A 56367-nucleotide genomic window follows, 5' to 3' on the forward strand; every position below is an offset into this window, starting at 1 on the left:
TTGGACCTCGGGCCGGACACGAGCCCTCCCCGTACCTGGCGCGGCGAGGTGGTGTCGCTGCTGCCGCAGGGAGCGATGAACTCCCTGAACCCGACGGTTCGCATCCGCGACTTCGTCGTCGACATCGTCCGCGCCCACCAGCCCAAGGCCAAGCGGGACGAGGCGATCGACCGCGCCCGCGAGCGTCTCGAGCAGCTCGACCTTCCTCGGCGCGTCCTGGACTGCTACCCGCACCAGCTGAGCGGTGGGATGAAGCAGCGGGTCGTGACGGTCGTCTCCGCGTTGCTGGACCCTCGCCTGCTCATCGCCGATGAGCCGACCTCGGCGCTGGACGTGTCGTCCCAGCGCGTCCTCATCGAGATGCTCAAGGAGATGCTCGCCCGCGACATCATCGGCAGCGTCATCTTCGTCACCCACGACCTGCCCGTGCTCAACACCATCGCCGACCGGATCGCCATCATGTACGCGGGGCAGATCGCGGAGGTAGGCGCCACCCGGGAGGTGATCGACCGGCCTCGCCACCCCTACAGCGCCGCGTTGCTGTCGTCGGTACTCGTGCCGGAGCCCGCGATTCGGCGGCGACGCGTCACGGGTATCCCCGGCTCGCCACCGAGCTTGCTCAACCCGCCGTCAGGTTGTCGGTTCCACCCGAGGTGCTCGCTGGCGTCGGAGACCTGCCGCACGGAGGCGCCACCGAGGGCGGGTGACGAGCGACGGTACTCGCGGTGCTGGTGGGCCAGCCGCCATCCGGACCAGACCGTGGAGGTGACGGCGTGACCGCATCGAAAGAAGAGGTTCTCGACCGCCAGGTCGACGGCCGGCCGGCACCCCTGCTGGAGGCACGCCACCTGACCCGGGTCTTCGGGCACGGCAAGACAGCTGTGCGTGCGGTCGACGACGTGTCCTTCACGCTGGGGCGGCAAGAGGTCGTGACGATCGTGGGGGAGAGCGGCAGTGGCAAGTCGACGTTGGCGCGGATGGTTCTCCGGCTGCTCGATCCGACGTCGGGAACGATCCACCTCGACGGAAGGGACGTGACGAGGCTGAGAGGGAAGGCGCTACGGACCTACTGGCAGGAGGTCCAAGCGGTCTTCCAGGACCCGTTCAGCTCCTTCAACCAGTTCTTCACCGTGCGTCGACTGCTCCGCAGGTCACTGCGGCTGACCGGCGCCACCACCGACGAGGCCGGCGAGGCGTTGATCGCGCAGGCGTTGGAGCATGTCGGCCTGACCCCGGCGGAGGTGCTCGACAAGTGGCCGCACCAGCTGTCCGGTGGTCAGCGGCAGCGAGTGATGATCGCCCGGGCGCTCATGTTGCGCCCCCGGCTCCTCGTCGCCGACGAGGCGACGTCCATGTTGGACGCGTCCCTGCGCGCCAACATCCTCAACGTGCTCACGGACGCGCGCCAGGCCTACGACATGACGATCCTGTTCATCACCCACGACATCGGTCAGGCCTGCTACGTGAGCGACCGGGTGCTCGTCATGTGTCAAGGGAAGCTTGTCGAGCAGGGACCGGTAGACGAGGTGATCTTCAGTCCTCGGCACGACTACACCCGTCGTCTCTTGGCCGACGTGCCACGGCTCCACGCCGTCTCGTGAGAGCGGCGTCGTCAGTGACGGCGGCCAGCCTGAGACTAGCGGCCTGAGATCAGTGGCCTGGGATCAGGGAGGTCGTCGAGTCGGTGGGGGTTCTCCCGCAGGAACTCGGCCATATCTCGCTCACGAGCGCTGCTTCGGGCGTCGCGTCCTTCGCCTCGACACCACCACCGGGGAACACCCAGTACGGCGGAGTACGAGGGCGGACTCACTTGATGAGGAGCAAACTTCCCCTGTGTGGGGGGACAGACGGTCGGCGGGCGGAAAGGAGGACATGGTGCCCCTGCCGGACACACCCCCATCGGTGTCGTCTTCGCCCGCTCCGCGGTCCGTGACCGCGCTGTGGTGAAGCGACCCTGCTCGGGATTTTGGTGGGACGGAAACTGGTCCCGCGCTCGCCTCCGCCGGCCTAGTCTCACCTCGTGGGACTACCTCTGCGCGCCAGGGTGGCCACCTCGCTGTCACGGGGGATCGGGGCTTTGTCCCGTGCGACGGGTCGGGGCGACGGCTCCGTGATCGGAGGTCGGGTCGCGCTCCGACTCGACCCCGACCTGCTGGCATCCCTTTCCGCCGGACGAGACGTGGTCCTGGTCTCGGCGACCAACGGCAAGACCACGACGACGCGGCTCACCGCGGCTGCGCTCGGCGTCCTTGGGCCGGTGGCCAGCAATACCTTCGGCGCGAACATGCCGGCCGGCCATGTCTCGGCGCTGGCACAGGCGGGACCCACGCCGTATGCGGTCCTCGAGGTCGACGAGCACTACCTGCCGCACGTGACCGCCGCGACCAAGCCGCGGGTGATCGCGCTGCTCAACCTCAGCCGCGACCAGCTCGACCGTGCCAAAGAGGTCGCGCTGCTGGCCGCGCTGTGGCGCGAGACGCTGCGCGAGCAGCGGGTCCACGTGGTCGCCAACGCCGACGACCCCATGGTGGTGTGGGCGGCGTCCGTCGTGGAGGACGTCTGCTGGGTGGCCGCGGGACAGCGCTGGCTCGACGACTCCTGGGTCTGCCCGGAGTGCGGTGGCGGGATCCGGCGTGAGGGATCGCCGGGCGGTGCGGTGTGGGAGTGCGTCACCTGTGGGCTGCGCCGACCCGAGCCCCACTGGAGGCTCGACGGGGACACCGTCGTGGCGCCGGACGGCGCTCGCCACCGGATCGAGCTGCGACTCCCCGGGCGGGTCAACCGCGCCAACGCCGCGATCGCGCTCGCGGTGGCCGCGCACTTTGGTGTCCGTCCGACCGACGCCGTGCCCCGGTTGGCCCAGATCCGGTCCGTCGCCGGCCGCTACACGCTGGTGGAGCGGGACGGGCGAGCCATCCGCCTGCTGCTCGCGAAGAACCCGGCGGGCTGGCTGGAGGCGTTCGAGATGGCCGATCCCACGACCACCTTGCTGTCCATCAACGCTCGCGCTCCGGACGGCTTCGACACCTCCTGGCTCTACGACGTCGACTTCTCACCGCTGCGGGATCGGCCGGTGCTCATCACCGGCGAGCGCGCCTTCGACCTCGGCGTCCGGCTTGGGGTCAACGGTGTGCCGTTCACGCACGTGCCGTCCTTCGCCGACGGGGTGGCGGCGACGCGAGGTCGGCGGTTGGAGGTCATCGCCAACTACACCGCCTTCCAGCAGATCAGAGCGGAGTTGGACCGTGTGGACTGAGAGTGCGCTGCGCATCGTGTGGGTCTATCCGGACCTGCTGTCGACGTACGGTGACCGTGGCAACCTGCTCGTCCTCGCGCACCGCGCGGGGCAGCGAGGGCTCCCCGTCCAGACCGTGGAGGTGCGCTCCCACCAGCCGGTTCCGACGCAGGGCGACATCTACCTCCTCGCCGGCGGTGAGGACGCGCCGCAGGCGCGGGCGGCACGACGCCTGGCCGCCGACGGGGGACTGCGTCGAGCCGTGGACCGCGGCGCGGTCGTGTTCGCCGTCTGTGCGGGCTACCAGATCCTGGGTCGGTCCTTCGTCGCACAGGGACGCGAGTGCGCCGGTCTCGACCTGCTGGACGTGTCCTCGGACCGCGGCGCCTCCCGCGCCGTGGGCGAGTTGGCCGGCGAGGTCGACCCGACACTCGGTCTGCCGATGCTCAGCGGCTTCGAGAACCACGGTGGGCGCACGCACCTCGGCGCACAGGCGCGGCCGCTCGCCCGCGTGGTGGTGGGAGTGGGCAACGACGGCGAGACCGAGGGGGCCTGGAGCGGGCGGCTCCTCGGTACGTACGCTCACGGCCCGGCGCTGGCCCGCAACCCCGATCTCGCCGACCTCCTGCTCGAGTGGGCGACCGGCCAAAGGCTGGCGCCGCTCGACGACGTCTGGTCGAGCCGACTCCGCGCGGAGCGGCTGGCTGCGGTGGGTGTGGCGGAGGTCGAGATCCCTGGCCCGCGGCGGCCGGAGCAGGTGTCGGCGTGGCGGTCGTCGTCCACGACGCCGCGAACGAGGCCGGCGGCCGGGCGGCGGCGCTGGCGCGCTGTGAGACGATCGCCCGCATGACCCCACCCACCCTCGTCCTGTGGGATATCGACCGGACGCTGGTCTACGTCGGCGAGGTGAGCCGCGAGATCTACGCGCGGGCGTTCCAGGAGGTGACCGGCCAGCCCTTGCGGACCTTCGCCGACATGACGGGCCGGACGGACAAGGCGATCCTCACCGACACGCTGGCGATCAACGGCGTCGCGCTCCCCGAGGAGCGGTTCGAGCTGTTCTACGCCGCGCTCGCTCGGGCGGCCGAGGCGAGCCGGGAGCGGATGCGCGAGCGAGGCCACCGGCTGCCTGGCGGAAAGGAGGCGATCGAGGCCCTGGCCCGTGCCGGTGCGGTCCAGACGGTGGTGACCGGCAACATCCGGCCCACCGCGATCGTCAAGCTCGACGCGTTCGACCTGCTCGAGCACCTCGACGTCGAGGTCGGCGGCTATGGGTCGGACGACCGGGTGCGAGCCGCCCTGGTCCGCCGTGCTCGAGAGCGTGCCGAGGCTCGGTATGGGCGGGTGTTCGAGCGCGTGGTGGCCATCGGCGACACCCCGCACGACGTCCAGGCTGCCCGAGACGCGGGCGTCGGTGTGGTGGCCGTCGCGACCGGCCGGAGCGGACAGGACGAGCTGGTGGCGGCGGGAGCCGCGGTCGTGCTTCCCGACCTCACGGACACCGAGGCCGTCCTCGAGGCGATCGCCGCGTCGGCGACCACGAGCGAGGCCGCCCCATGAGGCCGGCACTCGGCCGGACGGGAGTCAGGCCGGATCCACCCTGCCGGTGACCTCACCGAACCCGAGCGTGAGACCGTCACCGACCGGCGCTGTCGCGCTGATCGTCACCTGGTCGCCGTCCTCCAGGTAGGAGCGCGTCGCCCCACCTGCCAGCTTGAGCGGTTCCGTACCGTCGACGGTGAGCTCGGCGAGGCAGCCCCACTCGGTGGCGTCGGGCCCGGACACCGTTCCGGACGCCACCAGGTCGCCGGTCCGGAGCGTCGCCCCACAGGAGGTGAGGTGCGCCAGCATCTGGCCCGGTGTCCAGTACATCCGGGCGTAGCGAGGGCGGGAGATCACCTCTCCGTTGAGCTCCACACGCAGGCTGAGGTCGAGACCGAAGTCGTGGCTGCCGCGGAGGTAGGGCAGCGGCTCAGGGTCTTGCGCGGGTGGCGGGATCATCGCCGGCTCGAGGGCGTCGAGTGGAATCACCCACGGCGAGATGGACGTCAAGAACGACTTGCTGTTGAACGGCCCGAGGGGACGGTACTCCCAGGCCTGGATGTCCCGGGCCGACCAGTCGTTGACCAGCACGACGCCGAAGATGTGGTCCCGGGCGTCGTCGACCGAGAGGCGCTGGCCGGGCGTGGTCGGCGTGCCGATCACGAAGCCGACCTCGGCCTCGAAGTCCAGGCGCTCAGTGGGCCCGAAGACCGGTTCGGCCCGGCCGGGCACGCGGTACTGACCGGACGGACGTCGGACCGGCGTTCCCGACACGGCGACCGAGCCCGCCCGACTGTGGTAGGCGATGGGGAGGTGCCGCCAGTTGGGCGTCAAGGGCTGCTCGCCAGGCCGGATCAGTCGGCCCATGTTGGTGGCGTGGTGCTCGGAGGCGAAGAAGTCGACGAAGTCCGCCACCGTGAACGGCATGTGGAGCCGTACCTGGTCCATCGGGATGAGCAGCGGCTCCACCAGGTCCCGGTGTGACTCGTCGGTGAGGCGCTCGGTCAGCCAGTGGCGGACGGCGTGCCACGCGCGTCGACCCAAAGCCATGAACGGGTTCAACGAGGGCCCAGCGAAGACGCTGGCGAAGTCCGCCCACTCACTGGCCGCGAGCGGGGCGAGGTCGAGCACGTAGGAACCGATCGCGACACCGACGCGTGGATCTTCGCCGGCGTAGGAGAAGACGCAGTACGGAAGGTTCTGGACGGGGAACGGCGAGCCGTCCGGAACCGGGACCCAACTTTTCGCTGCCACAGGTCAATCCTTCCCGAATCGGGTCGCGACGAGGTCGCGGAGCGTCTCGGACACGCGGGGGGAACTACACGAGGTAACCCAGCGGCGAGTCGAACGGACGGCGGCGTGGTCGAGCTGTCGGAGCCGACTCACCACCGTCTCGGTATCCCGCTCCGCTACGAGCTGGGCGATGTCGTCGAGACCGGCGCCGTCGAGGGCGGCCCGCGTGGCGAGCAGGAGGTTGAGGATCCCGTGCCGTTCCCGACCTCCGGGGCCGGCCCGGCGGATCGCCGCGTCCAGTCCGGCGCACGTGAACGGCACCTCGCGGTCGAGACAGCCGAGGAGGAACGACGCGACGTCACGCTCCGGCAGACACTCCTCAGGTGACGCCAGCCGCAACGTCGCCAGGTACCCCGCCTCCGCGATCGCGTCGAGCGCACGCTGCCAGCCGTCCAACCACGGCACCTCGACGGCCACGGGTACGTCGTCGAGGGTGTCGACGTCGTCGAGGGCGAGGGCGACCCTGGTCACGTTGCGGGCGAGGTCGATCTCGTCGCGCAGGCGCAGGTGGAGAGCTCGCACGGCGAGCCGCTCGGTCCGCGCCAGCCAGGTGAGCGCCGGCCGGATCGCGCCGGCACCGCCCGTGACGACGAGGCCGAGGGGAAGGGACTCCTGGTCAGTGAGCTGTTCACCGAGGACGGCGGGAAGCCCAGGCAGGCCGGAGTCGGGGCAGAGAACGCAGCGCAGGGCGTCTCCCAGTGGGTGCTGGCGGTGCCGTCGGTAGCCGACGACCGCCGCCGCGAGCGGCGTGTCGGAGGGCGGGACCGCCGCCGCGTCGTCGAGCAGGTCGGACAGGAGCGCGGGGAAGGCCTCGTCACGGTCGGTGTTCATCCAGGCTCACTCTAGAGACCTCCGCCGATGAGCGTCGTGGTGCCTGGGGCGTCGTGGTCGTCTGCTTGGATGTCCCACGTGAGCGGGGACGCCGGTGGGGTCGCGCGGCTGCGCGGGAGCGCAGCGCACCGCGTCTACAGCGTGGTCGTCTTCCTCATCCTGGCGTCGATCGACAACGTCGCGGCGGTGCTCGTGCCGCCGCTCTACGCGCCCATCGCCCGCGACCTGGCGGTGCCGGAGAGCGCGCTCGGCCTCGTCACCGCCGCCACCTTCCTCGTCGCCGCCATCGCGGCGGTCGGATGGGCGTACGTCGGTGACCGGACCCGTCGTAAGCCGGTGCTCCTGGTCGGCACGCTCGTGTGGGCGGTCGGCACGGCCGGCACCGCGGTCTCCGACACCTACGTCGCGTTCTTCGGGGCGCAGCTCGTCGCGGCGATCGGCCTGGGGGCAGTGGCCTCGGTGGGGTTCTCGGTCGTCAGTGACCTGATCTCACCCAAGCGGCGCGGCCTCGTCATGAGCTTCTGGGGGTTGTCGCAGGGCGCCGGCACGCTCGCGGGGACGCTGCTCGCCGGCCTCCTCGGCGCCAGCGACTGGCGTCGGCCCTTCGTCGTGCTGGCGATCGTCGGGCTCGTCGCGACGGTGGCGTACCTCCTCACCTACGACATCCCCCGCGGGCGGAGCGAGCCGGAGCTGGCGGCCGTCTTCGAGCACGGAGGGGAGTACGACCATCGAATCAGCCGCTCGGACCTGCCCGACATCCTGCGCCGCCGGACGAACGTCTGGTTGGTGCTCCAGGGCGTCACCGCCCAGTTCGTGTTCGGTTCCCTGGTGTGGCTGCCCCGGCTGTTCCAGGCCAAGGCCGAGCAGCAGGGCTACCCCGAGGAGACCGCGATCGTGGTCGGCAGCCTGTTCGCCACGCTGTTCCAGCTCGGCGGGATCACGTCGATCCTCGGCGGGCTCGTGGGCGACCGGCTGCAGCGTCGCACGCCGCGAGGCCGCGCCTTGGTCGCGTCGATCGGCATCCTCGGTGGCATCCCGTTCTACGTCGTCCTGTTCTTCCTGCCGCTGCCGATCGACATCGGGGAGCCGGACGGCCTCGGCGCCGTCGTCGCGGCCGCTCTCACCAGCCTCGTGACCCAGCCCATGGTGGGCCTGAGCTTCCTCGCCGCGTTGCTCGCGCTCGCTCTCACCTCGGCGAACTCGCCGAACTGGTTCGCCTTGCTCGCTGACGTCAACCCACCGGAGCATCGGGGAACCGTCTACAGCCTCGGGAACCTCGCCAACGGCGTCGGCCGCTCGGTGGGCAACGGCGTGGTCGGGTTGGTGTTCCGGACCCTCGAGAAAGGCGGAATACCGCCGCCGCTCAACTACGCGATCGGGCTCGCGGCGTTCCAGCTGTTCTTCGTGCCGACCGGCGTCATGTACTGGTTGGCGTCTCGAACGAGTCCGCGGGACATCGAGTCGGTCCGACACACCCTGCGGGCCAGAGCCACGGCCGCGACGGCGGACGGTGTGCCGCCGACGTCCGGCACCACGGAAGGCTCGACACCCGACTCCGACCGGCGACGAGCGCGCTGAACCGTCGAGTCATCGACGCCGAGCGAGGTTTCATCGACCGCTGATCGGCGTACGGTCGAAGCGACACCAACGGTGTGTGGCCCTCGGCCACGCAAGGGAAGGGGGCGTCGCCATGGCCTACTACCGCGCGGTCGGTGAGATCCCACCCAAGCGGCACACACAGTTCCGCGGACCGGACGGGTCGCTCTACTACGAGGAGCTCATGGGGGAGGAGGGCTTCTCCTCCGACTCGTCGCTGCTGTACCACCGTGGCGTACCCTCCGCGATCGTCGACTCGGAGGTCTGGGAGCTCCCCGACCACACCACGCGGCCCAATCATCCGCTCGTTCCTCGCCACCTGCGATTGCACGAGCTGTTCGACGGGCTGGACTGGAAGTCCTCCGACGTGGTGACCAGCCGGCGACTCGTGCTCGGCAACGCGGACGTGCGCATCAGCTATGTCTGGGCGGGAGAGGAGTCGCCGTACTACCGCAACGCGCTCGGCGACGAGTGCGTGTTCATCGAGTCCGGCGCGGCCCGCGTCGAAACGGTGTTCGGCGTCCTCCACGCCCGGGAGGGCGACTACGTGATGCTCCCACGTGGCACCACTCACCGCTGGGTGCCGGTGGGCGACGGTCCTCTGCGGGCGTACTGCATCGAGGCCAACTCACACCTCGGTCCGCCCGCACGGTACCTGTCGCGCTACGGCCAGCTGCTCGAGCACGCGCCGTACTGCGAACGCGACCTCCACGGACCGGCGGAGCCGCTTCTGGAGGAGGGCACCGACGTGGAGGTCCTCGTCAAGCACCCCGGACCCGGCGGGGTGGTCGGGACGCGGCTGGTGTACGCGACGCATCCCTTCGACGTCGTGGGGTGGGACGGCTGCCTGTACCCCTTCACGTTCAACGTCGCCGACTTCGAGCCGATCACCGGTCGTGTCCACCAGCCGCCGCCGGTGCACCAAGTGTGGGCCGGCACCAACGTCGTCATGTGCAACTTCTGCCCACGAAAGGTCGACTACCACCCGTTGGCGGTGCCGGTGCCCTACTACCACTCCAACGTCGACAGCGACGAGGTGATGTTCTATGTCGCCGGCGACTACGGCGCGCGCAAAGGGTCGGGGATCGGGCCAGGATCGGTCTCCCTCCATCCCGGCGGTTACGCGCATGGTCCCCAGCCTGGGGCGATCGAAGCGTCCCTCGGTGTGGAGTACGTCGACGAGCTGGCGGTCATGGTCGACACGTTCCGTCCGCTCGAGCTGGGTGAGGCGGCACTGGCGTGCGAGGACGAGACGTACGCTTGGAGCTGGTCCGGCCGTCGCCGGGAGTGAGCCGCGGTCGCGCAGTGTCGGGTTGACAGGTCGGGTTGACAGCCGCGTCGACGACGAGGCGTTGCTGGTCAGCGAGGGCGGCGGCGTGGCGCGTGGGCGGAGAGATAATGACCTGATGGACGCCTCGGAGCGGATCCCGTACGAGCGGTACTTCGAGGTCTCCATGACCCCGGAACCGGGACAACCGCTCCATTCCTACGAGTACTTGCGCCGGCTCACCTCTGGCGTCCTCGACGAGTACCCCACCATCGACGCCCACACCCACCTGGGACGCGACGTCGACGGTCGTTCCCTCAGCCTTCCCGACCTGCTCGCCGAGCTCGATCGCTTCCACGTCGATCGCGCCGTGGTCTTCCCCTTCAACGACCCGGAGCAGGGAGACGACTTTCGCGTCCCGAACGAGCGGGTCTGGGCGGCCTACGAGCAGGCTCCCGAGCGGATCGTGCCGTTCATGCGTCTCAACCCCAACGGGCCGTGGGAGCAGGAGTACGAGCGGTGCCGCGACCGTGGGCACCGTGGCATCAAGCTGCATCCCCGGGCGCAGCACTTCGCGATCGGGTCTTCGCGAGCTCGTGAGCTGTTCGCACGGGCGGCCGCTGACCAGCTGCCGGTCATCGTCCACACCGGCTTCGGAGTCGAGGACGTCGCCGACGCGATCGGCGAGCTGCTCGCCGGACCGAACGGGCTCACGCTGCTGCTCGCCCATTCCTCCTTCATCGAGATGAACCAGGCACTCCGCGTGCTCGGTCCGCGGTCCAACGTGTACTTCGAGACCTCCGTCGTTCCCGCCTACGACCTGATCGAGGTGCTGACGACGGTCGACCCGAGTCGGGTGATCTTCGGCTCCGACCTGCCCTACGCGGACTGCTATACCGGCATCCAGTCGCTGGCGGTGATGGCGAGCTTCGCCGGGATCGGCGTGGACCGGCTCCCCGACCTGCTCGGCGGGAACCTGCTGCGGATCCTCAACCGACGTCCGCGCACCGAAGGGAGCGGGTGATGACCCCACAGCACCGCACGCTGCTCGTCGGTCGCGAGCCACTCGCGGTGTGCAAGGAGGTCGTCGAGCGCGGGCTGCACCCGGAGGCGGTCGATGTCGACACCGGTGTGCGCGTCATGCCGTTGGTGCTCAACGACCGTCGTCACTTCACCCTGTGGATGCGGCTGTACTCGCGCACGTTGGCTGCTCGCAACTTGGCCTTCGCCGGCGACGCGACGCACGCGCAGTGGGAGATCGAGGCGGCGATCAGGGCGACCACCGATCCGCCGTGCTTCCTGGAGTCCGTCTACCTCGACGAGTTGCGGCTGCTGCTGCGCTCGGCGCAGCGGGCGCTCGCCGCCGGTGAGACCGGCGTCGACCACTACGGGCCGCACATCTCCCTGTTGGTCGCTGAGAACTGGTGTCTCATGCGGCTGTACCGCCGTCAGGTGCAGATCGAGGACGTTTCCGACGACATCGCCGAGATCGCCCAAGGGCGCGCCCCGCACCACCGTCCCGACTAGCCGAGGGCTCCGGCGCCACCGTCCCAACTGGCCGTCCGGAGGAGACGCCTACGAGGTGCTGGGCTCGTCGGCCCTCGCGGCTCGCATGGAGACCGCGGAGGAGCCCGCCACCACCAGGTCGGCGACCGTCACGATTGCTCGCGACGCGATCGCGAGAACCAACGCGTCGGCTGGGGCGAGGACGGGCGACAGCGCGGCCACGAGCGCGACCTCGCGCACGCCGAGGCCAGCGGGAGTGATCACGACGAGGTACCCGACGCACCAGGCGAGGGCGAACCCGCCCACGGCCAGCGGCAACGTCGGCAGTGGGTCAGCGCCGAGGGCGACCGCGAGGAGCCACGTGTGGAGCCCGTAGCAGAGCCACTGGATCACCCCGACCAGCGTCGCCTGGGCTGACATCACCCACGTGACGGGACGTTCGAGCTGGGGCCGCCGGACGAGCCGGAGCAGCCAGTCGAGGAGGGGGTTGAGGACCCGCGGGTGCACGATCGCGAGCAGGACGGGGGTGAGGAGGAGCGCCCACCAGAACCGGCGGGTCTCCTCGGTGGCGGCGAGAGGAAGCGTGCCGCTGGCGACCACCAGGCCTGAGGTCAGGCTGAACAGCATGAGCAGCGCGAAGACCGTCATCGATCGCCGCCGCGGAACGCCGTGGTCGCGCCCCAGCTCCATCTGCGCCAGCGCGGGCCACACCGAGCCCGGCAGGTACTTGCCGAGCTGGCTCACGAACAGCACCCGGGCCGCCACCCGATAAGGAAGGGCGGAGCCCAGTCCCGCGAGCAGCAGGCGCCACATCACCATGCTCGCCATGAGCCCGCCGAGCGTCGCCACGAACGCGGTCCCGAGCAGAGGCAGGCTGAGCCGCGCCAGTGCCGGCCTGATGTCGTCCCACTCGGTGACCACCGCGACCACGCCCAAGGTGACGGAGGCGACGACGAACGTCACTCGGACGACCCGACTCGCCAGGATGCGCAGGACCACGCTGGTCACGGACTGAAACGCCGCCACTCGCGAAAGCGTACGGTACGCGCTCGACGCTGTTACGCTCCTGGCCCGTGCGGGTGTTGACCTTCGGCACGTTCGACGTGCGCGCCCACCCACGCGTGGGGATCCTGGCCGACGGATTGCGCCGGCACGGGTGCGACGTGCAGGAGTGCAACGTACCCCTGGGCATCGACACCGCCGGTCGCGTCGCCATCCTCCAACGACCGTGGCTTCTGCCCAAGCTCGCGCTGCGGATCGTGCGCTGTTGGGCGACGCTGGTTCGGCGGGCGCGCGCGATGCCCCCGCCCGACGTGGTTCTCGTCGGCTACCTCGGCCATTTCGACGTGCTGCTCGCCCGGCTCCTGTTCCGGCGTACTCCCATCGTGCTCGATCATCTCGTCTTCGCGGCGGACACCGCCTGGGATCGAGGTGCGCGAGGCGGTGTCAAGCAGGCCCTGCTCAGGGCGCTCGACCGGGCCGCCTTGCGGTCCGCCGACGTCATCGTGGTCGACACCGAGGAGCACCGGTCCATGGTGCCGGCGCAGTGGTACGACCGCGCTGTCGTCGTGCCGGTGGGTGCCGCGCAGCAGTGGTTCGACGCCGGCAGCGCCGCGGCCGAGGACTCGGGCGCGCGCCCGACCGGCGGCGTGCGGGTGGTCTTCTACGGCGTCTACACGCCCTTGCACGGCGCCCCCGTCATCGGTCAGGCGCTGAGCAAGCTCGCGGACGACCCGGTCGACGTCACCATGATCGGCAATGGCCAGGAGCTCGCCGCGACCCGTGCCGCCGCGGCCGGCAACCCGCGCGTGACGTGGCTGTCGTGGGTCGAGCCGGAGGACCTGCCCAAGCTCGTCGCCGACCACGACATCTGCCTCGGTGTCTTCGGCACCAGCCCCAAGGCCCGGCGCGTCGTGCCCAACAAGGTCTACCAGGGTGCGGCGGCTGGATGCGCCATCGTCACCTCGGACACCGCGCCGCAGCGTCGAGTGCTCGGTGATCGCGCCGTGTTCGTCCCTGCCGGCGACCCGGACCGGCTCGCCGAGGCGTTGCGATCCCTCGCCGCCGACCCGCTCGAAGTCGCGCGGCTGCGCCGAGCCGCGAGTAGCCTGGCGCGTGAGCGATTCGCGTCCCATCAGGTCGTCGAGCCCCTCCTTGATCGGCTCCGCGGCCTGGCCCCACTGTTGGAGGCGTCGTGACTCCTCTTCCGCCCCTCACGCCCAACGCCTGGTTGCGCTGGGACCTGGTCTCGCGCTTGCTCCCGGAGAACGCCTACGCCGTGTTGGAGATCGGCTGTGGCCAAGGCGGCTTCGGCGTCCGGCTCTCCCGGATGTACCGCTACGTCGGGCTCGAGCCGGATCCGGAGTCCTTCCGCATCGCTTCCGAACGCATGGCCGCCTGCGGGGGTCATGGGGAGGTGCGCAACGGCGACTTGTCAGCGCTCAAGCCCGCCGAGACCTTCGATCTGGTGTGCGCGTTCGAGGTGATCGAGCATCTCGAGGACGACGACAAGGCGTTGGCCGAGTGGGCTGCACGGCTTCGGCCCGGTGGCTGGCTGCTGCTGAGCACCCCGGCGTTCCAGCATCGCTTCGGGCCTGGCGACGCGATGGTCGGACACTACCGCCGCTACGACCCGGCGATCTTGCGTCGACTGCTGCAGCAGACCGGCTTGGTTGACATCGAGCTGTACCAGTACGGCGGCCCGTTGGGTTACGTGCTGGAAGCGGCGCGGAACCAGATCGGAAGGCGCCGCATGGCCGCGCTGGCGCGGACGGGCGCCACGATGGAGGAGCGGACGAGCGGGAGCGGTCGACTGCTTCAGCCGCGGTCACGACTACGCGGGCTGGCCACCCAGTGGGGCACGTGGCCGTTCCGTTGGCTGCAGCGGCGCTTCCCCAACCACGGCCCTGGTCTCGTCGCCAGAGCTCGGCTGCCTCGGTAGGGAGGCACGGCCAACGCCCTGTGAGGAGGGTCAGGGGTCAGGCCGTGACCGCACGATGAGGTCGGCCAACAGCGCCAGCGAGGCGATGAGCAGGCCGGTCAGGAAGATCAGCACCGTGTTGGTCGCCAACCGCACCGGGTGGGCGATGACGTCGTAGATCCCTTTGCCAACTCCGATCGCGAGCAGCCACAGAGCCGGTGGCATGAGCACCTTGATCGGGTTGAAGTACATGACCATCCGCATGACCTGCAGGATGTAGCGGTAGGCGTCCTTGATGAAGTGGAACTTCGACTTCCCGGAGCGCTTGGAGTATTCGATCGGTACGTAGCGGATCGCGTGTTGGTTGTGCAAGAACGCCATCGTGATCGTGGTGACGCACGAGAATCCAGGTGGCAGCAGCCGCAAGTAGGGCAGGGACACCTCGCGGCGGAACGCGCGTAGACCGGAGTTGAGATCTGGGATCTTGGTGTTGGTGAGCCACTCGGCGATCTTGCGAATCACCCACTTTGCCGGGACGCGCAAGAACCGGTGTGAGCCTTGCTCGCTCGTCCGCGCGCCGACCACCTGGTCGAACGTGGGATCCTCACGCAGCATCTGGACGAGCTCCGGGATGCGCTCGTTGGGGTAGCTCATGTCGGCGTCGGTCCACACGACGATGTCGCCCCGAGCGGACTGGGTGCCGACTCGGCGTGCGGTCCCCGACCCGCCGTTGTGCAGAAGGGGAATGATGCGCATGCGAGGGAAGCGCGGCGCCGCCTCCTGCAGAAGCTTCAGCGTGTCGTCGGTGGAGGCGTCGTCCACGGCCAGCAGCTCGTAGGACAGACCGCTGGCGTCCATCGCCTTGGTGATGCGCTCGACCTCGGCGATCACGTGGTCCTGCTCGTTGTAGCACGGGAGGACGATCGAGACGTCGACGTGCCCGGCCTCGCCGCCGCTTCGCTCAGCCGAGCCCGCCTGTGTCTTCGGCCCGGTAACCGCCGCGGAGGCCTCCGCTGACGAGGTGTCGTACGTGGCGGGTGCTGACGCCGACGTCGCCGGCGGCGAAGCTGGCGGCGGTGCCGTCGGGGTCGAGGCGCTGCTGTCGGTGGCGCTCATGGTCGATGCTCCCACGGTCGACTACGCAGCGGAGACTAGCGAGGCTGTCGCCGTGACCGCAGGTATTCGTGCGGCGTTTCCCCGGCTACGCTTCCTCGGCTATGGCCGCCACCGTCCTCCGAGAAGCGTGCGACGTACCGTCCTCCCGGCTCGCGAACCAGCGAAGAGACAACCAGCGAAGAGACGGTGTCGTGACGGCGGTCGTCGCGGGTTGCTTGACGGTCGTCACCGTCGCGTTCTGTCGGCGCTACCTCCCACTGCCCTATCCCTCCGACCAGATCAACTACCTCGACGCCGCGGTGGATTTCCCGCATCCGAGCCCGGGAGCGCCGGTCCACCAGTTCACCCGCTTCGGGCTCACCCTCCCGCTGCGTGGGTTGATCGAGGTCTTCGGCTACTCGCAAGCGGCCTACTACGCGCTCCCGCTCGTGACCGTGCTGGCGTTGGTGGTCGGCGTCTACCTGGTGGGCGCCCTCCTCTACGCGCGGTCGGTGGGCGTCGCGGCGGCGGCGGTCACGGCGGCCAACAACGTCGTCTTCTACGACGTGATGCAACCGCTTCCCGATCTCCTCGCGACGGCGCTGACGTGCTGGGCGGTGGCGCTCGCGATCGCGGTGCGGCAAGAGCGCCGACTGGTCTGCGCGACCACGCGGCGTCGGCTTGTCGTGTTGGTGGGCATCGGTCTTCTGCTCGGCTGGAGCTACCTCACGCGGGAGTTCATCGTCTTCAGCTGGCCGGTGGTGGCGCTCCTTCTCGTGCGCGCGGTGCGAGCGCGCGAGCTGCTCGCGGTCGCCGTGCCGTTGGCCGCCACGGGGGTCGCCGAGCTCGCCTTGTGCGCCCTCACCTACGGCGACCCGTTCGCTCGGCTCGCGGCGGTCACCGGGCACGGCAGCGGCCCGATCCCGGAGGAGCTCGCGGCGACCTACCAGAACATGCCGCGGAGCTGGTACCTCAACCGGCTGCTCGTGGCCATGCAGAGCGTTCCCGAGGGTGAGTGGCTGCTCGCCGCGTTCGCCGCCACGGTGATCGGCGGCCTGGTCGCCTGGCGCCGCATGGGCCTGCTGCTGCTGTGGTTGGCGGTGACCTACGCGCCGCTGGTGCTGCTGGGCGGGTTCCTCGATCCGTCAGCACCGAAGCTGCGGCTGTTCATCATGCGCTACTGGTTCCCCACGTTCCCGGCGTTCGTGCTGGGCGGCTGCGCCGCCGCGTGGCTGGCGACTCGCTGGGCGGTTCGCCGGGAGGCCTCGACGCGCTGGCGCGTCGCCAGCCGCGGGAACCTGGTCGCCGGGGCGGTCGTCCTGGTCCTCGCCGCGCTGACCCTGCAGGCGGCAGCGCCCTCGTGGGGGTACAGCCGGGGCTACCACGTCGTCGGCACCAAGCCCCTCAGCGCGTTCCGCGAGTGGCTGGCGGACCACCGTGACGAGGTGCGGGTGCTGTGGAGCGACGGGCGTACCGTGCGGCTGCTGCCGATCTACGCCCACGAGCGGTTCGGTCAGCCGGTCTGGTCGGGGCAACTGCGGTCGCTGTCGGTGAATGGTCCGACCCCGGCGCCAGGCGACCACGTGCTCCTCTACAGCACCCAGGGCACCGGGCTGCCGTGCGACCACTGCGCGGCGGCCGCCGCGGACGTCCTGGGCGACCCGGTCCGGGTTCCGCCGCACTGGCGTGAGGTCTTCGCGACCTACGACAGGGCCGTGCTGGTCTACGAGGTGGGCACGCCGGCCTCCTGACGGTGCCACGTGTCCCGCCTCGGCGCGCCCAGATGACCTGGCCGCGACGAGGATCGGTGTGCACCGAAAAGGGGCCGTTCCCGCCCGAAAGTGACGAAAGGGACTTAGTCGACGATGCCGGCGCCCCGGCGCGGCGAGGTGGCCGATCCGCGAATCGCGGAGTATCAAGGAAGTGGGGCCCTGGGCTGTCGCGTTCCCCCGTGCGTGAACCGCCCGGGGCCTCGCCTTGTCTCGCGCGCCGGTGTGTCGGGTCGGCGGTCCGAGCGCTCGGCCACGGCCGCCGCTGTGAGCGTGTCGGGCACCGGCCGGTCCGACCCATTCAGGCGGGTCATGCCGCTGTGGGACGCTCGTCGTAGATCTGGTGGATCACGTCCTCGAGGTTTGGCTCGACGATGGCGAGGTCGAGCACCCGGTGCCGTTCCAGGACGGCGGCGACCACGTCGGCCACCTGGACACGCTCGGGGTTGAACCGCAGTCTCACCTTGCTGCCGTCGAACCGGACCTGGTCGACACCCGGCACCAGGGCGCTCAGCTCGTGGGCGGTGGCCGTCTCCTGGACCGATCCTTGGTCCGCGACCTGGACGACGAGCTCGCGGTAGGGCGCGTAGCGCGCCTTCAGCGCCGCCACGTCGCCGTCGTACAGGACCCTGCCGCGGTCGATGAGGACGATCCGACTGCACAATCGCTCGACGTCGTCCAGGTCGTGGGTGGTGAGGATGACGGTCGTGCGGTCCTGACGGTTGAGCTCGGCGACGAAGGAACGCATCCGCTCCTTGGCGACCACGTCGAGGCCGATCGTGGGCTCGTCGAGGTAGAGGATGCGCGGGTTGTAGAGCATGGCCGCCGCGAGATCGCCGCGCATCCGCTGCCCGAGTGACAGCTGACGCACCGGAGTGTCGAGGAAGTCCGCCATGCCGAGCAGCTCGGTGAACCGCTCGAGGTTGGCGTGGTAGGTCTCGCGGGGGATGTCGTAGAGCTTGCCGATCAGCTTGAACGAGTCGATGAGCGGCAGGTCCCACCACAGCTGGGAGCGCTGGCCGAACACCACACCGATCTGCCGGGCGTTGCGTTCCCGCTCCCGCCACGGGGTGACGCCGGCGACCTCGACCGTGCCGGAGGTCGGGACGAGGATGCCGGTGAGCATCTTGATCGTGGTCGACTTGCCGGCGCCGTTCGGGCCGAGATAGCCGACCAGCTCGCCCTCGGCGATGTCGAAGCTCACGCCGGCGACGGCCTGGGTGACGGTGTACTGACGGGTGACGAGGGTGCGCAGGCCGCCGAGGAACCCGTGGTGTCGTTTCGGACGGCGGAACTCCTTGCGCAGGTCGCGGACCCGGATGAGGGGGATCGGCTCAGCCGAGGCGCCAGACGCTCCGTCCGCGGCCGCAGGCTGGACGGCCGCGGTGGAGCGCTGCTCGGGCGAGGTGACCACGGTGCGTACCTCTCCGCGCGTCCACACGGTCGGGGATCGTCGTCTGGGGCGTCTGGGGCATGGCCTTCGGTGAGAGATCGGGACCGGCCCCGTGCGCTGCGACCTTACGCGCCCTGAGCCCCAGGCGGCAATCGTTCGTCCGCTATGTCCGGTTCGGGCATGTGCTCATCTCGGCAGCCCGTCCGGAGTCCGGGAGATCTCGGGGACTTGCCGGAGTGCCTGACCCGTGGACGGGAGCCACCATGAAGACATGTCGAACCGCACGAAGTACATCCTGGGTGGTGCGGCCATCGCGTTCATCGGCTGGCTGATCCTGCCGAAGTGGCTGGCGCTTGTCCTGATCCTTGCGGTGGTCGCGGCTCCCGTCGCCGGCTACCTGCTGTTGGACGAGTCTCAGCGTCGTCGCCTCCACCGGCTGCGTCATCGAGGGCAGCTTCCGCACTAGCGCACCGTGCGCCGTGACCGCTCGGGGCGGTGACGGTGCCGAGGTTCGCCGACATTCGCGCGGACGGTGGGCGGACCCGTCCGGGGTGCGGTCGTGATCGCCCCGATCGCGAGATCGGGGAGACTCACGATGGCGGACAATGGAGGGGTGCGCTCACGACGACGCTGAACGAGGGCGTCGCGGACGCGCGGATGACAAGGGGACGACATGTCGAATCGCACGTGGTGGATCGTCGGTGGGGTAGGCGTCGGACTCCTCGCCCTCATCTGGCTGCCGTGGTGGGTGTCCTTGCTCATCGTCCTCGCGGTCGTGGGCGCGCCGATCGCCGGCTACCTCATGCTCGACCCGTCGCAACGGAGGCGGCTCCATCGGCTTCGGGAGCGTCGGCAGCTGGGTCGATGAGCCGCTGAGTGACCGAGGTGTCTCGGCCTTTCGTCGTCAACGGCGTCCCCGTCGAGCCCGCGGTGGATCCGGCGACGCCGCTGCTGTTCGTGCTGCGCAACGACCTTGCCCTGCACGGTGTGCGCAGCGGTTGCGGGATCGGCGCGTGTGGGGCGTGCACGGTGCTCGTCGATGGTCGGCCCGAGCGCTCCTGCCAGCTCCCCGTGTCGGCGGTCGCGGGTCGCGAGGTCACCACGCCGGAAGGGCTGGGCACACCGGAGCGGCCCCATCCGATCCAGCAGGCTTTCCTCGATGAGCAGGCCGCCCAGTGCGGCTACTGCGTCAACGGGATCGTCATGACGACGGCGGGCCTGCTCGCCGCGAACCCCTGTCCCGACCCGGCCACGATCCGCACCACGATCCAGACGCACCTGTGTCGGTGCGGCGCGCACCAGCGGATCCTGCGGGCGGTGGAACGCCTCGCCGGTCGCGCTTCGCCGTCCTCGGTCGAGACCCTGCGCGCTGACGAGGCCCGCAACCCGGCCAGGGCCGCGGTCCGCGCCCGCGGCCCTGGCCGGGCCAACGACTCCGAGCCCGCCCACGACGTCGGGTCGGACGACCTCCCGGGCCCGCTTCGCCGAGCACGGAACATCGAGGACTGGCTGCGGCAGCTACCCGACGGACGGATCGAGGTCCGCAGCGGCCGGGCCGAGCTCGGGCAAGGCATCCGGACGGCGTTCGCCCAGATCGCCGCGGCCGAGCTAGGCGTGCCGGTCGAGCAGGTCGTGGTCACCTCCGCGGCGACGGACGGGACGCCGGACGAGGGGTACACGGCGGGGAGCGCGTCGCTGGAGCAGGGCGGTGCGGCCATCGCGATGGCCGCGGCGGCGTTCCGTCGGCGCCAGCAGGCGGGCCTGCCGCCCGTCGGTCCGATCCACATCGACGACCGGCCGCGCTGGAGCGGCGGGCCGATCGGGCAGCCGGTCCAACGGACCGACCTGCCCCGCAAGCTCACCGGCGCCCCGGCGTACGTGCACGACATGGCGCCACCCGGGCTGCTGTTCGCCCGGGCGCTGCTCCCGCCCACCTACGACGCCACGGTGCTCGAGACCGACCTCGCGGCCGTCCGGGCGATGCCCGGGGTGGAGGCAGTCGTTCAGGACGGCCGGCTGCTCCTCGTGGTGGCCGCGCGGGAGGAGCAGGCTGTGGCCGCTGTCCGCCGACTGGGCCGCCTGACGCGCTGGGACCCGTCGCCCGGCCCACCGCCGAACGAGGGATCAGTCGGGAGGCAACCGGTCCACCAGGTGGTGGTCGACGAGCCCGGGGTCGGCGACGCGCTCGCCACCGGGAGGCGGGTGCGTGCCTCCTACGCCAAGCCGTACGAGTCGCACGGGTCGATCGCCCCCTCCAGCGCGGTGGCCCAGCTCGACGCTGACGGCGTCCTCACCGTGTGGACCCACAGCCAGGGGGTGTACCCCCTGCGGCGGGAGCTCGCCGCGCTCCTCGGCGAGGACGAGGAGCGGATCGTCGTCCGGCACGTCGACGGACCCGGTTGCTACGGACACAACGGCGCGGACGACGCGGCCGGCTTCGCCGCGGTCGCGGCACGCGCCGTTCCCGGCCGGCCGGTGCGGTTCCAGTACTCCGTGCGGGACGAGTTCGGGTGGGAGCCGTACGGTCCCGCGATGCGGGCGGATCTCGAGGCGTCCCTCGACGAGTCCGGTCGCCTGCGCGGCTGGCGCCACCGGATCGTCACCGACGCGCACACCGGGCGCCCCCACGGCAGTGGTGACCGCCTCGTGGTGGCGTGGCTGCGCGAGGGTGGTCCCGCCCGACCGTGGCCGGGCGGCGGCGAGGGAGGAGTCCGCGGCGCGGAGCCGATCTACGAGATTCCTGCCCGGCACATCGTGGCCGAGTACGTCCCCGGACCGCTGCGGACCTCGGCGGTGCGCTCGCTCGGGGCCTACTTCAACACCTTCGCCATCGAGTCGTTCATGGATGAGCTGGCGGAGGCGGCCGGGGCGGACCCGGTGGAGTTCCGGCTCGCGCACCTGTCCGATCCGCGAGCGCGGCACGTGCTCGAGGTCGTGGCCGAGCGTGCCGGCTGGCGACGCCGACATGGTCCGAGCGGACGAGGGCAGGGCGTGGCTGTGGCGCGGTACAAGGGGTCGAAGGCCTACGTCGCGCTGGTGGTCGACGTCGACGTCGACACCGACACCGGTGCGGTCGTCGTGCGTCGCGTCGTCGGTTGCTGTGACGCCGGCACGGTCGTCAACCCTGACGGGCTGGCGAACCAGATCGAGGGCGGCATCCTGCAGGGCCTCAGCCGAGCGCTCTACGAGGAGGTACCGCCGACGGGGACGAGGGACAGCCTGGACTGGACGACCTACCCGGTGCTGCGGTTCTCCGACGTGCCGGCGATCGAGCTGGTCCTCGTGGACCGGCCTGGCCTGCCCCCACTCGGTGCCGGCGAGGCGTCCACACCGGTGGTGCCCGCCGCGCTGGCCAACGCGGTGGATGACGCGATCGGCGTCCGGATGCGGAGCCTGCCGCTCACCCCGGACCGCCTCCGCGCGCGGCTGGAGGAGCTGGACGACACCGAGGCCGCCCGGGTCCTCCTGCCCTGAGTGAGCCGCCGGACGCCCGCGCGAGGTCGGGTCAGCCCCGCTGCATCTCCCGCACGATCGGCGTGCCGACCAGCTCGCACCCGGCCTCCCGCATGGTGCGCAACGCCACCTCGGTGGTGTCGCGGCGCACGCCGGCGGTGAGGTCGAGCAGGACCCGCGTCTGGAACCCCTGCTTGACCGCGTCGATCGCGGTGTGGCGCACACAGTGGTCGGTCGTGAGCCCCACGATGTCCACGTGGCTCACGCCGTGGGAGCGCAGCCACTCGGTCAGCGTGGTGCCGTCGGCGGTGGTGCCTTCGAAGCCCGAGTAGGCCGCCTCGTACTCGCCCTTGTCGAAGATGGCCGCGAAGGGTTGCGGGTCGAGGTTGGGGTGGAAGCCGGCGCCTTCGGTGCCTTTGACGCAGTGCGGTGGCCAGGTGTTGATGTAGTCGGGGTGGTCGGAGAAGTGCTCGCCCGGGTCGATGTGGTGGTCGCGGGTGGCGACGACGTAGTCGTAGGTGCGGTCGCGCTCGTCTGCCCGCTGCCAGGCGCGGAGAAGCTCGCCGATGCGGAAGGCGACCTCCGCCCCACCGCGGACCGGCAGGCTGCCTCCCTCGCAGAAGTCGTTCTGGACATCGGCCACGATCAGTGCCCGCGTCATCGCACCCTTCCTCCTTTCCCTCGTCCTCGCCGTCTCCCGGGTCCTCGCCGTCACGCAGGCGGCGGAGACCGCCTAGGTTCGTCGCTCGTCGGTTCGTTCGGCTTCGACGGCGGTGGCGCGTCGGCCGTCCGGGCCGTCGGCGCTGTAGGCGGGTGCGCCGTTGTACTCGGTGGGCACGGCGGGCTCGCCCCACGACAGCTGTCGAGCGGCCGGCGGCAGCTCCGCCAGGCTGCGCACGTGCCGTTCTCGCGCCATCTCCAGCGGTTCCCTTCCGACGATGTCGCCGCGCTGCACCAGGGGGACGAGCAGAGGCCGACCGGGTCGGTCGATGTCGGGCCACGTGGTCACGACCTCCGCCACCGCCACGCCGTCCTCGATGACTCGATGAGCCCACTTGCGGCCCTTGTGGGTCGGCTTCCCGGTCGACGCCTTCGCCACGCCGATCAACGGAGCGGAGGGGTCGTCGGAGGTCGACCGCGCCACCAGCTTGTAGACCAGCTCCGCGGTCGGCGCGCCGCTCCCGGTGACGAGCGCCGTCCCGACGCCGTAGGCGTCCACCGGAGCTGCGGCCAACGCCGCGATGGCGTGCTCGTTGAGGTCGCCGCTCACCAAGATCTGGGTGCCGGTGGCGCCCAGGCGGTCCAGCTCGGCCCGCACCTCGTGCGCGAGGGCGGGTAGGTCGCCGGAGTCGATGCGGATCGCCCCCAGCCCGGGGCCGGCCACCTCGACGGCGGTGCGCACCGCCTCACGGACGTCGAAGGTGTCGACCAGCAGGGTGGTGCCGCGCCCGAGCGTCTCGATCTGGGCGCGGAAGGCGTCCCGCTCCGAGTCGTGCAGGAGCACGAAGGCGTGCGCGGAGGTGCCGGCGGTCGGGATGCCGTAGCGGCGTCCGGCGAGCAGGTTCGACGTCGACGTGAAACCGGCGATGTACGCCGCTCTGGCCGCGGCGGGTGCCGCGGCCTCGTGCGTGCGGCGCGAGCCCATCTCGATCAACGCGCGTCCGCCGGCGGCGGTGGCCATCCGGGAGGCGGCCGAGGCGATCGCGGAGTCGTGGTTGAGGATCGACAGCGTGAGGGTCTCGAGCAGGACCGCCTCGGCGAACGTCGACTCCACGACGAGGATGGGGGAGCCGGGGAAGTAGCACTCACCTTCGGCGTAGCCCCAGATGTCACCAGTGAAGCGGTAGGAGGCCAGCCACTCTGCGGTCGGCTCGTCGATGACGCCGCGGTCGAGCAGGAAGGCGAGGCTGTCGTCGTCGAGCCGGAACCGCTCGAGCGCGTCGAGGAGTCGGCCGATCCCGGCCACGACGCCGTAGCGTCGCCCGTCGGGCAGGCGCCGGGCGAACACCTCGAAGACCGCGCGGCGGTGGGCGGTGCCGTCGGCCAGCGCGGACCGGAGCATGGTGAACTCGTACTGATCCGTGTACAGCGCGGTGAGCTCGTCGGACATCTCGCCCATGGTGCGAGCCTAGACCGACTTCGAGGCACCGACGGCGCGCGCCGCAGACCTGACCCGAGGGGTGGGCGAGACCGGAACGTCCTACAGGTGCACGATGGGAAGATGAGCGGGACCGCACCTGTCGAACTCGAACGGCCAGACATCGACGAGGTCGTCGTTCCGGACACGCCGTGGGTGACCATTGTCTGGAACGACCCGGTCAACCTCATGTCGTACGTCACGTACGTCTTCCAGACCTACTTCGGCTACACGCGGGAGAAGGCTGAGAAGCTGATGCTGGACGTGCACCACAAGGGCAAGGCTGTGGTCTCCAGCGGAACCCGCGAGGAGATGGAGCGCGACGTCGAGGCCATGCACTCCTATGGCCTGTGGGCGACCCTGCAGAAGAGCGGAGACACATGACGAGCGGTTTCCGAGCCCGGGGCGGCACCGTCCAGGCGACCTTCGCCGCGGAGGAGGTGTACGTCCTTCGCGGGCTCATCGGTGAGCTCATCGAGTTGATCCGCGACGACCAGCCGGCCCCGCAGTCTCCGTCCGGGGACGACAGTCTGGCGGCTCTGGTCGGCGCCATGGGCCCGACCGAGCCGCCCCAGGACGCGGTCCTGGCCCGCCTCTTCCCCAATGCCTACCAGGACGACGAGGAGGCGGCCGCGGAGTTCCGGCGCTACACCGAGCACGGGTTGCGCGACGCCAAGGTCAAGAACGCCGAGACGGTGCTGGAGACGCTCGGCGATCCGTCGTTCTCGGATCAAGTGACTGTCTCGCTCAACCACGACGAGACGCAGGCGTGGCTGCGCACGCTCACCGATCTGCGGCTGGCCCTGGGCACCAGACTCGGCGTCCAACAGGACGACGACGAGTACTGGGCGTCGTTGCCGGAGGAGGACCGCCGACGCCAGATCTACGGCGTCTACGTGTGGCTCGGCTGGCTGCAGGAGTCGTTGGTCACCGCCATCTGGTGATCGTGAAGGTCGCTGGGAAGGGCTCGGTAGGCTCGGGGTCGTGCTCGTCATCGACCAGGCCAATTACGACAAGATCGTCGCGCACGCGCGGGCGGACCACCCTGACGAGGCGTGCGGCGTCGTCGCGGGCCCGGCCGGCTCCGACCGCCCGGAGCGCTTCATCCCCATGGTCAACGCCGAGCGTTCGCCGACCTTCTTCCGGTTCGACTCGCAGGAGCAGTTCCGGGTGTGGCGGGAGATGGACGACCGCGGCGAGGAGCCGGTCGTGATCTACCACTCGCACACCGCCACGGAGGCCTACCCGTCCCGCACCGACATCGCCTACGCCTCCGAGCCGCAGGCGCACTACGTCCTGGTGTCGACGCGAGAGTGCGGCAACGGGGAGGGCCCCGTCGAGTTCCGGTCGTTCCGGATCGTCGACGGCGTGGTCACCGAGGAGGAGGTGCGCGTCGTGCCCTCCTACAGCGACCCTGAGCCGGCCAATGGCCCCAAGCCGGACAGGGTGAGCTGAGCGAGACAAGCGTCGTACGCGACTGGTTCCGGCCAGTCACGGCCGGAATCCTCTGTCGCCCACGCGTGTTGACGCTGTGGGCTGGTTTTGATCGACCACAAGGAGCACACACCGATGGCAATCGAGGTCCGTATCCCGACGATCCTCCGCACCCACACCGGCGGCGCCAAGACGGTGGAGGGCACCGGAGAGACGCTCCAGGAGCTCATCGACGACCTGGAGACGCGCTACGCCGGGCTGAAGGAGCGCCTCGTCGAGAACGGTGATCTTCGCAGGTTCGTGAACATCTACGTCAACGACGAGGACGTCCGGTTCCGCGGCGGACTCGAGGCCAAGGTGTCCGATGGCGACGTGGTGACCGTCCTGCCGGCGGTCGCGGGCGGCTGAGCGCCATGCGGTTCGCGTCTCTCCTGGACGCGGTGGGGCACACCCCTTTGGTGGGGCTGCCCCGCCTGTCCCCGTCGCCCGAGGTCCGGTTGTGGGCGAAGCTTGAGGACCGCAACCCCACCGGCTCGGTCAAGGACCGTGCCGCCCTCCGGATGATCACCGAGGCGGAGAAGGAGGGTCTGCTGCGTCCGGGGGCCACGATCCTCGAACCCACCTCCGGTAACACGGGCATCTCGCTGGCGATGGCGGCGAAGCTCAAGGGCTACCGCCTCGTCTGTGTCATGCCCGAGAACACCTCGGAGGAGCGGCGTCAGCTGCTGCGCATGTGGGGAGCGGAGATCGTGTCCTCCCCGGCGGCGGGCGGCTCCAACGAGGCGGTGCGGGTCGCCAAGCGGCTGGCGGAGGAGCACCCCGACTGGGTGATGCTCTACCAGTACGGCAACCCGGCCAACGCACTGGCCCACTACGAGGGAACCGGGCCGGAGATCCTGGAGGACCTGCCGAGCGTGACGCATGTGGTCGCCGGTCTCGGCACCACGGGGACGCTCATGGGCATCGGGCGGTTCTTTCGGGAGCACAAGCCGGACGTCACGATCGTGGCCGCCGAGCCGCGCTACGGCGAGCTGGTGTACGGGCTGCGCAACCTCGACGAGGGCTTCGTGCCGGAGCTGTACGACCCGCGTCTCATCGACGCGCGGTTCTCCGTCGGCCCGCGGGACGCCGTCCGTCGGGTCCGTGAGCTGCTGGAGTTGGAGGGCCTGTTCGCCGGCATCTCGACCGGCGCCATTCTCCACGCCGCCATCGCGCAGGCTCACCAGGCGCTGCGTGAGGGCAAGCGGGCCGACATCGTGCTCATCGTCGCTGACGGCGGCTGGAAGTACCTGTCCACGGGCGCTTACGAGGGTTCCCTCGACGAGGCGGAGGAGAGCCTGGAAAGCCAGCTCTGGGCATGAGGCGGGTGTCGCCGGGTCCGGGCGCGTGGTGCGGCGGGTGGACGCCGGTCGGTGTCCGGATCGGGTCTTTGGTCCTTTTTCTGGCCGATGCAACCGTTCGAGGGATTCGTGGGTTTAGGTAGGTGAACGCGCCCGGGACGGCGGACTGGGAGAGGGGGAGGCTCCCGGGGGGACGCCGGATACGCCGAGGCAGCCGATGGAGGTCACCGATGTCGGTGCGACCCGGCGCCGACATCGGGTGAGAGGACCGGCTGTCGGTATCCGGTTCGCCGCCACAGGTGGGGTGCCGCGTGGGCACGGTCTGGTCGGCTGGGCGCGAGCCGGGGCGCGCCCTAGCCGACCAGACCGGCCCCGAGGGCGATGGGTCGTGACGGGTCGCCAGAGCGCCGAAGCCGGCGTGCCGGCCCGACCGTCACCGTAGGCTGACGCCCGTGTCAGACTCGCCGATCGGCATCTTCGACTCGGGGTTCGGCGGCCTCACGGTCGCGCGAGCCGTGATGGACCAGCTGCCTCACGAATCCGTCCTGTACCTCGCGGACACCGCGCGCTATCCCTACGGCGAAAAGCGCATCGCCGACGTCCGCAAGTTCGCTCTCGAGTGCTTGGATCACCTCGTCGACCAAGGCGTCAAGCTCCTGGTGATCGCCTGCAACTCCGCCAGCGCCGCCGTCCTGCGCGACGCGCGGGAGCGTTACTCGGTGCCGGTGGTCGAGGTGATCCTCCCGGCCGCCCGGCGAGCGGTCGCCACGACGCGCTCCGGCCGGGTCGGGGTGATCTGCACCCGCGCCACCGCCACGTCGATGGCGTACGAGGACGCGTTCGCGGCGGCCCCCCACATCTCGCTGTACACGCAGGCCTGCCCTAGGTTCGTGGAGTTCGTCGAGCGCGGCATCACCAGCGGGCCCGAGCTGTTGTCCGTGGCTCACGAGTACCTGGATCCGCTCACCAAGGCGGGTGTTGACACGCTCGTCCTGGGCTGCACCCACTACCCTCTGCTCACCGGCGTGATCTCCTACGTGATGGGCCCGGAGGTGACGTTGGTGTCCAGCGCGGAGGAGACCGCCAACGACGTCTACGCCCGACTCGTGCGCGACGGGTTGGAGCGTCCCCGCGACCTGCCGCCGCCGAAGCACCGCTTCCTCACCACCGGTGATCCGGAGGCGTTCATGGAGATCGGCGGGCGCTTTCTCGGGCCGGAGATCACGTTCGTGGAGGAGGTGGTCTGAGGGCCGGGCGGGTCGACGACGCGCCGGTGGCACGTGGAGAGCGGTTGCCGAGTGACGCCTCTCCACGCCTCATATGCGACGGCCTCACCGTGTCCGTCGGCTCGGACCACGCGCGGGTGACGCCGCTGCGCGAGCTGAGTCTGTCCGTGGGGGGGCCGACCACGCGGTGACCTGGTGGCGGCGAGCAGCCCGTTCGGGGATGCGCCGCTTGACGGTGCGTTCGTCTCGGCGAGCCGCGTCGCCAGCCGGGACGGCCGAGTGGACCGGGAGGGCCGATCGGACGGGCGCCGCGAAGTCACGGCTCACGGCGGCTGTTGGCGGTGATCGCGGCGACGGGAGGGATGACGGCGGCGACCGCGGACATGACGACCGCGGCGAGGACGGAGAACCTGCTCACCACCGCCCAGGCCAGGACGAACAGCGTGAGGCACACCGTCATGAGGACGAGGTAGAGCCGCCGGCGTCCCATGCCATTCAGCCTCGCGCGCTGGTCAGCCTCGCGCGCACTGGTAGCGTCGACGCTCGTGCGACCCGGCTCCGCGCAGGACCAGACCTCCGCCGCTCCTCCGGCTGACGGCACGCTGCTGGACCTGGACGTCGGTCCGGTAGCCCACGGCGGCTGGTGCGTCGCCCGGTACGACGGCAAGGTCGTCTTCGTCCGCCATGCCCTGCCAGGGGAGCGGGTTCGCGCCCGGGTCGTCGACACCACCACCCGGTTCGCCCGCGCTGAGGCGGTCGAGGTCCTGCGCGCGTCACCCGATCGAGTGGAGCCGCCGTGTCCGTTCGCCGGACCCGGCCGCTGCGGTGGCTGCGACTGGCAGCACGCGTCCCTGGAAGCCCAGCGACGGCTCAAGGCGGCGGTGGTCGAGGAGCAGCTGCGCCGGGTGGCCGGCATCGCGTGCTCTGTGACCGTCGAGGAGCTCCCACCGGTCGCGGGAGCTGACCCCGGTCTGGGGTGGCGGACCCGGGTGCGGTTCGCCGTCCGTGCGGACGGCGTGGTCGGGCTGCGTCGACACCGCTCACACGAGATCGAGCCGGTCGACCGGTGCCCGCTCGCCCATCCCGAGCTGGCTCGTCTCGGTATCGGACGCCAGCGCTGGCCGGGCGTGACCGAGGTCGAGGCGGCCGTGTCGGCGACGACGGCCGACCGGGTGGTCGCCGTGTCCTCGCGGTCGGCGAAGCGCTCGCCGGCGGTGCCCCGGCTGGACGCGCCGGTCCGGGTCGTGCGCGGTGCTCCGGTGCCCGGACCCCACCTGCCGTACGTCCGCGAGCACGCGGCCGGTCGCCAGTGGCGGGTGAGCGCCACGAGCTTCTGGCAGGTCCATCCGGCCGCCGCGCAGACGCTTGCCGACGCGGTCGTCGCAGGCCTGGAGCCGCGTGAGGGTGAGCGGGTCCTCGACCTGTACGCCGGTGTGGGCCTCTTCGCCGGCGTCCTCGCCGGTCACGTGGGCCCGACGGGCCAGGTGACCGCGATCGAGGAGAGTCCTCTCGCTGTCCGCGACGCTCGCGTCAACCTGCGCGACCTGCCGAACGTCACGGTCGTGCCGGGCCGGGTCGAGCGCGTGCTGGGCCCCGGCGTCGATCGCGAGCTCGCCGCGGACGTGGTGGTCCTCGACCCGCCGCGGTCGGGCGCGGGGCCGGAAGTGGTCCGACGGATCGCCGCCCTCGCCGGCCGGCGGATCGCGTACGTCTCGTGCGACCCGGCGACTCTGGCCCGCGACCTGAGCGCCTTCGGCGAGCTGGGCTGGACGGTGACGAACCTGCGGGCGTTCGACGCCTTCCCCATGACCCACCACGTCGAGGCGGTGGCGATCCTCCAGCGTCACGCGGGCTGACCGCGACGGAGGGCGGAGCGATGTCGGGAACCGAGCCACCGCAGCGTCCGAACCGTTCGGCCCGGCTGCGCCGCGACCTCGGGACGTTCGACGCGGTGGTCCTCGGGCTCGGCTCGATGCTGGGCGCGGGGGTGTTCGTGGCGTACGCGCCGGCCGCGGCGGCCGCTGGCCCCGGGCTCCTGCTCGGCCTGGTCGTCGCGGGTGTCGTCGCCTACGCCAACGCGACCGCCTCGGCCCGCCTCGCGGCGCGGCACCCGGAGGCCGGCGGGACCTACGTCTACGGCCGACGGCGTCTGGGTGACTTCTGGGGATACCTCGCCGGATGGGGCTTCGTCGTCGGCAAGACCGCGTCCTGCGCCGCGATGGCGCTCACCGTCGCCCACTACGTCGCGCCCGCGTTCCTGCGCCCGGTCGCCGCCGGCGTCGTGGTCGCCCTGACCGCGCTCACCTACGCCGGCATCCGGAAGTCCGCCTGGCTGACCCGGGTCATCGTCGCGGTGACGCTCGGCGTGCTGACGTTCGTCGTCGTCGTCTGCCTCACGCTCCGGCCGGCCGACAGCGGGGACGCGGCGGCCGGGACGGAGCACGTCCCCCTCACGCTCGGCCAGGCCGGCACCTACGGGATCCTCCAGGCGGCAGGGCTGCTGTTCTTCGCCTTCGCCGGCTACGCCCGGATCGCGACGCTCGGGGAGGAGGTGCGCGACCCGGCCCACACGATTCCCCGCGCCATCACGCTCGCTCTGGGGATCGTCGTCGCGGTGTACGCGGCGGTCGGCGTGGCGCTGCTCGTCGCCCTCGGCCCTGCTCGGTTGGCGACGGTCGCGGCGCCTTTGGACGCCGCCGTGCGCCTCATCGGGCTCGAGGCGGCGGCACCCGTGGTCCGGGTCGGCGCCGCCGTCGCCGCGCTCGGCAGCCTGCTCGCGCTGCTCCTCGGCGTCTCCCGCACCGTGCTCGCCATGGCCCGGGACGGCCACCTGCCCCGGGTGCTCGACACCGTCCATCCACGCACCGGGGTGCCGCACCACGCCGAGATCGCGGTCGGGGCCTGCGTGCTGGTCGTCGCGGTCAGCGTCGACCTGCGGGGGGCGATCGGCTTCTCGTCGTTCGGCGTGCTCACCTACTACGCGATCGCGAACGCGTCGGCGTGGAGGCTCCGACCGGACGAGAACCCGCCGCCCCGCTGGCTCCCCGGTGTCGGCCTCGTGGGGTGCGTCGTGCTCGCCGCCACCTTGCCGGTGCGGTCGGTCGCCTGGGGCGCGGCCGTTCTGGGCGTCGGGATCCTGGTGTGGGCGGCGCGAAGGCTGGCTCGACGACCGAAGCCGGGAAAACGTCCCAGCCGGGAGAAGGGCCGCGCGAGGAGACTCCTGTCACGCCGCCGCGGCCGCGGGCGACCCCACGGGTAGGGTCGGACCATGACCAGAGTGGACGGTCGCGTCCCCGACGAACGACGCCCGGTCCGAATCACCCGTGGCTGGCTCGAGCACGCCGAGGGGTCGGCACTCATCGAGTTCGGCCGCACCCGCGTGCTCTGCGCCGCCAGTGTCACCGAAGGTGTGCCGCGCTGGCGCCGCGACACCGGCCTCGGCTGGGTCACCGCCGAGTACGCCATGCTGCCCCGCGCCACCACGACCCGCAGCGAACGCGAGTCGGTCAAGGGCCGGCTCGGAGGCCGCACGATGGAGATCTCCCGGCTGGTCGGCCGGTCGCTGCGCGCGGTCGTCGACGTGGCGGCCCTGGGGGAGAACACCATCGTGCTCGACTGCGACGTCCTCCAAGCCGACGGCGGCACTCGCACGGCAGCCATCACCGGCGCCTACGTCGCTCTCGTCGACGCGGTCCGCCACCTCGAACGGCAAGGCGTGCTGCAAGGCCAGGTGATCAAGGACTCGGTGAGCGCGATCTCGGTGGGCATCGTCGACGGCGTGCCGATGCTCGACCTGTGCTACGAGGAGGACGTCCGCGCCGAGACGGACATGAACGTCGTGATGACCGGCAGCGGTCGGTTCGTCGAGATCCAAGGCACCGCCGAGGGCGAGCCTTTCGACCGCAAGCAGTTGGACGACCTGCTCGACTTGGCGGCGGCCGGCTGTGCGGAGCTGGCCCGGGTGCAGGCCGATGCGCTGGCCGAGGAGCTCCCGGCGACGCCCGCTCGGTAACGGTGACGTCGCTCGGTCCAAGGCGTTCGACAAGGAGCGTTCGGTAAGGAGCGCGTTGGTGACGACGACCGTCCTGCTGGCGACCCACAACCGGAAGAAGCTCGACGAGCTCCGCCGGATCCTGCGTCCGCTCGTGCCCGACGTGAAGGTCCTCGGGTTGGACGACGTCCCGCCCTATGCCGAGCCGGCCGAGACCGAGCCGACGTTCGAGGGGAACGCCCGGCTCAAGGCTCAGGCCGCGGTAAGGCACACCAACCTGCCGTCGCTCGCGGACGACAGCGGCCTGTGCGTCGACGCCATGAACGGCATGCCTGGCGTCCTCTCCGCCCGGTGGGCGGGACGTCAGCCGGGCCGACCCCGTGAGTACGAGTTGCTGCTGGACCAGCTGGCGGACGTTCCCGACGAACGCCGGGGCGCCGCGTTCGTGGCGTCGGTCGTCCTCGTGCTGCCGGATGGCACCGAGCACGTCGCCGAGGGCCGGCTGACCGGCCGCATCGCCCGTGAGCCACGTGGCCAAGGTGGGTTCGGGTACGACCCGGTGTTCATCCCGGACGGCGAGAGCCGCACGCTGGCGGAGATGACGCCGGAGGAGAAGGACGCGATCAGCCATCGAGGCCGCGCTCTGCGGCGCATCGCGCCGATCCTCGCGAAGGCGGCCGCCGAACGGGCACGCGGGTAGCGCGTGGTGGTGTCACCAGGCCGGGAGGCCACGCGGGTAGGCGGGGTCGCCGGCCTTGCCGACCGGCGCGTAGACCAGGCAGCGGGCGGGGCGACGCTCCGCGGCCCCTCCCGGCATGACAGCCTGGACGGTGACCCGCCCACGCACGTGGTGCCAGACGACGTGGAAGCGTGACAGGAGCGGCGCGACGAGCGCGTACCGGCTGGGCACCCCCTGGTAGATGGGCACGACGTCGCCGGTCACCAACCAGATCCGGGGCGCGGTCGCCAGCACCTGGGGGAGAGGGCAGCGGTCCCGCTCGGTCGTGTCCGGTGAGGGCAGCGCGCGGAACGCCCGGTCGGTCGGCACGCCCAGTCGAGGGCCGTAGACCCGCACGGCCGCTCGGTCGCCCCCGCCCACCAGCAGGACGTCGCCCTCCTGCCACTTCTCCGCGACGAACGTCAGCGCGCTCCGGTAGTCGTCGACGCCGTAGAGGTACTCGAGGTCGTGCGTGAGCCGGGCGGGTGAGGTGAAGCAGCCGGCCACCACGACGGCCGCGGCGGTGGCGCCTGCGACACCGGCGGCGAGCCCCGGCGGCTTCACCCAGCGCCGCGCCCACCGGGCCACGCCCGCGGCGACCGTCTCGACGAGCACGCCCGGCAGCACCAGCAGACCGGGCACGCAGAACAACGCGAGCCGCCGTCCGAAGGGGTAGAAGCCGAGGACGCCGACCGTGTAGGCGGCGAGGAGCGGGAGTACGAGCAGGATCGCGGTCGCCGGCCGTCGACGCGCGGCGGCGGCGAAACCGGCGACGACGAGAAGCCACCCCCACGGGGTGGGGAAGCCGAGGACGTGGTGGGCGAAGTCGGCGAAGACGAAGCGGTGCCAGTCCAGCCACTGCCCGAGATCCGCCTCGCGGGGCCCCATGAAGCCCGCCCAATACGTGGTGAGGTCGCTGACCTGTCCGGTGAGGTGTCGGGCGTGCAGGGCGGCGCCCAGCACCGACGCCGCCGGCAACGCGAGCCGGGCCGCCAGGCGCGCCACTCCCACCTCGCGACGCCAGAGCTGGACGAGCGCGACCCAGCCCGCGAGGAACGGCGCGGTGAGCATGGCGGCGTGGGAGAACCACGGCAGGACGGCGAGCGCGAAGTACCAGACGTGCCACCGCGAGAGGCGCCACCGGCCGAGGCGGGGGCCGAGTCGCCTCCACCCACGACGCCGCTCGCTGCGTCCAGGGTGGTCGCTGCGTCCAGGGTGGTCGCTGTCGTTCCGCTGGTCGCTTCGAGACTCGTCGCCGTCCTCGGCTCGGTCGCTCGCCCGCTGATCGGTCCTCGCCGTGCGGTCACCCAGCATGTCGAGGCCGAGCAGGAGCAGCGCCGTGACGAGCAGGACGTCGCTGGCGTACTGCTTGGTCTGCGCGGTGTAGAAGACGAGCTGGGACAAGGTGGCCAGCAGCAGGAGGGGGACCAACGCCGCCCACCGGTGCCGCACGAGTCGGCAGGCGAGGACGGCGATGGCCGCGAGGGCGGCGCAGCCACTGACCAAGGCGACCAGGCGATAGGACTGCTCGCCGGTGCCGAGGACCCATGTGGTCGCTCGGACGAGGAGGAGCCAGCCCGGCGGCGCGGACTGCGCATCCGACAGCGGGCCGAGAAGCTCGGGGACCGAGTAGGCGTCCAGGCTCTGGACGAGCGCGAGCTCGTCGCGCCAGAAGGCGCGGTTCTGCCACCACAGGCCCACGCGCACCACGACCCCGGTGACGACGAGCAGGACGAGCGCGGCGGTGGCGGGGTCGAGGCGGGCGAGACGGCCCGTCGTTCGCTCACCAGCCGGTGCGCCCTCGGCTGGTGGGGATGGCCGCTCCTCGCTCAGCGTCCCGTCAGCCGGATGCGCAGCAGGATCCACAGCGCCTCGACTCCGTCACGCCAGGTCAGCTTCTTGCCCTCGGCCCGGGTGCGAGCGCGGTAGGAGATGGGGACCTCGTACGGACGGTAGCCGCGGTGGAGGAGCTTGCCGGTCAGCTCCGCCTCCATGCCGAAGCCACTCGAGCGGATGTCGAGGCGACGGTAGAGGGACAGTGGCAGGAGCTTGAAGCAGGTCTCGAGGTCGCGGATGTAGGTGTTGAAGAGCAGGTTGGCGAAGGTGGTCACCGCGCGGTTGCCCACGACGAACCAGAACGAGTACGACGTGTGGCTGGAGAAGGTGCGGGTGCCGTAGACGACCTCCGCCTCTCCCTTCAGCACCGGGGCGAGAAGCTTCGGAATGTCGTCGGGGTCGTACTCCAAGTCGGCGTCGCAGATCGTCATGTAGTCGCCGGTGGCGACATTGCTCGCGGTGCGAATAGCGGCGCCCTTGCCCCGGTTGACCGCGTGGCGGTGCACGACGACTCGAGGGTCGTCGAGGTTGTCGAGCATCTCGCCGGTGCCGTCGGTGCTTCCGTCGTCGACGACCACCACCTCGAAGTCGCAGGGGTAGTCGACGTCGAGAATCCGCTTCAGGGCGCGGTCAAAGGTCGCCGCCTCGTTGTAGACGGGCACCAGGATCGACAGCTTCACGGCGGGACTCCCCACGGGGTTGGCGGACCCGGCCAAGGGCCGAGACCCAAGGGCTAGGACTGCCGGGACACGGTCTCACGCGGACTCTCGAGCCACGCAACGCCGACGGGGAGCGTGCGAGAGGAGGGACTCGAACCCTCACGCCCGAGGGCACCGGATCCTAAGTCCGGCGCGTCTGCCAATTCCGCCACTCTCGCGTGTGACCCCGTCCGCGGCCGCCTAGTCTACGGCCACGAGTGGCCGCGCCGACCCGCCCCGAGCCGATCATGGAATCAGCTCGGAAGAGATCCACCGTCGCCCTGTCGGGCGCCCGGTCACAACCCGAGGTCGCGGCGAAGCTTCGCTACGTGTCCGGTCGCCCGGACGTTGTACTGTGCGAGCGCGATCGTCCCGTCCGGGTCGACGACGAAGGTCGACCGGATGACGCCGGTGATCGTCCTGCCGTACGACTGCTTCTCGCCGTAGGCGCCCCACTCCGAGAGCATCCGCTTGTCGGGGTCGGAGAGCAGGGGGAAGGTCAACCCCTCCTTCTCGCGGAACGCCTTGAGCTTGGCGGGCGAGTCGGGTGAGACCCCGAGCACGGCGTAGCCGGCCGCCTGGAAGCTCTCCAGCGAGTCCCGGAAGTCGCATGCCTGCTTCGTGCACCCCGGGGTCATGGCCGCCGGGTAGACGTAGACGATCACCTTCCGGCCGCGGTAGTCGGACAGGCGGACCGTCGTGCCGTCGGCGTCGCTGAGCTCGAAGTCGGGCGCGGGGTCGCCGGGACTGAGCCGAGGGGTGGGTGCCACGGATCCTCCAGAGCGGTGCTGGTCGTGCCACGGGGCACGCGGCGGTCGACGACCCCCATCATCCCCCACCGGCAGTCGCCCACCGATCTGAGAGGCTCCTTGATCGTCTTATTGCACATTCCTTGCATGTAAGAATGTCTGGCAAATAGCTACACGACGGCAGCCGTCGTCCCGCAGGGGAGGAGCGAGCGGTGCACGTACCTGACGGATTCCTCGACGTCCCCACCTCGGTGGCCACCGGCGTCGTCGCGGCGGCCGCGATCGGCGTCTCGCTCCGAGGGGCCCGCCGCGAGCTCGACGACCGGACCGCGCCGCTGACCGGCCTGGTCGCGGCGTTCGTCTTCGCCGTCCAGATGCTCAACTTCCCCGTCGGCGCCGGCACGAGCGGCCACCTCCTCGGCGGCGCGCTCGCCGCCGTCCTCGTCGGGCCCTGGACGGGCGTGCTGTGTATGAGCGTGGTCCTCCTCGTCCAGGCGCTGTTCTTCGCCGACGGCGGGATCACCGCGCTCGGCACCAACGTGGTGCTCATGGGCGTGCTCACCGTCGCCGCGGGCTGGCTCGTCTTCCGGCTGGCGCTCCGCCTGCTCCCGGCCCGGCGGTCCTCGACGGTCCCCGCGTCCTTCGTGGCCGGCCTGATCTCGGTGCCGGTCTCCGCGCTGGGGTTCGTCGCGCTCTACGCGGTCGGCGGCACGGCCGACATCTCCCTCGCGGCTCTGGCCACCGCCATGCTGGGGTGGCACGTCCTCATCGGCCTGGGCGAGGCGGCCATCACGGCGGCCACGGTCGCGACCGTCCTCGCCGTCCGTCCCGACCTCGTCTACGGCGCGCGGAAGTTCCTCGCCGGCCAGGAGCTCACCATTCGCACCGGTCCCGTCGTGTCCAAGGAGGTCAGCTCGTGAAGACGCCGGTTCGGACCACGACGCTCCTCGTGGCTGGGTTGCTGGTCAGCCTGGCGCTCGCGGGCCTCGTGAGCTACTACGCCTCCGCGAGCCCTGACGGCCTGAACCGAGTGGCTGAGGATCTCGGCTTCCACGTGACCGAGAAGGAGAGCGCCACCGCCGGCTCGCCCCTCGCCGACTACGGCGTCGCCGGTGTGGACAACGCCTTCCTCTCCGGCGGGCTCGCCGGTGTCATCGGCGTGCTTCTCGTCCTGGCTGTCGGAAGCGGGCTCGCCTACGCTGTGCGCCGGCGCGAACGCGCGTCCGCGCCGGCGACGGAGCGCCAGCCAGAGGAGGCCGAGGAGGCGGGACGAGGACGCTGAGGTGACGCACGGGCTCACTCATCGGCTCTATGTGGACCGGGACTCCCCGGTCCACCGGCTGCCGGCGGAGTGCAAGATCGCGGCTGTCCTCAGCTTCGTGCTCGTCGTCGTGGCGACACCGCCCACGGAGTACGCGGCGTTCGCCTGCTTCGCTCTGCTGCTGGTCGCGGTCACCGCCCTCGCCCGCGTCCCTCTCCGCGTGGTGGTGCCGAGACTCGTCGTCGAGACACCCGTCGTCGTCTTCGCGCTGCTCCTGCCGTTCGTCGCCGAGGGACGCCGGACCGAGGTGATCGGCCTGTCGCTGTCGGTGTCCGGGCTCCTGTCGAGCTGGAACGTCGTGGCCAAAGCCACGGTGGGCGTGCTCGCGTCGATCCTGCTGGCCGCGACGACCAGCCAGCGAGACCTGCTCGTCGGGCTCCAGCGGCTCAAGGTCCCGGCCCTCGTTGTCCAGATTGTCGCGTTCATGGTGCGCTACATTGACGTGATCGCCGACCAGATGGCGCGAATGCGTCTCGCCCGGGCGGCCCGCGGCTTCGTCCCGCGGGGACCCCGGTCGTGGCCTGTCCTCGCGCGGTCGGCTGGAGCGTTGTTCATCCGCTCCTTCGAGCGAGGCGAGCGCGTCCACCTCGCGATGCTGTCCCGCGGCTACACGGGAGCACTACCGGAGCTCTCAGGCCAGCGAGGAACGCTCAGGGCCTGGGCCTCTGCCGCTGCCCTCCCTCTCGCCGCCGTCGTCACCCTCGCCGTCTCGGTGGCGCGATGAGCGATCCCGTCGTCCAGGTCACCGGCCTCGCCTACGCCTACCCCGACGGCCACCAGGCCCTCTACGGCGTCGACCTCACCGTCGGGCGGGGGGAGCGGGTGGCCCTGCTCGGACCGAACGGAGCCGGCAAGACGACGCTGGTGCTCCACCTCAACGGCATCCTCACCCCGGGACGGGGATCGGTCCGGATCGACGGGCTGGAGGTGCGGGACGAGAACCTCCGCGAGGTCCGGCGGCGCGTCGGGGTGGTGTTCCAGGACCCCGACGACCAGCTGTTCATGCCCACCGTCTGGGACGACGTCGCCTTCGGGCCGGCCAACCTCGGCCTGCGCGGCGCCGAGCTCGACGTTCGGGTGCGGGAAGCACTGCGCCTGGTCGGCATGGAGGAGCACGCCGAGCGCCCGCCCCACCACCTGTCGTTCGGCCAGCGGCGTCGGGTGGCAGTCGCGACCGTGTTGGCGATGGAGCCGTCGATCCTTGTCCTCGACGAGCCGTCGAGCAACCTGGACCCCGCCAGCCGGAGGGAGCTGGCTGAGATCCTACGCCGGCTCGACGTGACCGTGCTCCTCGTCACCCACGACCTGCCGTACGCGCTGGAGCTGTGCGAGCGGGCGGTCGTCCTCGACGAGGGTCGCGTCGTGGCCGATGGTCCCACCGCGGCGATCCTCGCGGACGCTGACCTCATGGCCGCGCATCGCCTGGAGCTGCCGTACGGCTTCGACCCCCGGTTCGCGACGCGCGACCGCTGAGCAGACCGCCGCCCGTCCTGCGGCTTGACTCCGCTCACGGCTCAGGGTCCGGCCCCGTGCGACGTGCGTGGCGGGACGTCCCTGGTGTCCGGGCCGCGTGGCTTCGTCCGGTCTGGAGTCGGTGGAAGTCAGCGACGAGCGAGCCCCGCGCCAGGCGGATCTGAAACACTGAGGTGATCACATTCGGCGTGCTGGGTGGCCGTGCTGGTGGTATGGGCAGCGCGATCGGAAGGGGTCATCGTGGGCGACACGACGAGGCGGGCGATTCCGGAGCAGAAGCGACCCTCCGAGGACAACCGGACGCCGCAGGAGATCGAGGCCGACTTGGCGGAGACCCGGGAGCGGCTGGCGGCCACCGTCGACGCCCTGGTGCAGCGTGTCCAACCGAGAGAGCTGGCCTCGCGCGGGGCGCAGCGAGCGAAGCTGACGGTCATGACACGGGACGGTCAGCTCCGGACCACGCGCGTCGTGGTGGCCGTGGCAGTGGCCGTCGCGGTGGTGGGCGTCATCGTCCTGAGGAAGCGCCGCGGCCGTTCCTAGGCGAGCCGCTCCGGTGGGCGGCCCGGGTGCGCCGCCTCGGTGTCGCCTCGGGAGGTGAGCCACTTCGGCCCAACGCTCCCCCGCTGGTCGCGTTCAGCCCGTCGGCCGTCGGCGCCGGCGCCACAGCCACCAGGCGCCGGTCGCGAGGACACCGATCCCGGCGATGCCGGCGGTCCATGGCCACTGTCGCGCGGTGACCGACGGGGGTGCCGGATCGGAGGCCGGTATCCGTGCGAGCATCCGCCGAATCTCCGCCGTCACTGGACCCGTGCCGTTGCACCGGTGAGCGGCGAGCTGCCCCTCGGCGGGAGTCGGGTCGGTGCCGTCCGTGGAAGCGAACACGACGAACGGCTCGGAGCCCTCGAGGTCGAGACCACAGGCTGTGCTCTGGGCGTGGGAGACCACCTCCTGCCGCCGTCGCACCTCTCCCTTGTAGACCTCGCTCACCTCGAAGGTCCACACCGCCGTGTCGCTGCCGAGGGACGTGAACCAGGGGCGCTTGACCTCCACGACCTGTCCGATGAAGACAGCATCGGCGCGCTCGAACGCCTCCGACGCGGACGGTTGCCCGCAATCGCACGCGCACGCCGCGTCGGGCGTCGCGACGAGGGTCCCGGCGGCGCACAGCGTGATGACGAGGGCGGTCGTGACGCGCCGGACGAGGCGTGCGAGCCCGCGCCAACGGTCCATGACACCTCCACGAACGTCTCGGCTCTCCCGCACAGACGCGCAGAGGACCCCCGCGGGTTGAACGACGCGCAGGCGATCCGGCCAGTCGTCGCCGTGCGAATGACCACGGTTCGTCACCGTGTCGGCGGGGTTGGCGACATTCGCGAGGCCCGGCCCCCCTTGGCGGGACGCCGGCCGGCCGCCGTACCCTCTCACAACGTGACCGACACGCCGACCGGACGGATGAGCACCGAGAAGCTGCCGATCCGGATGTTGCACGACCGAGTTCTCGTCGTCGTCGACGCCGAGACGGGTGAGCGTCGATCGTCGGCGGGGATTGTCATCCCTGCGACGGCGAAGATGGGCAAGCGGCTCGCCTGGGCGAGGGTGGTGGCGATCGGGCCCCACGTGCGGACCATCGTCGTCGGCGACAGGGTGCTGTTCGATCCGGAGGACAGGGCCGAGATCGAACTGCACGCGCAGGAGTACATCCTGCTCCGGGAACGCGACATCCACGCGGTGGCGTCGGAGCGCCTGGAGGACGACCAGACCGGCCTCTACCTGTAGCACGGATCTCCTCGTCGCGGCCGCTCGTCTCGCGTTCGGGCACGACGTCACCAAGACTCCGCCGCCGGGTGAGGAGGCCGGGCGGTGGCTTTTCGTGTCGGGCTTTCCCTGTCCGGCTTCCCGTGTTCGGCTCCCTGGGACGAGGCTCGGCGTGCAACCCTGCAGGTGATGGCACGTCGACGGCAGGGTGCGACCGGACTCGCACGGCGGATCGACGAGGCCGCGCGGCGTTACGAGCCTTCGATGGCGACGCGGCTTCAGGCCCTGACGTCCAGCCTCTTCCCGATTGTGCAGTGCGCGCTCGCCGCGGCGCTCGCGTGGTTCGCGGCGGCCAGGCTGGTCGGTCACGACCAGCCCTTCTTCGCGCCGATCGCCGCGGTCATCTCCCTGGGCGTCTCCTTCGGGCAACGCTTGCGGCGGTCGATCGAGCTGGTCATCGGCGTCGCGCTCGGCATCCTCATCGCCGACCTGCTCATCCGTCTCATGGGACGCGGAACCTGGCAGATCGGCCTGGTCGTGGTGCTGGCGATGGCCGCCGCGGTCCTGGTGGGCGGCGGCCCGCTGCTGGTCAACCAGGGAGCGGTGTCGGCCGTCCTCGTCGTGGCGCTGGCGACGGGTGCCGGCGGGCCGACTCGCTTCGTCGACGCGGTCATCGGTGGCGGTGTCGGCCTTCTGGTCAACGCCGTCCTGCTGCCGGTCAACCCGATCTCCGTCGCGCGCCGGGCAGCGAACCGGACGTTGAGTGCGCTGGCGGCTCGACTGGACGAGCTGGCCAGCGTCCTCGAGGCGGGCGACGTCCAGCGAGCGAAGGCGGCCTTGGCCCGAGCACGACAAAGCGACAGGTCGACGCGGGAGTTCCGGGACGCGACGACGGCGGGAACGGAGATCGCGCGGATCGCTCCGCTGCGCTGGCGGACCCGCCGACACGTGGCGATGTACGACCAAGCGGTCGCACACGTGGAGTTCGCGTCCCGCAACGTGCGGGTCCTCGCCAGGCGCGCCGTGGCGGCGCTGCGTGCCGGGGAACCAATTCCGGAACGACTGCCGTCCGCGCTGCGCCAGCTGGCGGCAGCGGCCCGGGCCATGCGTGAGGAGCTCGCGCGGGGACAGGAGCCGGTCCGGGCGGGGGAGGGCGCACTGGAAGCGGCGCGGGAGGCGACCGCCACGATCGGGGAGGGCGGCTTCTCGACCGACGTGATCGTGGCCCAAGTCCGCTCCATCGCGCACGATCTGCTGCGTGCTTCCGGCTTGCCCTGGGACGAGGTGGTCGAGCTCATGGCCGAGCCCGAGCAGCTGCGACATCGCCACGGCAGCCAGCTGTGACGTCACTGGGCCGCCGTGTCGAGACCGCAGGGACGCCCAACCGAAACGTCAGCGCTCGACCGCGGACGTGGTCGTCGAAGCTCCGGCGACAGCGGACGGGCCAGGGGCATCCGCCGGCTCGATGCGCACAGGCAGGTCGTGCTTGTGGCACAGGGCGCGGACGGCGTGGGCGTCATACAGCCGCAGTGGCCGCCCGTGGGCGTACTCGAACGCCTGTGGGTGGAGGCCGTTCGTGGTGAGCAGGATGCCTGCGTTGGCGCGTTCATGGCGGACCGCCGACTGCAGCGCTCGCACCTGCGACACGTCCAGCATCCCAGTCGCGCGCCGGACGTGGACGACCGTGCGTTCCTCTCCCGACGAGGTCGTCCGACTGGCGAGGTACTCGCCGGAGGACTCGAGCTGTGCGACCGTGTAGCCCATCCGCTCCAGCAGCCGCTCCATGAGGCGGTTGACGTCCTCGATCGGCGCGGTCCACAGGTTGGGCGCCCGGGTCGGTGGTGGTGGGGTGAGGGTCGGGTCCGCGAGCTCGTACGGAAGGACGGGAGTGACCCCGGCGTACTCGTCGGGATAGGCGGAGATCACACCTCCGCAGTGCTTGCGGATCGTCTCCACGGCGTCGTCGATGTTGGTGAGGTTGAGCCGTGCGAAGTGTCGACGGGAGATGCTCATGCTGATGAGGCACGTGCCGCTGGCGTCGGCGGTCCCGGTCGCCGGCTGGACGCCGGACCGTGCCGCTCCATCGTCCGGGACCACGCCATTGAAGACCAGCGTCTCGACCAGCGACGCGGGATCGGACCCGAACGCCACGAACGCCGCCCGCAGCGCCAGTTGGGCAAGCACGTCACGGTAGATGGCGCGGACCTCAGCGATCGATCGCCACTTGTGGACACCGACGGAGTCCGTCGCCTTGTTGTAGCGGAACTCCTTCTCCCGGGGCACGATGTCGGCCTTCGGCACCTGCCACTCGATGAGGAGCAGCTTGGACTCTGGCACGTAGGCGAAACGCCGACCGGTGGGGAAGCCACGGTCGACGATCGGCTCGAAGACCCGTGCGTAGTACTCGCTGACGCCTTGCCGGTCGCCGGCGAAGACCCGTTCACGGAAATGGTCGATCTCCGCGTTGTGTCGGCGAAGCATCTCCAGTTCCGCGGCCCGGGTCGTCTCGTACTCGCGTCGCCGCTCTTCGACTCGGCGTTCCCGCGCGGCCTCCTCGCTGCGGTAGCGTTCGAGGGCTTTGGCGAACGCTTCTTCCGCCTCGGCCAGGCTGGGTTGCCGTCGCGATGGGAACGGGAGCAGGCGTCGGATCAGACTGACGGGCTTGGGGGCGTACTCCTCCCACTTCGGAACGGGGAGGGGAGTGGCGTCGCTTCCGAGGTCGATCTCCGGCAGTTTGCGTTTCGCCTGCTCGAAGTCGAAAGGCTGGACCCCCCGTGAGACCGCCGCGTGGAGCAGGACACGAAGCCGTTGGACTTTCAGGTCGACCTTCTCAGTCTGAACCACCGCATTCTCAGTCAGCTCTTGAACGCGTAACAGGTGGCGTTGGAACTCGCGTTCCTCCTGGCCCCTGTCTGTCGCGGACTTCTTTCGTCGCACGGCTCGGCCCCTTCCCATGAAGCGGACAACCTGGACGAGACGTCGTGGGAGTCGGTGGCGGTCGGGTCGAGGGCAGGGCGTGCTCACGGGCGCCCGTCGTGTGGGCGGAGGACGAACGCGCACTCGATGTGGTGGTGATGCGAGGCGGGCGACAAGCGTACTGGCGTCGTGACGCGCGCGACGTGCAGCGATATGAGCCCGTGCCGCGATATGAGCCACGGTGGTGGCGACTGCGTCTCATCGGGGCGCCTCCGGGGATCTCCAGGCGTCCGATCACGCTCGGTTCGTATCTTGTAACATGTCGCTCCTACCCAGGCCAAGAGCGCGTATCGCAGGTCGAACGCGCCGTGGTGGGGCGCCCTCGCCGTCTGAGTGCTCTTCTCCAGAATCCTGAGCGCTCTCACCAGCAAATGTCGCGGTGAAGCGGGGTTCGGTGGAGGGTAGAGGATTTGGGTGACCATCGTCCCGGGCGTCGTGCGCTATCCGGTGGTCTGGCTGACGATCGTCGTTGGGCTGGCGGTTCTCGTGCTCACCGCCGTGGGTCTGCCCGAGGTGGGGAGATGGACCGCTACGGCGTACGTCGCCGGGATCATCGGCTGGGCAGGCGTCGGCATGGTCAAGGCGGCTCTGCGCGGCCGGTGGGGAATCGATGTCCTGGCCATCATGGCGATGGTCGCCACGTTGGCCGTCGGCGAGTACGTCGCCGCCCTCATCGTGGTGTTGATGCTGTCCGGCGGACACGCCTTGGAGGAGTACGCCGAGCGTCGCGCCAAGCACGACCTCAGCGCGTTGCTCGACCGCTCCCCGCGGATGGCGCACGTCGTCACGGCCGCGCCGGACGGTTCGCGGGTCTACCGCGACGTTCCAGTCACCGAGGTTCGCCCGGGTGACGTCTTGCTGGTCCGCCCGGCGGAAATCGTGCCAGTCGACGGCGAGCTCTTGTCCGACACTGGCACGTTCGACGACTCGTCGTTGACCGGCGAGAGCCTACCCGTCGTCCGAGAACGCGGCGAGGACGTGTACTCCGGGTCGGTCAACGGCGAGCGCGCGGTGCGAGTTCGCGCTTTGCGCTCGAGCGCTGAAAGCCAGTACCAGCAAATCGTCGAACTGGTGAAAGCTGCGCAGGAGTCCCGGGCGCCTGTGGTCAGGCTGGCCGACCGATTCGCAGTTCCATTCACGGTGGTGTCGCTGGCTATCGCAGGCGCCGCCTATCTCATGTCGCACGATGTCGTACGGATCGCGGAGGTCCTCGTCCTCGCGACGCCTTGCCCCCTTCTCATCGCGGCGCCTGTGGCGTTCCTGGGTGGAATGTCGCGCGCGTCGAGAGCCGGCGTCATCGTGAAGGGCGGGGGCGTGCTCGAGCTTCTCGCCCGCACCCGATCCGCGGCGTTCGACAAGACCGGCACACTCACCCAGGGCAATCCCGACGTCGTGGACATTCGTGCCCGCTCCGGCTTCGACGCCTGTGACCTGCTGTCCTTCGCCGCGTCAGCCGAGCAGTACTCCACGCATGCCTTCGCCGGAGCGATCGTCCGCGCCGCCACCGAGCGAGGTGTTCCCGTGCGTTCGGCACGGGAGGCCCGTGAGGAAGCCACGAATGGTGTGGTCGCGGACGTCGAGGGACGTGAGGTGGCCGTCGGGAAGCGCGCCTTCGTCGAGGCGGTCGCGGGGCCGATCGGCCCGGAGCCGGTCGGGGCCGGCCACGCCACCGCGTTCGTCGCGATCGACGGCACCTACGCCGGTGTGCTCGTCCTGGCCGACCAGATCAGGCCCGAGGCGCCCGCTGTCGTGTCCTGGCTGCGGGATCACGACGTTCGCCGCGTCGCCATGCTGACCGGCGACAGCGCGGGCACGGCTCAGGGCATCGCCGCGCAGGTAGGCATCACCGAGGTCCACGCCGAGCTGCTCCCCACGGACAAGGTGGACCTGGCGACGGCGATGACGCCGCGCCCCACCTTGGTCGTCGGTGACGGGGTCAACGACGCCCCGGTCCTGGCGGCGGCCGACGTCGGTGTCGCGATGGGAGCCCGCGGGTCGACGGCGGCCGGCGACGCCGCGGACGTGGTGCTGCTGCGGAACTCCCTCGACGGTGTCGTCGACGCTCACGCGGTGAGCCGCCGCACGCTGCGGGTCGCGCGCCAGTCGATCTGGATCGGTGTCACGCTCAGCGTCGGCCTCATGCTCGTCGCAACCACCGGAGCGATTCCCGCGGTGGCCGGCGCGCTCATCCAGGAGCTGGTCGACCTCGCCACCATCCTGAACTCGCTCCGCGCCCTGCGCGGGCCGACGCCCTTCCGGCCGACGGCTGAACCGCCGTCCTCCACGTCTCTCGCGGCGACCGCGAGCTAGCTGGCCGGACGGCTGGTCACCTCGCCACGAGGCAGGTGCACCATCGCCTCTGACCTGTCATTTCCGCAGGCCAGAGGCGGTTTGTGCGCCGCCAGGGACTCGAACCCCGAACCCGCTGATTAAGAGTCAGCTGCTCTGCCAGTTGAGCTAGCGGCGCTCGGCCTCCGGAATGCTAGCAGTGCCCCTCCCAGCGACGAAATCGAGGACCGCCTTCGCCGCGTTGTGGCCCCCGATCCCGCTGACCCCGCCGCCTCGCCGGGCCCCGCTGCCACAGATCAGCAGGTTCGGCACGGCGGTCTCGACACCCCACGTCCCCACCTCGTCCTCGGCCTCGGCCCACGGCCAGGCGAGGTCGCCGTGGAAAATGTGGCCGCCCGGCATCCCGATCGAGCTCTCGATGTCGAGGGGACTCCGCACCTCCAGGCACGGTCGGCCGTCGGCGTCGCGGGCGAGGCAGTCCTCGATGGGCTCCTCGAGGTAGGCGTTGAGGGCGGAGAGGCAGGCCTGGGCGGCCTTGTCCCGTTGGTCGGGATCGTCGAACAACCGCGCCGGCGTCTGCAGGCCGAAGAGCGTCACGGTGTGCCAGCCCTGCTCGACGAGCTCTGGGGCGAGGATGCTCGGGTCGGTGAGGGTGTGGCAGTAGAGCTCGCTCGGCATCCGGCTCGGGAGCTGACCCGCGGCCGCCTCGTCGTAGGCCTGCCGCAGCGCCGTGTAGCCCTCGTCGATGTGCAGGGTGCCCGCGAAGGCCTGCGCGGGGTCGACTCCCGAGCGGAACCTGGGCAGCCGGGTGAGCAGCAGGTTGATCTTGATCTGGCACCCCTCGGGGACGTGCTCCGGTGTGCGGCCGAGAAGCCGATCGAGTGTGGCCGGGGCCACACCCGCCAGGACGTACGCCGCGGAGACGGCCTCGTCCTGCTCGTTCGCCACATAGCGGACCTCAGCGGAGCGACCGTCGGTGTCGATGCGGATGACCTTCGCGCCGGTGCGCAGCGTCGCGCCCGCCGAGCGGGCGGCCCGGGCCAGTTCGTCCGTCACCGCGCCCATGCCGCCGACCGGCACGCGCCACTCACCGGTGCCGTTGCCGATCACGTGGTAGAGGAAGCAGCGGTTCTGCCGCAGCGACGGGTCGTGGGCGTGGGTGAAGGTTCCGATGAGCGCGTCGGTCAGGACCACGCCTCGCACGGTGTCGTCTCGGAACGCCTCCTCGATCGCCACGCCGACCGGTGTCGCGACGAAGCGTTCCCACGTCTCTGCGCCCACCAGGGCGCGCATCTCGTGGGCCGGCCGGAGTGGCTCCAGCATCGTCGGGGCGAGGGTGCGGGCCATCGCCCCGAGCTCGCCGTAGAAGCGTCGCCAGGCGGCGTACTCCGTGTCTCCGCCGGTGAGCGCTCGAAACGACGCCTCGGTCGCCGGTCCCGGGTCGCGTTCGACGAGCAGGCCGGTGTGCGCCCCATGCCGGATGACGGGTGTGTAGGAGGCGACCGCTCGGGATGCCAGCCTGACCTTGAGTCCGAGGTCGGCGACGATCTGGTCGGGGAGCAGGCTGACCAAGTAGGAGTACCGCGACAACCTGGCGTCCAGCCCGGGGAAGACACGCTCGCTCACCGCTGCTCCGCCGATGTGGTCGAGACGTTCCAAGACCAGCACCGACAGGCCGGCCTTGGCCAGGTAGGCGGCCGCGACCAGGCCGTTGTGCCCGCCGCCGACCACGACCGCGTCGTATCGCTCCATAGCCGCGAGCCTACGTGGGGCACGCCGGCGCGTCGCGTGCTCGAGACTGGGGCAGGTTCGCCACGGACGCGGTCGAGCAGGCCCGGTCGAGACGTCGCCCGAGGCGGGAGATGATCACCGTCAAGGACATCCTGGCCGTTCTTCCCGACGACGCGCGAGCTGTGCGTCAGCTCGCCCTCGACGACGTCGTGACGGGCGTGCAGGTGGACTCCCGGCGGGTCACCTCGGGCGCGGTCTTCGTCTCCTTGGCGAAGGTGCCGACGGCTCGAGTCGCCCACATCGCCCAGGCGCGCGCCGCCGGCGCGACCGCTGTGATCGGACCGCCGGGGTCGGATGCGGACATCCACGTCACCGATCCCGCGGCCGCCGCGGCGGCGGTGGCGTGCGCGTTCTACCGCTACCCGGCACGGAAGCTGTCGGTCGTCGCGGTCACCGGCTCCAACGGCAAGAGCTCCGTGAGCTACGCGCTGGGCGGTGTCCTGCGGACGCTGGGCGCCAGGGTGGGGGTGATCGGCACGATCGGCATCTCCGTGGACGGCGTGGAGCTGGATGTCGAGCGGCGCACGCCGACCACGCCGGAGTCGGTCGATGTCCAGAGCCTCCTCCGTCGGTTCGCCGACGGCGGCGTGACGCACGTGGTGGTGGAGGCGTCCTCGATCGCGCTCGCCGAGCGGCGGTGGCCAACGCCGACGATCCCGTCGGCCGCCGGATCGAGCGGCGCTGGAACGCCCGCACGTTCGCGCTGCGGTCGGACGCCGAGCTCGTCGCCACCGACCTACGGCGAAGGGTCGACGGGACGGTGTTCGTCGTGCACGCGGACGGTCAGGCGGTGCCGGCGTCGGTGCGCGGGTTCGGCGAGTTCAGCGTCTCCAACGCGCTGGCCGTCCTCGCCACGGCGGTCGAGCTCGGCGTCCCACTCGACGACGCGGTGCGCCGTTGGCCGCGCAGCTGGGTCCGCCGGGCCGGATGCAGGTGGTGCCGGTGAACCGGCCGTACACGGTGGTGGTGGACTACGCGCACAGCCCGGACGCCTTGGAGCAGGTGCTGCGGACACTGCGCACCGGCGCGACGGGTCGCCTCGTGACGGTGTTCGGCTGTGGCGGGGACCGGGATCGCGCCAAGCGTCCGGCCATGGGACGGATCGCGGCCGAGCTGTCCGACCAGGTCGTCGTCACCAGCGACATCCTCGGACGGAGGATCCGCTGCGGATCATCGGCGACGTCCTCGCCGGCACGACGGCGCGCGGACCGCGTTCACGCGATCCCCGACCGCGCCGAGGCGATCGCGCACGCCATGGCCACGGCCCGCCCGGGGTGACCTCATCCTCATCGCCGGCAAGGGCAGCGAGCCCTGCCAGATCGTCGGCGACACGAAGGTGCCGTACAGCGATGAGGCCACGGTGCTCTCGCTCGCGTCGGACGGGTGAGCCGGCGCGCCGGGACCGGCCCGGTCAGCAGACGATCTTGAGCGCGCTGGCGAACCCGGTGCCGAGCGTGAACTGCGCGCTGATGTGCAGGAAGGCCGCCGCCTCGAGGAAGCGCGCGCGGCTCAACGGACCCGCGTCGATCGGGCGCATCCCGCCGGACTCCACCAGGCTGGCCACGGTGGCTTTGGCCTCCGCGTCGTCGCCGGCGAGGAAGACGTCCAAGGGCATGCCGGCGACCTGCCCAGTCAGCAGCGTGCCGGCGAAGGTGGTGTTGAACGCCTTGACGATGCGCGCACCAGGGTCCGCGGCCTTGGCGATCTCCTCCGCCGCCGAGCTGTCGGCGGGTGTGAGGAGGCCGTCGTAGCTGGACTTGATCGGGTTGGTCACGTCGATGACGGTCAGCCCGTTGAGCTGGTCGCCGTACTGCTTGACCAGCCCGAGCGTCGCGACGTAGGGGACGGCGAGGACCACGACAGAGCCCAGCAGGGGGTCGCCGATCGTTCCCGCCGAGACCCGGCCCTCGGACGCGCTGCGCAGCTCGTCCACCAGGATGGCGGACTGGCCGGCATCCCTGTCCAGGATGTGCACCTGGTGGTTTCCCACCAGCAGACGGGTCGCGATCCCTCGAGCCATGTTGCCCGCGCCGAGAATGGTCACCTGCACCAGCGGACCTCCCGTCAGGAGACATCGGCCTGCCAACCCTGCGCATACCCAAGCCCCGACGACGGGGAACGAGGCGAGGATTCCGCCGTACCGACGTCACCGCCTGCGACCGCTCGCGCGGTTGTGTCAGCCAGCCGTTGTGTCAGCCAGCTTCGAGTCAGGCAGCGTGTGATCGGTGAGCGCAGTGGGTACCGACCACCTGGTCCTTCGCTGGCTCGGCGTGGCCGGCGAGCCGCTTGGCCACGTCTTCGAGGACACCGAGCAAGCCGGGTGGTTCGGCAAGGTCGTCAAGCTGGCCTTGCGTCGCGTCCATCGCGGCGGTGGCGAGGGAGCGGATCGCGCTGGCGCTCTGGTGGAGCAGCGTGAGCGATCGCACATCGACGTCCCCGTGGAGGCGCCGCCGCTCAGCCTTCCAACGGCCGTGGCTTCGCGTGCCCGTCGAGAGGATTCCGAGCCGTCCTTCGCCGGGGATCCGGGCTGGCTCTGTGCTCTCGGGGCGACGACGCGGCGTAGTCCTTCGCCGTGCGGAGTGACCAGGCCTACGGGTCGCGCCGGTCGGAGGCGCCTTGTTGTTGGTCGAGGTACGCCTCGAGCGCGGTCATGATGAGCGCGGACATGGTGAGTCTGCGGGCGCGCGCGTAAGACTCGGCGCGACGCCACAGGTCGACGTCAGACGCCCTCACGTAGATCGTCTTCTGTTCACCTCGCTGCTCGGCCACGCGGATACCTTGCCTGTCTAAGTGGATCTACTTTGATCCACGTAGTAGTCTTCGCTTACCCGGCGTGGCGGTCGGTTGACCGCTCGGCCACGCCGTCCCGGCCGCCACGCCGTACCCAGCCTGGTGGAGGAGCCATGGGTGAGCTGGTGCCGTACCACGAGCTACTGGACTCCGGGCGGCTCGATTGGCTCTGGGATGGTCGCCTGCACACGATGTACGGCTACACGTCCCACGACCTCGCGACGTTCGCGCGGGTCCTGGCACGGCCGTGCCCGGACTGCGGCGCGGGTCAGGCGGAGCGCTGTCGCACGACGAGTGGACGGGAGCTGATGGCGCTCGACGAGCAGCACCTGTCGCGCCGGCTGCGACGATGAGAACCCGACGATGAGAACCGGCGGCCACGTGATTACACGAGAGGCTCTCGCGTAAGCACTCCGACCGCCGCGACCGCGTTTCCGCAGGTCAGAGGCATGATCGCTTGGGGTGAGTGACGGGACTTGAACCCGCGACACCTGGGACCACAACCCAGTGCTCTACCAGCTGAGCTACACCCACCACGTCGTACGGAACGCTCCGTACGGACGACTGCCGCGGATGTTCTCCGCGGCGGCCCCTAGTGTAGCCCCACCGGTTCGCGGACCCGACACCGAGATCGAGGGTCGACAGCGCGCCCGGTCGCGGGCCCGCGCACGGCGCGTCCGCGGGGCCCGCGCGGCGCTCGGCGTCCTCACTCGCCTCGAAGGGCCGCGTCCCCGTGGTTCTCCGACGCGTTCTCGGCGGACGTCGCGACGCCGTTCGGCGCGTCGGGCTCCGACGGTGCCGGAGTGTCGGGCTCGGCGTCCGTGGCCGCCTTCGCGGCCGAGGCACCACCCGTCGGATGGCCCATGATCTGCTCCGCGATCGCCTTCGCCGCCTCCGAGTCCGGACCGGGCTGCGGCACGAAGACCGCCGCGCGGTAGTAACGCAGCTCGTCGATCGACTCCCGAATGTCGGCCAGGGCGCGGTGGTTGCCGACCTTGCTCGGGCTGGCGAAGTAGACCCGCGGGTACCAGCGCCGGACCAGCTCCTTGATGGAGGAGACGTCGACGTTGCGGTAGTGCAGGTGCTTCTCGACCGCTGGCATGTCGCGCGCCAGGAACGCCCGATCCGTCGCGATCGAGTTGCCCGCGAGCGGGGCCTTCCCGGCTTCCGGGGCGTAGGTGCGGATGTAGGACAGCACCCGCTCCTCCGCCTCAGCGAGCGACACCCCCTTCGACAGCTCGTCCAGCAGCCCGGACGCCGTGTGCATCTCGCGGACGACGTCGCGCATCTGGTCGAGCGCCTGCTGGGGCGGCTTGACTACGAGATCGACGCCGTCCCCGAGGACGTTGAGATCGCCATCGGTGACGAGCGCGGCCACCTCGATCAACGCATCGGTCTCGAGGTCGAGGCCTGTCATCTCGCAGTCGATCCATACCAACCGGTCGTACATGGCCTCCTACCCTATGCGGTCCGCGTCAGGTCAGGCGGACCGGCGGAAGCCCTGCCGCGAGCGCAGGTAGTCAGCCACGACGTACTCACCCAATCGGTCGATGTCCGGCGTGAAGACGCGGCCACCGGCGCGACGCGCCACGGCGTCGACAAACCTCGCGAGTCCCTCGTCCTCGCCCAGCATGAAGATGTTCAACGTCGCGCCGTACCGGGTGAGCGCATCCACCTCGGCGATCGTCGCCCGCAGGGTCTCGTAGGTGGTCGGCCACGAGAAGAAGGGCGTGCCGTCCGGTTCCAGGTGCGCGGTCGGCTCGCCGTCGGTGACGACGAGGACGACCGGCTCGGCGTCCGGATGCCGTCGCACGTGCCGGCTGGCGAGCATGAGCGCGTGCTGCAGGTTCGTGCCCTGGACCCACTCCGGCTCGACCTCGGCGAGCTGTACGGGGGACAATCGGCGAGCCATCCGGTCGAAGCCGATGATCTCCAGCGCGTCCTGGCGGTACCGCGTCGACACCAGGTGCGACAACGCCAACGCCGTCTGCTTCATCGGCCCCCAACGGCCCTCCAGGACCATCGAGTAGGACAGGTCGACGCAGAGGGCGACCGCCGCCGACGCTCGGCGCTCGGTCTCGGTGATCGCGAAGTCCTCGACCTGGAGGCGCACTCGAGGACGCGCCACCGCGCCGGCCCCTGCGGTCTGGAGGGAGCCCGGTGCCGACGCGCGCTCGCTCGCGGTGCGGAGCACGGCGTTGTGCACCGTGCGCGTGGCGTCGATCGGATGCTCGTCGCCGAAGCGCCACTCCCGGGTGGTCCCGGTCGGCTCGTCGGCCGCTCCGGTCCGTCGGTCGTCGTGGTCGCCCCGGCTCGGTGCCGTCATGTGCTGGAAGACCCGGCGGAGCGCGGTCTCGCCGAGCCGACGCAGCGCCTTCGGTGTGAGCCGCAGGCCGTCGGGGCCCCGCCCGAGGTAGCCCTGCCGCTCGAGCTCCCGCTCCAGCTCGCGCAACGCCTGCAGGTCGACGGCCGCGCCCTGGCCGAGCTGCCGCTCGAGAGTCTCGACGTCCACGTCGTCCAAGGTCGCGCCCGGGTGCTCCTGCGCGAGCTGTTCCGCCAGGGCCTCCAGGTCGGCCAGGTCGGCCACCGCCTCGACCGCCTCGCTGTAGCCGAGCGGCTGCTGCCCCTGGATGCGGGCCCGGGTCTGCGCGTCCAGACCCGGGCGGAGTGCGCGCAGGTTGTCCCGCAGGCGGGCGAGCTGGCCGGCGAGCTCGGGGTCGCTGAGGGCATGCCGCATGAGCTCGCTGAGCTCCTCGCGCTGCTCAGGTGACAGCGAGCGCATGAGACGTTCGGCGGCGGCCGCCCGGCGGGCCAGGGAGTCGATGAGCTCGTCGGTGTTCCGCGGGTTCTCCGGGAAGAGAGCCCCGTGGCGCTCCATGAAGGCGTTGAAGCGGTCAGTGGTGTCCTCGCCTCGCGCGTGGGCCTCGAGCAGGTCGTTGAGGTCGGCGAGCATCTCCCGGACCGCCTCGCTGGCCGCCGGATCCTGCCCCGACAGCGCCTGCTTGAGGCCGGCGAACTGCGCGTCGAGCACCTCTCGGCGCAGCATCGCCTGGATCTGGCGGTAGATCTGGCGCGCTTCGTCAGAACGCCACTCGTACGACGCGAGCTCCCGAACCGCGCGGGCCGTCTCTCGCGGCAGGGTGTCCAGCTCCATCTCCCGCAGGCGGGCGTCGTCGCTGGGGTCGTGCGCGAGGACGTCCTTCTCGGCGGCCAACGCTTGGTCGAGCATCTGACGTACTCGGTCGATGATCCCGGCCAGGTCACCGCGGCGACGGACCTCCTCGCGGCGACGCCGGACTTGGTCGGCGAGCTCGTCGAGGCCGCGCCGGCCTTGGAGGCCGCGACGAAGGAGCTCGCGCAGCGCCTCGCGCAGGCTCGACCCCTCCAGCACCCGCCGGCCGAGCTCGTCGACCGCCGCCCGAACGTCGTACGGCGGGGCCAGCGGGTCAGGGCCGCCGCTCCAGGGGCCGTAGCGGAAGCGACGTGGGCGCTGGCTCATGGCCGTCCTCCCAGGATCATTCCGGCGGGCTCACGACCCGTAGTAGGTGACGCCGTCGATGGTCTCCTTGGACAGGCGTTTGGTCAGGTGCAGACCTTCGAGGACGAACTCCACCGCGGCGGCGACCTCGCCGGGCTCCGCGGCGTCACCCATCCCGAGCCGGTCCAAGACCTTGGCCAGGCCGGGCACGGTGCCCATCTGCTCAAGCAGCTCGTCGGCCCGGGTCAGCTCGCTCGTCTCGACGACCGTTCCCTCGGTGAACCGCTCGGTGAAGCCCGTGAGGTCGAGCCCACGCAGGTGCTCGCGGAACGACTCGGCCGTGGCGAGTCTGAGCTGGTGCTCGAAGATCTCAGCCTCGCGGCCCTCCTCGCCCATCTCGAACTCGACCTTGCCGTGCAGGGTGGGCAGCATGCCCGGCAGGTCACAGACGCGGGCGACCGGCGTCTGTTCCCCGGTCAAGGCCGCGCGGCGCAGCGCCGAGGCGGCCACGCTCTCCGCCGCGCTGATCGCGAACCGCGCCGACACCCCGGAGCGCTGGTCGACGGACGGAGACTCGCGGAGCCCTCGGGTGAGGCGGGCCACGATGTCGAGCAGGTGGTCGGGCACTGGCGCGACCAGTCGAGCCTCCTGGCGGATGAGCGCCACCTCGTCCTCGACCCGGAGCGGGTAGTGCGTGCGGATCTCGGCGCCGAAGCGGTCCTTGATCGGGGTGATGATCCGGCCGCGGTTGGTGTAGTCCTCCGGGTTCGCCGAGGCGATCAGGAGCAGGTCGAGGGGCAGGCGCAGGGTGTACCCCCGGATCTGGATGTCCCGCTCCTCCAAGACGTTGAACAACGCCACCTGGATGCGTTCGGCCAGGTCGGGAAGCTCGTTGATCGCGAAGATGCCCCGGTTGGTGCGGGGGACCAGACCGTAGTGGACCGTCTCGGGGTCACCGAGCGTCCGTCCCTCGGCGACCCGGATCGGGTCGACGTCCCCCACCAAATCCCCGACGCTGGTGTCCGGCGTCGCGAGCTTCTCGCCGTAGCGCTCCTCGCGGTGCTTCCACGCGACCGGAAGGTCGTCGCCGGCCTCCTGGGCCAGGCGCCGGCAGCGGGCACACACCGGAGCGTACGGGTGGTCGTTGATCTCGCAGCCGTCGATGACCGGCGTCCATTCGTCGAGCAACCCGACCAGGGTTCGCATCAGCCGGGTCTTGCCTTGCCCGCGCTCGCCGAGCAGCACGGTGTCGTGGCCGGCGAGCAGCGCGCGCTGCAGCTGGGGCACGACGGTCTCGTCGAAGCCCACGATGCCGGGGAACGGGTTCCTGCCCTCGCGAAGGGCGGCGAGCAGGTTCCGCCGGATCTCTTCCTTGACGGTGCGGTGCTCGTGGTTGGTGGCGCGCAGCGCGCCCAAGGTCGTGGGTCGAGTCACGACCTCGACCGTACGTCGACCGTCTCCATTCCGGGAGGGCTTGGCGCCAAATGTCGAGGCGCCGGACCCGTCAAAGGTCGTCGGGGAGAGGGCTGGCGCGGATCTCCACGCGGTTCTTGCCCTGTCGCTTCGCCCGCAGCAGCGCCTCGTCGGCGGCGGCGAGCAGCTGGGTCCGTGTCGCGCCGTTCCAGGACTGCGCGAGCCCCGCGGTGATCCGGATGCGACGGCCTTCCGGCAGGCAGTTCCACACCCGGTCGGCGATCCGCTGCCGAAGACCGTCGATCAGCTCGTACGCCTGCTCCGCGGTGCGGTTGGGCAGGACGATGACGAACTCCTCCCCGCCGAAGCGCGCGATCGCGTCGTCGGAGGACAGTGCGGCACGCATCTCCTGGGCGAGCTCGCGGAGCAGGTCGTCCCCGACCAGGTGGGACAGCTCGTCGTTGACGCTCTTGAAGTCGTCGATGTCGATGAACGCCACCGAGAGGGGGCGCCGGGTCGCGGCCGACTCGACCAGCAGCTCCGGCAGCCGGATCTCGATCAGCCGGCGGTTGCCGAGGCCGGTCAGCGGGTCGGTGAGGTAGGCGGCCGCCCGACGGCGCAGCTCGTCTTGGACCCGCTCGGTGGCCAGGCGTTCCTCGAACGACTGGACTCGGGCGCGCCGCTCCTCCCATCGGTCGCGGACGAGGACCTCGGTGAGCCGGGCGAAGGCCTCGGTCGCCGGCGAGGTGCCCTCCCTGCGGCGGACCAGCTCGGCGTACTCGCGATAGGCGCGCGCCGTGGCGACGTGCAGGCGGGGGAGAGAGTCGCCGAGGGTCCTGGCGTGCTCGGCGTACTCGAGCGCCCGGTCGAGGTCGCCCGCGTTGGCCCACGCGCGAGCCAGGGCGAGGTGCCCCACCAGGGTGGCCTCATAGCGTTGGGTGGAGGTGACCGCCCCGATGTTGGCGCGCAGCTCCGGGATGACGCTCTCACCTTCGCCGAGCATGGCCCGCGCGGCGCAGGCCTGCACGACGACCTCGCGTGGCCAGTACGAC

The 56367-nt window shown here is 70.9% G+C and carries 56 protein-coding genes, 3 tRNA genes and 2 pseudogenes (2 of these 61 cut by a window edge); 36 read left to right on the top strand and 25 right to left on the bottom strand.

Features of this window, described 5'->3' with window-relative positions; all coding sequences use genetic code 11:
* The 5 genes and pseudogenes from DFJ64_RS15200 to DFJ64_RS15220 form a co-directional block, all read left to right on the top strand.
* Positions 1–777, top strand: partial view of an ABC transporter ATP-binding protein gene (locus DFJ64_RS15200; RefSeq protein WP_115851053.1) — the 3' portion only. It extends 240 nt beyond the left edge of the window; the window shows 777 of its 1017 coding nt (coding positions 241–1017); the start codon falls outside the window, past its left edge; it ends in the stop codon at positions 775–777.
* Positions 774–1601 (top strand): ABC transporter ATP-binding protein, encoded by an 828-nt coding sequence (locus tag DFJ64_RS15205; protein WP_115852130.1) that lies wholly within the window; start codon positions 774–776, stop codon positions 1599–1601. Before DFJ64_RS15200 ends, DFJ64_RS15205 begins: the two co-directional genes overlap by 4 nt.
* A 419-nt stretch (positions 1602–2020) precedes the next feature.
* Positions 2021–3256, top strand: coding sequence for a MurT ligase domain-containing protein (locus DFJ64_RS15210; RefSeq protein ID WP_245941157.1), 1236 nt, complete (start codon positions 2021–2023; stop codon positions 3254–3256).
* Positions 3246–3947, top strand: a pseudogene (locus DFJ64_RS15215) (type 1 glutamine amidotransferase); the annotation flags it as partial. The gene DFJ64_RS15210 and the pseudogene DFJ64_RS15215, both read left to right, overlap by 11 nt.
* A gap of 134 nt (positions 3948–4081) precedes the next feature.
* Positions 4082–4795, top strand: a complete 714-nt coding sequence (locus DFJ64_RS15220; protein ID WP_115851055.1) for an HAD family hydrolase — start codon at positions 4082–4084, stop codon at positions 4793–4795.
* A 24-nt stretch (positions 4796–4819) separates the two neighbouring features.
* Here DFJ64_RS15220 and fahA read toward each other — a convergent pair whose 3' ends face one another.
* Together fahA and DFJ64_RS15230 are read right to left on the bottom strand one after the other, a co-directional pair.
* Positions 4820–6031: a fumarylacetoacetase gene (gene fahA, locus DFJ64_RS15225; protein ID WP_115851056.1), complete on the bottom strand. Its 1212-nt coding sequence runs from the start codon at positions 6029–6031 to the stop codon at positions 4820–4822.
* 3 nt (positions 6032–6034) lie between these two features.
* Positions 6035–6901, bottom strand: coding sequence for a hypothetical protein (locus tag DFJ64_RS15230; RefSeq protein ID WP_115851057.1), 867 nt, complete (start codon positions 6899–6901; stop codon positions 6035–6037).
* A 78-nt stretch (positions 6902–6979) separates the two neighbouring features.
* On the opposite strand from DFJ64_RS15230, the gene DFJ64_RS15235 reads away from it, so the two are divergent.
* The 4 genes from DFJ64_RS15235 to DFJ64_RS15250 all read left to right on the top strand — a co-directional run bounded on the left by DFJ64_RS15235 (position 6980) and on the right by DFJ64_RS15250 (position 11291).
* Positions 6980–8479, top strand: coding sequence for an MFS transporter (locus DFJ64_RS15235; RefSeq protein ID WP_245941158.1), 1500 nt, complete (start codon positions 6980–6982; stop codon positions 8477–8479).
* 112 nt (positions 8480–8591) lie between these two features.
* Positions 8592–9788 (top strand): homogentisate 1,2-dioxygenase, encoded by a 1197-nt coding sequence (locus tag DFJ64_RS15240; protein WP_115851059.1) that lies wholly within the window; start codon positions 8592–8594, stop codon positions 9786–9788.
* 22 nt (positions 9789–9810) lie between these two features.
* Positions 9811–10788, top strand: a complete 978-nt coding sequence (locus DFJ64_RS15245) for an amidohydrolase family protein (RefSeq protein WP_147304726.1) — start codon at positions 9811–9813, stop codon at positions 10786–10788.
* A complete protein-coding gene (locus tag DFJ64_RS15250) occupies positions 10788–11291 on the top strand; it encodes a hypothetical protein (protein WP_115851061.1) in 504 nt (167 codons plus the stop codon). The genes DFJ64_RS15245 and DFJ64_RS15250 overlap by 1 nt, the downstream gene beginning before the upstream one ends.
* 48 nt (positions 11292–11339) lie before the next feature.
* On the opposite strand, the gene DFJ64_RS15255 is transcribed toward DFJ64_RS15250, so the two are convergent.
* Entirely contained in the window at positions 11340–12296 is a 957-nt protein-coding gene (locus DFJ64_RS15255; protein WP_170152626.1) for a lysylphosphatidylglycerol synthase domain-containing protein, read from the bottom strand.
* Between the two features lie 47 nt (positions 12297–12343).
* Here DFJ64_RS15255 and DFJ64_RS15260 point away from each other — a divergent pair, with 47 nt between their 5' ends.
* Complete coding sequence (locus DFJ64_RS15260) at positions 12344–13468, top strand: glycosyltransferase family 4 protein (protein ID WP_115851062.1); 1125 nt, start codon at positions 12344–12346, stop codon at positions 13466–13468.
* Positions 13465–14211: a class I SAM-dependent methyltransferase gene (locus DFJ64_RS15265; protein WP_115851063.1), complete on the top strand. Its 747-nt coding sequence runs from the start codon at positions 13465–13467 to the stop codon at positions 14209–14211. Before DFJ64_RS15260 ends, DFJ64_RS15265 begins: the two co-directional genes overlap by 4 nt.
* A 30-nt stretch (positions 14212–14241) precedes the next feature.
* On the opposite strand, the gene DFJ64_RS15270 is transcribed toward DFJ64_RS15265, so the two are convergent.
* Entirely contained in the window at positions 14242–15306 is a 1065-nt protein-coding gene (locus DFJ64_RS15270) for a glycosyltransferase family 2 protein (protein ID WP_115851064.1), read from the bottom strand.
* A 191-nt stretch (positions 15307–15497) separates the two neighbouring features.
* Between DFJ64_RS15270 and DFJ64_RS15275 the strand changes: the two genes are divergently transcribed.
* Positions 15498–17036: a hypothetical protein gene (locus tag DFJ64_RS15275; protein WP_147304727.1), complete on the top strand. Its 1539-nt coding sequence runs from the start codon at positions 15498–15500 to the stop codon at positions 17034–17036.
* A gap of 328 nt (positions 17037–17364) precedes the next feature.
* On the opposite strand, the gene DFJ64_RS15280 is transcribed toward DFJ64_RS15275, so the two are convergent.
* A complete protein-coding gene (locus tag DFJ64_RS15280; RefSeq protein ID WP_245941159.1) occupies positions 17365–18495 on the bottom strand; it encodes an ABC transporter ATP-binding protein in 1131 nt (376 codons plus the stop codon).
* Between the two features lie 223 nt (positions 18496–18718).
* Between DFJ64_RS15280 and DFJ64_RS15285 the strand changes: the two genes are divergently transcribed.
* From DFJ64_RS15285 to DFJ64_RS15295, 3 genes are all read left to right on the top strand, one after another.
* Complete coding sequence (locus tag DFJ64_RS15285; RefSeq protein WP_115851066.1) at positions 18719–18913, top strand: hypothetical protein; 195 nt, start codon at positions 18719–18721, stop codon at positions 18911–18913.
* Between the two features lie 207 nt (positions 18914–19120).
* Complete coding sequence (locus tag DFJ64_RS15290; RefSeq protein WP_115851067.1) at positions 19121–19315, top strand: hypothetical protein; 195 nt, start codon at positions 19121–19123, stop codon at positions 19313–19315.
* Positions 19316–19323: 8 nt separating this feature from the next.
* The gene (locus DFJ64_RS15295; RefSeq protein ID WP_115851068.1) at positions 19324–21921 is read left to right on the top strand and encodes a molybdopterin cofactor-binding domain-containing protein; all 2598 of its coding nucleotides are present in this window, start codon (positions 19324–19326) and stop codon (positions 21919–21921) included.
* 31 nt (positions 21922–21952) lie between these two features.
* Here the strand turns inward: DFJ64_RS15295 and DFJ64_RS15300 are convergent, their stop codons facing one another.
* The gene (locus DFJ64_RS15300; RefSeq protein WP_115851069.1) at positions 21953–22561 is read right to left on the bottom strand and encodes a nicotinamidase; all 609 of its coding nucleotides are present in this window, start codon (positions 22559–22561) and stop codon (positions 21953–21955) included.
* Between the two features lie 72 nt (positions 22562–22633).
* On the bottom strand, positions 22634–24010 hold the full coding sequence (locus DFJ64_RS15305) for a nicotinate phosphoribosyltransferase (RefSeq protein WP_115852134.1): 1377 nt from the start codon (positions 24008–24010) through the stop codon (positions 22634–22636).
* Positions 24011–24121: 111 nt separating this feature from the next.
* Between DFJ64_RS15305 and clpS the strand changes: the two genes are divergently transcribed.
* The 6 genes from clpS (at position 24122) to murI (ending at position 28058) form a co-directional block, all read left to right on the top strand.
* Positions 24122–24421, top strand: coding sequence for an ATP-dependent Clp protease adapter ClpS (gene clpS, locus DFJ64_RS15310; RefSeq protein WP_115852135.1), 300 nt, complete (start codon positions 24122–24124; stop codon positions 24419–24421).
* A complete protein-coding gene (locus tag DFJ64_RS15315; protein ID WP_115851070.1) occupies positions 24418–24981 on the top strand; it encodes a DUF2017 domain-containing protein in 564 nt (187 codons plus the stop codon). The genes clpS and DFJ64_RS15315 overlap by 4 nt, the downstream gene beginning before the upstream one ends.
* Positions 24982–25021: 40 nt before the next feature.
* On the top strand, positions 25022–25492 hold the full coding sequence (locus tag DFJ64_RS15320; RefSeq protein ID WP_115851071.1) for a M67 family metallopeptidase: 471 nt from the start codon (positions 25022–25024) through the stop codon (positions 25490–25492).
* 114 nt (positions 25493–25606) lie between these two features.
* Positions 25607–25879 carry a MoaD family protein gene (locus DFJ64_RS15325; protein WP_115852136.1) on the top strand — a complete coding sequence of 91 codons (273 nt, stop codon included), beginning with the start codon at positions 25607–25609 and terminating at the stop codon, positions 25877–25879.
* Between the two features lie 5 nt (positions 25880–25884).
* Positions 25885–26832 carry a PLP-dependent cysteine synthase family protein gene (locus tag DFJ64_RS15330; RefSeq protein WP_115851072.1) on the top strand — a complete coding sequence of 316 codons (948 nt, stop codon included), beginning with the start codon at positions 25885–25887 and terminating at the stop codon, positions 26830–26832.
* A 431-nt stretch (positions 26833–27263) separates the two neighbouring features.
* Positions 27264–28058 carry a glutamate racemase gene (gene murI / locus DFJ64_RS15335; RefSeq protein ID WP_115851073.1) on the top strand — a complete coding sequence of 265 codons (795 nt, stop codon included), beginning with the start codon at positions 27264–27266 and terminating at the stop codon, positions 28056–28058.
* 295 nt (positions 28059–28353) lie between these two features.
* On the opposite strand, the gene DFJ64_RS15340 is transcribed toward murI, so the two are convergent.
* Positions 28354–28527 (bottom strand): DUF3099 domain-containing protein, encoded by a 174-nt coding sequence (locus tag DFJ64_RS15340; RefSeq protein WP_115851074.1) that lies wholly within the window; start codon positions 28525–28527, stop codon positions 28354–28356.
* 55 nt (positions 28528–28582) lie between these two features.
* Between DFJ64_RS15340 and DFJ64_RS15345 the strand changes: the two genes are divergently transcribed.
* The 4 genes from DFJ64_RS15345 to rdgB are packed head-to-tail and all read left to right on the top strand — an operon-like array spanning position 28583 to position 32728.
* Complete coding sequence (locus DFJ64_RS15345; RefSeq protein WP_342768138.1) at positions 28583–29893, top strand: class I SAM-dependent RNA methyltransferase; 1311 nt, start codon at positions 28583–28585, stop codon at positions 29891–29893.
* 20 nt (positions 29894–29913) lie between these two features.
* On the top strand, positions 29914–31296 hold the full coding sequence (locus tag DFJ64_RS15350) for an APC family permease (RefSeq protein WP_115851076.1): 1383 nt from the start codon (positions 29914–29916) through the stop codon (positions 31294–31296).
* 9 nt (positions 31297–31305) lie between these two features.
* Positions 31306–32049, top strand: coding sequence for a ribonuclease PH (gene rph, locus DFJ64_RS15355; protein WP_115851077.1), 744 nt, complete (start codon positions 31306–31308; stop codon positions 32047–32049).
* 58 nt (positions 32050–32107) lie between these two features.
* On the top strand, positions 32108–32728 hold the full coding sequence (rdgB, locus tag DFJ64_RS15360; protein WP_245941160.1) for an RdgB/HAM1 family non-canonical purine NTP pyrophosphatase: 621 nt from the start codon (positions 32108–32110) through the stop codon (positions 32726–32728).
* Positions 32729–32740: 12 nt separating this feature from the next.
* Here rdgB and DFJ64_RS15365 read toward each other — a convergent pair whose 3' ends face one another.
* From DFJ64_RS15365 to bcp, 4 genes are all read right to left on the bottom strand, one after another.
* Positions 32741–34612 (bottom strand): glycosyltransferase family 39 protein, encoded by a 1872-nt coding sequence (locus tag DFJ64_RS15365; protein WP_115851079.1) that lies wholly within the window; start codon positions 34610–34612, stop codon positions 32741–32743.
* Positions 34576–35262, bottom strand: a complete 687-nt coding sequence (locus DFJ64_RS15370; protein WP_115851080.1) for a glycosyltransferase family 2 protein — start codon at positions 35260–35262, stop codon at positions 34576–34578. Before DFJ64_RS15370 ends, DFJ64_RS15365 begins: the two co-directional genes overlap by 37 nt.
* Positions 35263–35377: 115 nt before the next feature.
* Positions 35378–35459, bottom strand: a tRNA-Leu gene (locus DFJ64_RS15375).
* A 117-nt stretch (positions 35460–35576) separates the two neighbouring features.
* Positions 35577–36050, bottom strand: a complete 474-nt coding sequence (gene bcp / locus DFJ64_RS15380; protein WP_115851081.1) for a thioredoxin-dependent thiol peroxidase — start codon at positions 36048–36050, stop codon at positions 35577–35579.
* A gap of 191 nt (positions 36051–36241) precedes the next feature.
* On the opposite strand from bcp, the gene DFJ64_RS15385 reads away from it, so the two are divergent.
* The 5 genes from DFJ64_RS15385 (at position 36242) to DFJ64_RS15400 (ending at position 39363) form a co-directional block, all read left to right on the top strand.
* Entirely contained in the window at positions 36242–36949 is a 708-nt protein-coding gene (locus DFJ64_RS15385; protein WP_170152627.1) for an energy-coupling factor ABC transporter permease, read from the top strand.
* Positions 36946–37311 carry a PDGLE domain-containing protein gene (locus DFJ64_RS19515; protein ID WP_170152628.1) on the top strand — a complete coding sequence of 122 codons (366 nt, stop codon included), beginning with the start codon at positions 36946–36948 and terminating at the stop codon, positions 37309–37311. The genes DFJ64_RS15385 and DFJ64_RS19515 overlap by 4 nt, the downstream gene beginning before the upstream one ends.
* Before the next feature lies 1 nt (position 37312).
* Positions 37313–38074: a cobalt ECF transporter T component CbiQ gene (gene cbiQ / locus DFJ64_RS15390; protein WP_115851082.1), complete on the top strand. Its 762-nt coding sequence runs from the start codon at positions 37313–37315 to the stop codon at positions 38072–38074.
* Positions 38071–38823, top strand: a complete 753-nt coding sequence (locus DFJ64_RS15395; RefSeq protein ID WP_115851083.1) for an energy-coupling factor ABC transporter ATP-binding protein — start codon at positions 38071–38073, stop codon at positions 38821–38823. Before cbiQ ends, DFJ64_RS15395 begins: the two co-directional genes overlap by 4 nt.
* Positions 38824–39063: 240 nt before the next feature.
* On the top strand, positions 39064–39363 hold the full coding sequence (locus tag DFJ64_RS15400; RefSeq protein ID WP_245941161.1) for a DUF3618 domain-containing protein: 300 nt from the start codon (positions 39064–39066) through the stop codon (positions 39361–39363).
* A gap of 93 nt (positions 39364–39456) precedes the next feature.
* Here the strand turns inward: DFJ64_RS15400 and DFJ64_RS15405 are convergent, their stop codons facing one another.
* A complete protein-coding gene (locus DFJ64_RS15405) occupies positions 39457–40053 on the bottom strand; it encodes a hypothetical protein (RefSeq protein WP_115851084.1) in 597 nt (198 codons plus the stop codon).
* 222 nt (positions 40054–40275) lie between these two features.
* Between DFJ64_RS15405 and DFJ64_RS15410 the strand changes: the two genes are divergently transcribed.
* Together DFJ64_RS15410 and DFJ64_RS15415 are read left to right on the top strand one after the other, a co-directional pair.
* Positions 40276–40599 (top strand): GroES family chaperonin, encoded by a 324-nt coding sequence (locus DFJ64_RS15410; protein ID WP_115852138.1) that lies wholly within the window; start codon positions 40276–40278, stop codon positions 40597–40599.
* Positions 40600–40767: 168 nt separating this feature from the next.
* Positions 40768–41922, top strand: a complete 1155-nt coding sequence (locus DFJ64_RS15415) for an FUSC family protein (protein WP_211310627.1) — start codon at positions 40768–40770, stop codon at positions 41920–41922.
* A 48-nt stretch (positions 41923–41970) separates the two neighbouring features.
* Here the strand turns inward: DFJ64_RS15415 and DFJ64_RS15420 are convergent, their stop codons facing one another.
* Positions 41971–43422 (bottom strand): restriction endonuclease, encoded by a 1452-nt coding sequence (locus tag DFJ64_RS15420; RefSeq protein ID WP_170152629.1) that lies wholly within the window; start codon positions 43420–43422, stop codon positions 41971–41973.
* Between the two features lie 546 nt (positions 43423–43968).
* Between DFJ64_RS15420 and DFJ64_RS15425 the strand changes: the two genes are divergently transcribed.
* Positions 43969–45864, top strand: a complete 1896-nt coding sequence (locus DFJ64_RS15425) for a heavy metal translocating P-type ATPase (protein ID WP_115851086.1) — start codon at positions 43969–43971, stop codon at positions 45862–45864.
* 84 nt (positions 45865–45948) lie between these two features.
* On the opposite strand, the gene DFJ64_RS15430 is transcribed toward DFJ64_RS15425, so the two are convergent.
* The 3 genes from DFJ64_RS15430 to DFJ64_RS19965 all read right to left on the bottom strand — a co-directional run bounded on the left by DFJ64_RS15430 (position 45949) and on the right by DFJ64_RS19965 (position 47938).
* Positions 45949–46021: transfer RNA gene (locus DFJ64_RS15430), tRNA-Lys, on the bottom strand.
* A complete protein-coding gene (locus DFJ64_RS15435) occupies positions 46012–47595 on the bottom strand; it encodes a phytoene desaturase family protein (protein WP_115851087.1) in 1584 nt (527 codons plus the stop codon). The genes DFJ64_RS15430 and DFJ64_RS15435 overlap by 10 nt, the downstream gene beginning before the upstream one ends.
* Positions 47596–47761: 166 nt before the next feature.
* Positions 47762–47938 (bottom strand): hypothetical protein, encoded by a 177-nt coding sequence (locus tag DFJ64_RS19965; RefSeq protein ID WP_245941350.1) that lies wholly within the window; start codon positions 47936–47938, stop codon positions 47762–47764.
* A gap of 112 nt (positions 47939–48050) precedes the next feature.
* On the opposite strand from DFJ64_RS19965, the pseudogene DFJ64_RS19970 reads away from it, so the two are divergent.
* Both DFJ64_RS19970 and DFJ64_RS15450 read left to right on the top strand, forming a co-directional pair.
* Positions 48051–48580, top strand: a pseudogene (locus DFJ64_RS19970) (Mur ligase family protein).
* A complete protein-coding gene (locus tag DFJ64_RS15450) occupies positions 48577–48912 on the top strand; it encodes a glutamate ligase domain-containing protein (protein WP_211310628.1) in 336 nt (111 codons plus the stop codon). Before DFJ64_RS19970 ends, DFJ64_RS15450 begins: the two are co-directional and overlap by 4 nt.
* A 133-nt stretch (positions 48913–49045) precedes the next feature.
* Here DFJ64_RS15450 and DFJ64_RS15455 read toward each other — a convergent pair whose 3' ends face one another.
* The 3 genes from DFJ64_RS15455 to DFJ64_RS15465 all read right to left on the bottom strand — a co-directional run bounded on the left by DFJ64_RS15455 (position 49046) and on the right by DFJ64_RS15465 (position 50403).
* The gene (locus tag DFJ64_RS15455; RefSeq protein WP_115851088.1) at positions 49046–49684 is read right to left on the bottom strand and encodes an NADPH-dependent F420 reductase; all 639 of its coding nucleotides are present in this window, start codon (positions 49682–49684) and stop codon (positions 49046–49048) included.
* Between the two features lie 157 nt (positions 49685–49841).
* Positions 49842–50060: a hypothetical protein gene (locus DFJ64_RS15460; RefSeq protein ID WP_115851089.1), complete on the bottom strand. Its 219-nt coding sequence runs from the start codon at positions 50058–50060 to the stop codon at positions 49842–49844.
* 163 nt (positions 50061–50223) lie between these two features.
* Positions 50224–50403 carry a hypothetical protein gene (locus DFJ64_RS15465; RefSeq protein WP_115851090.1) on the bottom strand — a complete coding sequence of 60 codons (180 nt, stop codon included), beginning with the start codon at positions 50401–50403 and terminating at the stop codon, positions 50224–50226.
* 134 nt (positions 50404–50537) lie between these two features.
* On the opposite strand from DFJ64_RS15465, the gene DFJ64_RS15470 reads away from it, so the two are divergent.
* On the top strand, positions 50538–50777 hold the full coding sequence (locus DFJ64_RS15470) for a zinc finger domain-containing protein (RefSeq protein WP_115851091.1): 240 nt from the start codon (positions 50538–50540) through the stop codon (positions 50775–50777).
* 105 nt (positions 50778–50882) lie between these two features.
* On the opposite strand, the gene DFJ64_RS15475 is transcribed toward DFJ64_RS15470, so the two are convergent.
* From DFJ64_RS15475 to DFJ64_RS15495, 5 genes are all read right to left on the bottom strand, one after another.
* Positions 50883–50958: transfer RNA gene (locus tag DFJ64_RS15475), tRNA-His, on the bottom strand.
* A 172-nt stretch (positions 50959–51130) separates the two neighbouring features.
* On the bottom strand, positions 51131–51874 hold the full coding sequence (gene orn, locus DFJ64_RS15480) for an oligoribonuclease (RefSeq protein WP_115851092.1): 744 nt from the start codon (positions 51872–51874) through the stop codon (positions 51131–51133).
* A gap of 30 nt (positions 51875–51904) precedes the next feature.
* Positions 51905–53923 (bottom strand): vWA domain-containing protein, encoded by a 2019-nt coding sequence (locus DFJ64_RS15485; protein WP_115851093.1) that lies wholly within the window; start codon positions 53921–53923, stop codon positions 51905–51907.
* Between the two features lie 30 nt (positions 53924–53953).
* Complete coding sequence (locus tag DFJ64_RS15490) at positions 53954–55336, bottom strand: sigma 54-interacting transcriptional regulator (RefSeq protein WP_115851094.1); 1383 nt, start codon at positions 55334–55336, stop codon at positions 53954–53956.
* A 70-nt stretch (positions 55337–55406) separates the two neighbouring features.
* Positions 55407–56367, bottom strand: the 3' portion of a protein-coding gene (locus DFJ64_RS15495) for a GGDEF domain-containing protein (protein WP_147304728.1). 656 nt of this gene lie beyond the right edge of the window; the window shows 961 of its 1617 coding nt (coding positions 657–1617); the start codon falls outside the window, past its right edge; it ends in the stop codon at positions 55407–55409.

Origin of the sequence: Thermasporomyces composti (genome assembly GCF_003386795.1) — a bacterium.
Taxonomy (GTDB): domain Bacteria; phylum Actinomycetota; class Actinomycetes; order Propionibacteriales; family Actinopolymorphaceae; genus Thermasporomyces; species Thermasporomyces composti.

Coding starts and splice junctions, on each gene's coding strand:
- DFJ64_RS15220 (WP_115851055.1), top strand. CDS start 4,082: ATGACCCCACCCACCCTCGTCCTGTGGGATATCGACCGGACGCTGGTC.
- DFJ64_RS15230 (WP_115851057.1), bottom strand. CDS start 6,901: ATGAACACCGACCGTGACGAGGCCTTCCCCGCGCTCCTGTCCGACCTG.
- DFJ64_RS15240 (WP_115851059.1), top strand. CDS start 8,592: ATGGCCTACTACCGCGCGGTCGGTGAGATCCCACCCAAGCGGCACACA.
- DFJ64_RS15250 (WP_115851061.1), top strand. CDS start 10,788: ATGACCCCACAGCACCGCACGCTGCTCGTCGGTCGCGAGCCACTCGCG.
- DFJ64_RS15270 (WP_115851064.1), bottom strand. CDS start 15,306: ATGAGCGCCACCGACAGCAGCGCCTCGACCCCGACGGCACCGCCGCCA.
- DFJ64_RS15285 (WP_115851066.1), top strand. CDS start 18,719: ATGTCGAACCGCACGAAGTACATCCTGGGTGGTGCGGCCATCGCGTTC.
- DFJ64_RS15290 (WP_115851067.1), top strand. CDS start 19,121: ATGTCGAATCGCACGTGGTGGATCGTCGGTGGGGTAGGCGTCGGACTC.
- DFJ64_RS15300 (WP_115851069.1), bottom strand. CDS start 22,561: ATGACGCGGGCACTGATCGTGGCCGATGTCCAGAACGACTTCTGCGAG.
- DFJ64_RS15305 (WP_115852134.1), bottom strand. CDS start 24,010: ATGTCCGACGAGCTCACCGCGCTGTACACGGATCAGTACGAGTTCACC.
- clpS (WP_115852135.1), top strand. CDS start 24,122: ATGAGCGGGACCGCACCTGTCGAACTCGAACGGCCAGACATCGACGAG.
- DFJ64_RS15315 (WP_115851070.1), top strand. CDS start 24,418: ATGACGAGCGGTTTCCGAGCCCGGGGCGGCACCGTCCAGGCGACCTTC.
- DFJ64_RS15325 (WP_115852136.1), top strand. CDS start 25,607: ATGGCAATCGAGGTCCGTATCCCGACGATCCTCCGCACCCACACCGGC.
- DFJ64_RS15330 (WP_115851072.1), top strand. CDS start 25,885: ATGCGGTTCGCGTCTCTCCTGGACGCGGTGGGGCACACCCCTTTGGTG.
- DFJ64_RS15340 (WP_115851074.1), bottom strand. CDS start 28,527: ATGGGACGCCGGCGGCTCTACCTCGTCCTCATGACGGTGTGCCTCACG.
- DFJ64_RS15350 (WP_115851076.1), top strand. CDS start 29,914: ATGTCGGGAACCGAGCCACCGCAGCGTCCGAACCGTTCGGCCCGGCTG.
- rph (WP_115851077.1), top strand. CDS start 31,306: ATGACCAGAGTGGACGGTCGCGTCCCCGACGAACGACGCCCGGTCCGA.
- DFJ64_RS15395 (WP_115851083.1), top strand. CDS start 38,071: ATGAGCGATCCCGTCGTCCAGGTCACCGGCCTCGCCTACGCCTACCCC.
- DFJ64_RS15405 (WP_115851084.1), bottom strand. CDS start 40,053: ATGGACCGTTGGCGCGGGCTCGCACGCCTCGTCCGGCGCGTCACGACC.
- DFJ64_RS15410 (WP_115852138.1), top strand. CDS start 40,276: ATGAGCACCGAGAAGCTGCCGATCCGGATGTTGCACGACCGAGTTCTC.
- DFJ64_RS15415 (WP_211310627.1), top strand. CDS start 40,768: ATGGCACGTCGACGGCAGGGTGCGACCGGACTCGCACGGCGGATCGAC.
- DFJ64_RS15435 (WP_115851087.1), bottom strand. CDS start 47,595: ATGGAGCGATACGACGCGGTCGTGGTCGGCGGCGGGCACAACGGCCTG.
- DFJ64_RS19965 (WP_245941350.1), bottom strand. CDS start 47,938: ATGTCCGCATCCGACCCCGGCGGTCCGATCACAGCGGTCGCGCCGGCG.
- DFJ64_RS15470 (WP_115851091.1), top strand. CDS start 50,538: ATGGGTGAGCTGGTGCCGTACCACGAGCTACTGGACTCCGGGCGGCTC.
- orn (WP_115851092.1), bottom strand. CDS start 51,874: ATGTACGACCGGTTGGTATGGATCGACTGCGAGATGACAGGCCTCGAC.
- DFJ64_RS15485 (WP_115851093.1), bottom strand. CDS start 53,923: ATGAGCCAGCGCCCACGTCGCTTCCGCTACGGCCCCTGGAGCGGCGGC.